The 54996-nt window shown below is 70.8% G+C and carries 56 protein-coding genes; 34 read left to right on the forward strand and 22 right to left on the reverse strand.

What is annotated here, in order from left to right:
- Positions 1 to 58 precede the first annotated feature (58 nt).
- The 6 genes from MKK69_RS28455 to MKK69_RS28480 all read right to left on the reverse strand — a co-directional run bounded on the left by MKK69_RS28455 (position 59) and on the right by MKK69_RS28480 (position 6351).
- The gene (locus MKK69_RS28455; RefSeq protein ID WP_243973519.1) at positions 59 to 1198 is read right to left on the reverse strand and encodes a hemolysin family protein; all 1140 of its coding nucleotides are present in this window, start codon (positions 1196 to 1198) and stop codon (positions 59 to 61) included.
- A 36-nt stretch (positions 1199 to 1234) separates the two neighbouring features.
- On the reverse strand, positions 1235 to 1714 hold the full coding sequence (gene ybeY, locus MKK69_RS28460; RefSeq protein WP_243973520.1) for an rRNA maturation RNase YbeY: 480 nt from the start codon (positions 1712 to 1714) through the stop codon (positions 1235 to 1237).
- Positions 1715 to 1716: 2 nt separating this feature from the next.
- Positions 1717 to 2841, reverse strand: coding sequence for a PhoH family protein (locus MKK69_RS28465; protein ID WP_409564905.1), 1125 nt, complete (start codon positions 2839 to 2841; stop codon positions 1717 to 1719).
- A 2-nt stretch (positions 2842 to 2843) separates the two neighbouring features.
- On the reverse strand, positions 2844 to 4181 hold the full coding sequence (miaB, locus tag MKK69_RS28470; protein ID WP_243973521.1) for a tRNA (N6-isopentenyl adenosine(37)-C2)-methylthiotransferase MiaB: 1338 nt from the start codon (positions 4179 to 4181) through the stop codon (positions 2844 to 2846).
- A gap of 157 nt (positions 4182 to 4338) precedes the next feature.
- On the reverse strand, positions 4339 to 6075 hold the full coding sequence (locus MKK69_RS28475) for an L-lactate permease (protein ID WP_243973522.1): 1737 nt from the start codon (positions 6073 to 6075) through the stop codon (positions 4339 to 4341).
- 66 nt (positions 6076 to 6141) lie between these two features.
- The gene (locus MKK69_RS28480) at positions 6142 to 6351 is read right to left on the reverse strand and encodes a hypothetical protein (protein WP_243973523.1); all 210 of its coding nucleotides are present in this window, start codon (positions 6349 to 6351) and stop codon (positions 6142 to 6144) included.
- Here MKK69_RS28480 and MKK69_RS28485 point away from each other — a divergent pair.
- Positions 6350 to 6901, forward strand: coding sequence for a hypothetical protein (locus MKK69_RS28485; RefSeq protein WP_243973524.1), 552 nt, complete (start codon positions 6350 to 6352; stop codon positions 6899 to 6901). The genes MKK69_RS28480 and MKK69_RS28485 overlap by 2 nt on opposite strands.
- Before the next feature lie 165 nt (positions 6902 to 7066).
- On the opposite strand, the gene MKK69_RS28490 is transcribed toward MKK69_RS28485, so the two are convergent.
- The 4 genes from MKK69_RS28490 to MKK69_RS28505 all read right to left on the reverse strand — a co-directional run bounded on the left by MKK69_RS28490 (position 7067) and on the right by MKK69_RS28505 (position 9918).
- A complete protein-coding gene (locus tag MKK69_RS28490; RefSeq protein ID WP_243973525.1) occupies positions 7067 to 7936 on the reverse strand; it encodes a lysophospholipid acyltransferase family protein in 870 nt (289 codons plus the stop codon).
- Between the two features lie 4 nt (positions 7937 to 7940).
- Positions 7941 to 8456, reverse strand: coding sequence for a GNAT family N-acetyltransferase (locus MKK69_RS28495; RefSeq protein WP_243973526.1), 516 nt, complete (start codon positions 8454 to 8456; stop codon positions 7941 to 7943).
- The gene (tsaB, locus tag MKK69_RS28500) at positions 8453 to 9130 is read right to left on the reverse strand and encodes a tRNA (adenosine(37)-N6)-threonylcarbamoyltransferase complex dimerization subunit type 1 TsaB (protein WP_243973527.1); all 678 of its coding nucleotides are present in this window, start codon (positions 9128 to 9130) and stop codon (positions 8453 to 8455) included. The genes MKK69_RS28495 and tsaB overlap by 4 nt, the downstream gene beginning before the upstream one ends.
- Positions 9131 to 9351: 221 nt before the next feature.
- Complete coding sequence (locus MKK69_RS28505; protein WP_243973528.1) at positions 9352 to 9918, reverse strand: NifU family protein; 567 nt, start codon at positions 9916 to 9918, stop codon at positions 9352 to 9354.
- A gap of 177 nt (positions 9919 to 10095) precedes the next feature.
- On the opposite strand from MKK69_RS28505, the gene MKK69_RS28510 reads away from it, so the two are divergent.
- The 4 genes from MKK69_RS28510 to MKK69_RS28525 all read left to right on the forward strand — a co-directional run bounded on the left by MKK69_RS28510 (position 10096) and on the right by MKK69_RS28525 (position 12395).
- Complete coding sequence (locus tag MKK69_RS28510; RefSeq protein WP_243973529.1) at positions 10096 to 10599, forward strand: atp-dependent helicase; 504 nt, start codon at positions 10096 to 10098, stop codon at positions 10597 to 10599.
- A 226-nt stretch (positions 10600 to 10825) separates the two neighbouring features.
- The gene (locus MKK69_RS28515) at positions 10826 to 11197 is read left to right on the forward strand and encodes a DUF2934 domain-containing protein (RefSeq protein ID WP_243973530.1); all 372 of its coding nucleotides are present in this window, start codon (positions 10826 to 10828) and stop codon (positions 11195 to 11197) included.
- A gap of 154 nt (positions 11198 to 11351) precedes the next feature.
- Positions 11352 to 12017, forward strand: a complete 666-nt coding sequence (locus MKK69_RS28520) for an HAD family hydrolase (RefSeq protein ID WP_243973602.1) — start codon at positions 11352 to 11354, stop codon at positions 12015 to 12017.
- Positions 12018 to 12188: 171 nt separating this feature from the next.
- Positions 12189 to 12395 carry a hypothetical protein gene (locus tag MKK69_RS28525; protein ID WP_243973531.1) on the forward strand — a complete coding sequence of 69 codons (207 nt, stop codon included), beginning with the start codon at positions 12189 to 12191 and terminating at the stop codon, positions 12393 to 12395.
- A 19-nt stretch (positions 12396 to 12414) separates the two neighbouring features.
- Here MKK69_RS28525 and MKK69_RS28530 read toward each other — a convergent pair whose 3' ends face one another.
- The 3 genes from MKK69_RS28530 to MKK69_RS28540 form a co-directional block, all read right to left on the reverse strand.
- Complete coding sequence (locus tag MKK69_RS28530) at positions 12415 to 12672, reverse strand: hypothetical protein (protein WP_243973532.1); 258 nt, start codon at positions 12670 to 12672, stop codon at positions 12415 to 12417.
- A 144-nt stretch (positions 12673 to 12816) separates the two neighbouring features.
- On the reverse strand, positions 12817 to 13098 hold the full coding sequence (locus MKK69_RS28535; RefSeq protein ID WP_243973533.1) for a hypothetical protein: 282 nt from the start codon (positions 13096 to 13098) through the stop codon (positions 12817 to 12819).
- A gap of 252 nt (positions 13099 to 13350) precedes the next feature.
- Positions 13351 to 13731, reverse strand: a complete 381-nt coding sequence (locus tag MKK69_RS28540) for a DUF6481 family protein (protein ID WP_243973534.1) — start codon at positions 13729 to 13731, stop codon at positions 13351 to 13353.
- Positions 13732 to 14553: 822 nt separating this feature from the next.
- On the opposite strand from MKK69_RS28540, the gene MKK69_RS28545 reads away from it, so the two are divergent.
- The 8 genes from MKK69_RS28545 to MKK69_RS28580 all read left to right on the forward strand — a co-directional run bounded on the left by MKK69_RS28545 (position 14554) and on the right by MKK69_RS28580 (position 22458).
- Entirely contained in the window at positions 14554 to 14748 is a 195-nt protein-coding gene (locus tag MKK69_RS28545) for a DUF4089 domain-containing protein (protein WP_243973535.1), read from the forward strand.
- Positions 14749 to 14762: 14 nt separating this feature from the next.
- Positions 14763 to 16142: an AtzE family amidohydrolase gene (locus tag MKK69_RS28550; protein ID WP_243973603.1), complete on the forward strand. Its 1380-nt coding sequence runs from the start codon at positions 14763 to 14765 to the stop codon at positions 16140 to 16142.
- On the forward strand, positions 16142 to 16525 hold the full coding sequence (gene hpxZ, locus MKK69_RS28555; protein ID WP_243973536.1) for an oxalurate catabolism protein HpxZ: 384 nt from the start codon (positions 16142 to 16144) through the stop codon (positions 16523 to 16525). Before MKK69_RS28550 ends, hpxZ begins: the two co-directional genes overlap by 1 nt.
- Positions 16526 to 16621: 96 nt before the next feature.
- Complete coding sequence (locus tag MKK69_RS28560) at positions 16622 to 18244, forward strand: ABC transporter substrate-binding protein (RefSeq protein ID WP_243973537.1); 1623 nt, start codon at positions 16622 to 16624, stop codon at positions 18242 to 18244.
- Positions 18245 to 18468: 224 nt separating this feature from the next.
- Positions 18469 to 19422 (forward strand): ABC transporter permease, encoded by a 954-nt coding sequence (locus MKK69_RS28565; RefSeq protein ID WP_243973538.1) that lies wholly within the window; start codon positions 18469 to 18471, stop codon positions 19420 to 19422.
- A gap of 14 nt (positions 19423 to 19436) precedes the next feature.
- On the forward strand, positions 19437 to 20372 hold the full coding sequence (locus MKK69_RS28570; protein WP_243973539.1) for an ABC transporter permease: 936 nt from the start codon (positions 19437 to 19439) through the stop codon (positions 20370 to 20372).
- A complete protein-coding gene (locus MKK69_RS28575) occupies positions 20369 to 21424 on the forward strand; it encodes an ABC transporter ATP-binding protein (protein ID WP_243973540.1) in 1056 nt (351 codons plus the stop codon). The genes MKK69_RS28570 and MKK69_RS28575 overlap by 4 nt, the downstream gene beginning before the upstream one ends.
- A gap of 8 nt (positions 21425 to 21432) precedes the next feature.
- A complete protein-coding gene (locus MKK69_RS28580) occupies positions 21433 to 22458 on the forward strand; it encodes an ABC transporter ATP-binding protein (protein WP_243973541.1) in 1026 nt (341 codons plus the stop codon).
- 26 nt (positions 22459 to 22484) lie between these two features.
- Here the strand turns inward: MKK69_RS28580 and MKK69_RS28585 are convergent, their stop codons facing one another.
- Entirely contained in the window at positions 22485 to 24005 is a 1521-nt protein-coding gene (locus MKK69_RS28585) for a PLP-dependent aminotransferase family protein (protein WP_243973542.1), read from the reverse strand.
- A 101-nt stretch (positions 24006 to 24106) separates the two neighbouring features.
- Here MKK69_RS28585 and MKK69_RS28590 point away from each other — a divergent pair, with 101 nt between their 5' ends.
- Both MKK69_RS28590 and MKK69_RS28595 read left to right on the forward strand, forming a co-directional pair.
- Positions 24107 to 24730: an FMN-binding negative transcriptional regulator gene (locus MKK69_RS28590; protein ID WP_243973543.1), complete on the forward strand. Its 624-nt coding sequence runs from the start codon at positions 24107 to 24109 to the stop codon at positions 24728 to 24730.
- A complete protein-coding gene (locus tag MKK69_RS28595) occupies positions 24727 to 25443 on the forward strand; it encodes a GNAT family N-acetyltransferase (RefSeq protein WP_243973544.1) in 717 nt (238 codons plus the stop codon). The genes MKK69_RS28590 and MKK69_RS28595 overlap by 4 nt, the downstream gene beginning before the upstream one ends.
- Positions 25444 to 25462: 19 nt before the next feature.
- Here the strand turns inward: MKK69_RS28595 and MKK69_RS28600 are convergent, their stop codons facing one another.
- Complete coding sequence (locus MKK69_RS28600; RefSeq protein ID WP_243973545.1) at positions 25463 to 27022, reverse strand: GMC family oxidoreductase; 1560 nt, start codon at positions 27020 to 27022, stop codon at positions 25463 to 25465.
- On the reverse strand, positions 27019 to 28458 hold the full coding sequence (locus MKK69_RS28605; protein WP_243973546.1) for an alpha/beta hydrolase: 1440 nt from the start codon (positions 28456 to 28458) through the stop codon (positions 27019 to 27021). Before MKK69_RS28605 ends, MKK69_RS28600 begins: the two co-directional genes overlap by 4 nt.
- A gap of 123 nt (positions 28459 to 28581) precedes the next feature.
- On the opposite strand from MKK69_RS28605, the gene MKK69_RS28610 reads away from it, so the two are divergent.
- The gene (locus tag MKK69_RS28610) at positions 28582 to 29337 is read left to right on the forward strand and encodes a GNAT family N-acetyltransferase (protein ID WP_243973547.1); all 756 of its coding nucleotides are present in this window, start codon (positions 28582 to 28584) and stop codon (positions 29335 to 29337) included.
- 95 nt (positions 29338 to 29432) lie between these two features.
- On the opposite strand, the gene MKK69_RS28615 is transcribed toward MKK69_RS28610, so the two are convergent.
- From MKK69_RS28615 to MKK69_RS28630, 4 genes are all read right to left on the reverse strand, one after another.
- A complete protein-coding gene (locus tag MKK69_RS28615; RefSeq protein ID WP_409564908.1) occupies positions 29433 to 31541 on the reverse strand; it encodes a TonB-dependent receptor in 2109 nt (702 codons plus the stop codon).
- A gap of 449 nt (positions 31542 to 31990) precedes the next feature.
- Positions 31991 to 32623, reverse strand: coding sequence for a MarR family winged helix-turn-helix transcriptional regulator (locus MKK69_RS28620; protein WP_409564906.1), 633 nt, complete (start codon positions 32621 to 32623; stop codon positions 31991 to 31993).
- An 82-nt stretch (positions 32624 to 32705) separates the two neighbouring features.
- Positions 32706 to 33095 (reverse strand): response regulator, encoded by a 390-nt coding sequence (locus tag MKK69_RS28625; protein WP_243973549.1) that lies wholly within the window; start codon positions 33093 to 33095, stop codon positions 32706 to 32708.
- 94 nt (positions 33096 to 33189) lie between these two features.
- On the reverse strand, positions 33190 to 34455 hold the full coding sequence (locus tag MKK69_RS28630; protein ID WP_243973550.1) for an adenosylmethionine--8-amino-7-oxononanoate transaminase: 1266 nt from the start codon (positions 34453 to 34455) through the stop codon (positions 33190 to 33192).
- A gap of 86 nt (positions 34456 to 34541) precedes the next feature.
- Between MKK69_RS28630 and MKK69_RS28635 the strand changes: the two genes are divergently transcribed.
- From MKK69_RS28635 to MKK69_RS28645, 3 genes are all read left to right on the forward strand, one after another.
- Positions 34542 to 35711, forward strand: coding sequence for an aminotransferase class I/II-fold pyridoxal phosphate-dependent enzyme (locus tag MKK69_RS28635; RefSeq protein WP_243973551.1), 1170 nt, complete (start codon positions 34542 to 34544; stop codon positions 35709 to 35711).
- 80 nt (positions 35712 to 35791) lie between these two features.
- A complete protein-coding gene (locus tag MKK69_RS28640; protein ID WP_243973552.1) occupies positions 35792 to 36301 on the forward strand; it encodes an OsmC family protein in 510 nt (169 codons plus the stop codon).
- 12 nt (positions 36302 to 36313) lie between these two features.
- On the forward strand, positions 36314 to 37171 hold the full coding sequence (locus tag MKK69_RS28645) for a class I SAM-dependent methyltransferase (protein WP_243973553.1): 858 nt from the start codon (positions 36314 to 36316) through the stop codon (positions 37169 to 37171).
- A 46-nt stretch (positions 37172 to 37217) separates the two neighbouring features.
- On the opposite strand, the gene MKK69_RS28650 is transcribed toward MKK69_RS28645, so the two are convergent.
- Positions 37218 to 38693: a PAS domain S-box protein gene (locus tag MKK69_RS28650; RefSeq protein WP_243973554.1), complete on the reverse strand. Its 1476-nt coding sequence runs from the start codon at positions 38691 to 38693 to the stop codon at positions 37218 to 37220.
- Between the two features lie 349 nt (positions 38694 to 39042).
- Here MKK69_RS28650 and MKK69_RS28655 point away from each other — a divergent pair, with 349 nt between their 5' ends.
- The 15 genes from MKK69_RS28655 to MKK69_RS28725 all read left to right on the forward strand — a co-directional run bounded on the left by MKK69_RS28655 (position 39043) and on the right by MKK69_RS28725 (position 54626).
- The gene (locus MKK69_RS28655) at positions 39043 to 40209 is read left to right on the forward strand and encodes an FtsW/RodA/SpoVE family cell cycle protein (RefSeq protein WP_243973555.1); all 1167 of its coding nucleotides are present in this window, start codon (positions 39043 to 39045) and stop codon (positions 40207 to 40209) included.
- Positions 40206 to 41315, forward strand: a complete 1110-nt coding sequence (gene murG, locus MKK69_RS28660) for an undecaprenyldiphospho-muramoylpentapeptide beta-N-acetylglucosaminyltransferase (protein WP_243973556.1) — start codon at positions 40206 to 40208, stop codon at positions 41313 to 41315. The genes MKK69_RS28655 and murG overlap by 4 nt, the downstream gene beginning before the upstream one ends.
- Before the next feature lie 49 nt (positions 41316 to 41364).
- Entirely contained in the window at positions 41365 to 42771 is a 1407-nt protein-coding gene (gene murC / locus MKK69_RS28665) for a UDP-N-acetylmuramate--L-alanine ligase (RefSeq protein WP_243973557.1), read from the forward strand.
- 4 nt (positions 42772 to 42775) lie between these two features.
- The gene (locus tag MKK69_RS28670) at positions 42776 to 43315 is read left to right on the forward strand and encodes an endonuclease domain-containing protein (protein ID WP_243973558.1); all 540 of its coding nucleotides are present in this window, start codon (positions 42776 to 42778) and stop codon (positions 43313 to 43315) included.
- A complete protein-coding gene (murB, locus tag MKK69_RS28675; RefSeq protein WP_243973559.1) occupies positions 43312 to 44244 on the forward strand; it encodes a UDP-N-acetylmuramate dehydrogenase in 933 nt (310 codons plus the stop codon). The genes MKK69_RS28670 and murB overlap by 4 nt, the downstream gene beginning before the upstream one ends.
- A gap of 29 nt (positions 44245 to 44273) precedes the next feature.
- Positions 44274 to 44507 carry an AbrB/MazE/SpoVT family DNA-binding domain-containing protein gene (locus MKK69_RS28680; protein ID WP_243973560.1) on the forward strand — a complete coding sequence of 78 codons (234 nt, stop codon included), beginning with the start codon at positions 44274 to 44276 and terminating at the stop codon, positions 44505 to 44507.
- Entirely contained in the window at positions 44494 to 44850 is a 357-nt protein-coding gene (locus MKK69_RS28685; RefSeq protein ID WP_243973561.1) for a type II toxin-antitoxin system PemK/MazF family toxin, read from the forward strand. Before MKK69_RS28680 ends, MKK69_RS28685 begins: the two co-directional genes overlap by 14 nt.
- Before the next feature lie 38 nt (positions 44851 to 44888).
- Entirely contained in the window at positions 44889 to 45812 is a 924-nt protein-coding gene (locus MKK69_RS28690; RefSeq protein ID WP_243973562.1) for a D-alanine--D-alanine ligase, read from the forward strand.
- Positions 45779 to 46723: a cell division protein FtsQ/DivIB gene (locus MKK69_RS28695; RefSeq protein WP_243973563.1), complete on the forward strand. Its 945-nt coding sequence runs from the start codon at positions 45779 to 45781 to the stop codon at positions 46721 to 46723. The genes MKK69_RS28690 and MKK69_RS28695 overlap by 34 nt, the downstream gene beginning before the upstream one ends.
- Before the next feature lie 52 nt (positions 46724 to 46775).
- Positions 46776 to 48098 carry a cell division protein FtsA gene (gene ftsA, locus MKK69_RS28700; RefSeq protein ID WP_243973564.1) on the forward strand — a complete coding sequence of 441 codons (1323 nt, stop codon included), beginning with the start codon at positions 46776 to 46778 and terminating at the stop codon, positions 48096 to 48098.
- A gap of 85 nt (positions 48099 to 48183) precedes the next feature.
- Positions 48184 to 49926, forward strand: a complete 1743-nt coding sequence (gene ftsZ / locus MKK69_RS28705; protein ID WP_243973565.1) for a cell division protein FtsZ — start codon at positions 48184 to 48186, stop codon at positions 49924 to 49926.
- Positions 49927 to 50362: 436 nt separating this feature from the next.
- Positions 50363 to 51310 (forward strand): UDP-3-O-acyl-N-acetylglucosamine deacetylase, encoded by a 948-nt coding sequence (gene lpxC / locus MKK69_RS28710; RefSeq protein WP_243973566.1) that lies wholly within the window; start codon positions 50363 to 50365, stop codon positions 51308 to 51310.
- 189 nt (positions 51311 to 51499) lie between these two features.
- Positions 51500 to 52381, forward strand: a complete 882-nt coding sequence (locus MKK69_RS28715) for an outer membrane protein assembly factor BamD (protein ID WP_243973567.1) — start codon at positions 51500 to 51502, stop codon at positions 52379 to 52381.
- Positions 52382 to 52550: 169 nt separating this feature from the next.
- Positions 52551 to 54224 (forward strand): DNA repair protein RecN, encoded by a 1674-nt coding sequence (gene recN / locus MKK69_RS28720; RefSeq protein ID WP_243973568.1) that lies wholly within the window; start codon positions 52551 to 52553, stop codon positions 54222 to 54224.
- A gap of 201 nt (positions 54225 to 54425) precedes the next feature.
- Positions 54426 to 54626, forward strand: coding sequence for a hypothetical protein (locus MKK69_RS28725; RefSeq protein WP_243973569.1), 201 nt, complete (start codon positions 54426 to 54428; stop codon positions 54624 to 54626).
- A gap of 23 nt (positions 54627 to 54649) precedes the next feature.
- Here the strand turns inward: MKK69_RS28725 and MKK69_RS28730 are convergent, their stop codons facing one another.
- Positions 54650 to 54895: a hypothetical protein gene (locus MKK69_RS28730; RefSeq protein WP_243973570.1), complete on the reverse strand. Its 246-nt coding sequence runs from the start codon at positions 54893 to 54895 to the stop codon at positions 54650 to 54652.
- Positions 54896 to 54996 lie beyond the last annotated feature (101 nt).

Below are 54996 nucleotides of genomic sequence, written 5' to 3' on the forward strand. Positions count from 1 at the left end.
GCCCGATGCCGGTGCGACCCGGGCGGACCCCGCCGCCGTGCGCGTCACGCCTGGACCGTCACGGGTGCGACGTCTCGGGGGCCGGCGGGCTGGAGGGCGGGGGCAGGGCAAGGGGAACGACATTTCCGATCCGGGTGGCGCCCTTGTGGAAGCGCAGCCGCTTCAGGCGCCGCGGATCGGCATCCAGCACCTCGAATTCGAGGTCGCCGGGGCCGGCGATCAGCTCTCCGCGGGAGGGGACCCGTCCGGCCAGCGTCACGATCATGCCGCCCAGGGTGTCGATCTCCTCGGCCATCTCGCCGACCGCCGCCACCAGATCCACGCCGGTCGCCTCGGAGACCTCCGCCAGGGGCGTTCGGGCATCGGCCACGAAGACCTCGCCCTCGCCGTCGACGCGCTGGACATGCTTGTCCTCCGCGACGTCGTGCTCGTCCTCGATGTCGCCGACCACCACCTCGATCAGGTCCTCGATGGAGATCAGCCCGTCGGTGCCGCCATACTCGTCGATGACCAGCGCCATGTGGGTGCGCGTGGCCTGCATCCGGACCAGCAGGTCGATCGCCGGCATGGAGGGGGGGACGAACAGCACCGGCCGCTGGATGCGCGCGGCCGCCAGGGTGGTCGTCAGATCGACCTTGCCGAGGTCGAGGCCGCGCGGGACCCGGGGGACCGGCCGGCGGATCCGCGGGGGTGGGGGCGGGGGCTCGCCGGCCTCGACCTCGACGACCGGCGCCGGGGGCTTCGCCGCCGCCGCGACGCTGCGCCGGGACGGCTCGGCCTTCGCGGCGATGTGGTCCACGAGGTCGCGGATGTGGACCATGCCGCGGGGGTCGTCGAGGGTCTCGCCGTAGACCGGCAGGCGCGAATGCCCGGCCGTGCGGAACAGCTTGAGCAGGTCGCCGAGGCTCGTCTCGTTGGAGACCGCCATGATATCGGCCCGGGGGACCATCACGTCGTCGACGCGCACCTTGTGCAGGCCGAGGACGTTCTTGAGCATGATGCGCTCGAGCGGAGTGAGGCCGCTCTCGCCGGCATCCGGCTCCGCCAGCGCTTCCTCGAGCCCCTCGCGCAGCGAATCGCGCGGCTTGAGGTGGAGCGCCTGAAGCAGGCGGTCGTACCAGGGCTCCCGGTTCTGGGATTCACCCTCGGTGGAACTGGGCGCGGCCAGGGCCGCGCCGCGACTTCGATCGTTGCTCATGTCTCTCGGGTCTGGGGTCGTTCGGGCGTCGCGCGCTCAGGCGTAGGGGTCCGGGATGCCGAGGGTCGCGAGCGCCGCGACCTCGACGGCCTCCATGGCATCGGCCTCGGCCTCGCCGGTCTCGTGGTCCTGACCGAGACAATGCAGGGTGCCATGGACGAGGAGGTGGGCGAGATGATTCTGGAGCGGCTTCGACTGCTCCGCACTTTCGCGCACCAGGGTCTCGTACGCAAGGACCACATCGCCGAGCGGACGCGCGGACCCGGCATGAAGCGGTTGCGGGGCTGCCGGGAAGGACAGGACATTGGTGGGCTTGTCCTTGCCGCGCCAGGTCCGGTTGAGCTCCCGCACGGCGGCGTCGTCCGTCAGCAGGACGCTGACTTCGACCGGGCCGTCCGGCCTCCCGGGGGCGACGGCGAGCCCGGCCTCGACGGCGCGGGTGACAAGCGATTCGAGGTCGGGGACGGCGACTTCCCAGCGCGCATCCTCGACGGCGAGGTCGATTTCGTTCGGCATGCTCACGCCAGCGGCCGGCGCCGGGGGTTCGGGTTGCGGTCGGCCTCGTCCACCCCGTGGGCGGCGCGCTCGTAGGCGGTGACGATCCGGCGCACGAGGTCGTGGCGCACCACATCGACGTCCTTGAACGTCACCCGCCCGATTCCCTCGACTCCGTCCAGCACCTTCACCGCCTCCACCAGGCCCGACTTCTGCCCCGGCGGCAGGTCGATCTGGCTCGGATCGCCGGTGATGATCATGCGCGATCCCTCGCCGAGGCGGGTGAGGAACATCTTCATCTGCATGGAGGTGGTGTTCTGCGCCTCGTCGAGGAGCACCACGGCGTTGGTCAGGGTCCGACCGCGCATGAAGGCCAGCGGCGCGATCTCGATCGTACCGGTCTGCAAGCCGCGGTCGACGTGGCGCGCCTCCATGAAGTCGTAGAGGGCGTCGTAGATCGGGCGCAGATACGGATCGACCTTCTCGCGCATGTCGCCGGGCAGGAAGCCCAGGCGCTCGCCGGCCTCCACCGCCGGGCGCGACAGGATCAGCCGCTCGGCATGGCCCTGCTCCAGCAGCGACACCGCGTGGCCGACGGCCAGCCAGGTCTTGCCGGTCCCGGCCGGCCCCTCAGCGAAGACCAGCTCGTTGGTGCGCAGGAGCTTGATGTAGGCGTCCTGAGCCGGGTTGCGCGCCCGCACGGCGCCGCGCTTGCGGGTTGCGATCTGCTCGAAATGCGGCTTGTCCGCTTCAGCCGTGATCGCCTCGGCCGGGAACAGGGTCGCCTGCGCGGAGGCCTCGCGGATGGCGCCGTCCACATCCCCCAAGGTCAGCGTGCTGCCGCCGGTGCGTACCCGCGCATAGAGCTTCTGAAACACCCGGCGAGCGGTCTCCGTCGCCGCCGGAGAGCCCTTGATCACGAGATGATTGCCCAGCGCCGTCGCGGTGACGTCGAGCCGCCGCTCGAGATGAGCCACGTTCTGATCGTATTGACCGAAGACGAGGCTCGCGAGGCGGTTGTCGTCGAAGGTCAGTTGCACCTCGACGGGCTCGTCCGAACCCGACGGCCGCGTCGCTGGACCGCGTCCCCGTAGAGCGCCCCGCGCGCCCGCCCCGTCCGAAGCGCTCAAGCCGTCATCCTCGTCCATCCTCAGGCGGCCGCGGCCGCGGAGATCAGCTGTCCGAACAGGCTGTTGGTGCCCGCCTCGGTGATCCGAACCGGAACCACCGTCCCGATATGGTGGGCCGCGGCGTCGAACTGGACGGCGAGCAGGTGCGGCGTCTTGCCCGCCACCTGACCCGGATGCCGGCCGGGCTTCTCCACCAGGACGTCGAAGACCCGGCCCGCCGCGGCCCGCTGGTAGGCATAGCGCTGGCCGTCGAGGAGCGCCTGGAGTTCGGCCAGCCGCGCCGCCATGACGGGTTCGGGCACCTGATCGCCCCGCTCGGCCGCCGGGGTCCCGGGGCGGGGGCTGTACTTGAACGAGTACGCGCTCTCGAAGCCGATCTCGCGCACGAGCCGCAGGGTCTCGGCGAAATCCGCGTCGGTCTCGCCGGGGAAGCCGACGATGAAGTCCGAGGAGAGGGCGATGTCGGGCCGCACCGCGCGGACGCGTTCGATCAGGCGCCGGTACTGGTCGCCGGTATGCTTGCGGTTCATGGCGGCGAGGATCCGGTCCGCGCCCGACTGCACCGGCAGGTGCAGGTAGGGCATCAGGGCCGGAACCTCGGCATGGGCCTGGATCAGCGCGTCGTCGAAATCGTTCGGGTGGCTCGTGGTGTAGCGGATCCGGACGATGCCCGGGATCCGTGCCACCGCCCGGACCAGCTCGGCGAGGCCCACCGGCGCGCCGTCGGCGCCGGCGCCGTGATAGGCGTTGACGTTCTGACCGATCAGCGTGACCTCGCGGACGCCGCCTTCGGCCAGCCGCTCGGCCTCGGCCAGCACCGCCGCCACCGGCCGCGAGACCTCGGCGCCGCGGGTGTAGGGCACCACGCAGAAGGCGCAGAACTTGTCGCAGCCCTCCTGAACGGTGAGGAAGGCCGACGCCCCAACGGTCCGGCGCCGGGGCAGGTGATCGAACTTGTCGTCGATGGGGAACTCGGTATCGACCACGCGCCGCTCCCGGGAGCGGGCCAGCAGGTCCGGCAGACGGTGATAGCTCTGCGGGCCGACCACCACGTCGACGGCCGGTTGGCGGGCCTGGATCTCGGCGCCCTCGGCCTGGGCGACGCAGCCGGCCACCACGATGCGGGTGTCGAGCCCCTGCGCCTTGCGCTCACCCTTCAGGACGCGCAGGCGGCCGAGTTCGGAATAGACCTTCTCGGCGGCCTTCTCGCGGATGTGACAGGTGTTGAGGACGACGACGTCGGCCTCCTCGACCGAATCGGTCGGCGCGTAGCCCTCGGCCCCCAGGACGTCGGCCATGCGGGCCGCGTCGTAGGCGTTCATCTGGCACCCGTAGGATTTGACGTAGGCCTTCTTCAACGCGCGCCGTCCCGAACCCGTCCACGTGATCCCTGCGCCGGCCCCGCGGGGTCCGGCCTGCGGCCTGTAGCACGGATCGCGCGGGCCGTCGCGACACCCGAAACGCGACCGGCCGCCCGAGGGCGGCCGGCCATTGGGTGCAGCGGAGGGATCGGCCTCAGTGGGCGGCCGGCGCCGCCGCGGGCAGGTCGATGACCATGTGCTGGAAGAACGGCACGTAGGCCTGCAGCATCACGAAGCAGCCGACCAGGCAGGCGAGCGCCACCGAGTGCCAGAACACGAAGCGCAGGATCTTGCCCTCCTGGCCGAAATAGCCGGTGGCCGTGGAGGCGACGACGATCGACTGGGCGTCGATCATCTTGCCCATCACGCCGCCCGACGAGTTCGCCGCCGCCATCAGCACGCCGGGCAGGCCGAGCTGCTCGGAGGTGATCCGCTGCAGGCTGCCGAACAGGACGTTCGAAGCCGTATCGGATCCGGTCAGCGCCACGCCGAGCCAGCCCAGCAGCGTCCCGAAGAACGGGTAGAGGATGCCGGTTCCCGCGAAGGCGAGGCCGAGCGTGGCGTCGACGCCCGCGTAGCGGGTGAGAACGCCGAGCGCGAGCATCGCCGCGATGGTGATCAGCGAGTACCGCAGCGCCCAGATCGTCTCGAGATAGGCGGTCACGAGGCGCAGCGGCGAGAACCGCATGATCAATCCGGAGATCAGCGCCGCGATGAGCACCCCCGTCCCGGTGAAGGACATGTAGGTGAACAGGAAGACCGCGCCCTCGGGTGCCGGCTTCGGCACCACCGGCGGCACCTTCATGATCATGTTGTGCAGGCCCGGCACCTCGTACTTCCACGTGAAGAGCGGATTCACGATGCCCTTGAACCAGCCGGTCCCCCAGATCGCCACGATGATCGAGAGGATGATCCACGGCAGCCAGGCCATCAGGATCTCGCCCTGCGAGGCGGTGCGCGCGCCGGTATGGACCGGGGGCACCCCCGGAACGCCGGCGCCGACCGCCACCGGGCGCGGGCCCGCCACGGCGAGCGACGGGTCGTGCCCGCGCAGGGCCGGCGACGTCCAGATCTCCCGGGGCTGCCAGACCTTCAGGAACAGCACCAGGGCGAGCATCGAGGCGAGCGATGCCCCGATATCGACAATCCAGGGGTTCACGTAGTTCGAGATCAGGAACTGCGCCACCGCGAAGGAGGCGCCGCAGACCAGGATCGGCGGCCACACCCGGATCATGCCGCGGAAGCCGGCGAACACCCAGATCAGCCAGAACGGGACGATCAGCGAGAACAGCGGCAGCTGCCGGCCGATCATCGCGCCGAGGATCTCCGGCGCGTAGCCGGTGACCGAGGCAAGACCCTGGATCGGCGCGCCGAGCGCCCCGAAGGCGACGGGGGCGGTGTTGGCGATCAGCGACAGGCCCGAGGCGGCCAGCGGCGAGAAGCCGAGGCCGATCAGGATCGCGCCGGTGACGGCGACCGGGGTGCCGAACCCGCCCGCGCCCTCGAAGAAGGCGCCGAACGCGAAGGCCACCAGGAGCAGCTGCAACCGCCGGTCGGCGGTGATGCCCGCCACCGATTGCTGAAGCACGGAGAACCAACCCTTCTCCACCGTGAGCCGGTAGAGGAAGATGACGTTGAGGATGATCCAGCCGATCGGGAAGAAGCCGGTGACCATCCCGAGGATCGCCGCCCGGGTGGCGAGCCCCGTGGGCATGCCGAAGCCGACGATGGCCACCAGCATGGCGAGGCCGAGGGCGATGACGGCCGCGAGATGGGCCTTCACACGCCCGCTGGCGATCATGGCGAGCAGTGCGATGACCGGCACTGAGGCGGCGATCGTCGAGAGCCAGGCGCTCCCGAACGGATCGTAAACCTGATTCCAGGTTTGCAACGGGCGTCCTCCCATGGTCCCGACTGATACGGGTTCCGGCCTAGCTAGCAGAGCGCTTCGGAGCGCTCAACGGAGATGAATCATGTATTCTCCGCGATTTCCGCCGAAATGTACGCAGAAACGGATCCAGGTCTCGCGGCGGCGATCGAGACCTTGTCGATCCTGCGGGCCGCGAAGAGACACGGAATCGACCGGGCCGGACGGTTGTGCGTCGAAAGCATTCATCCGCCCGTCATCCCGATCGCCGTAGACAAAATGCCGTCGGTCCTCGAACATGGACGCCATCGGCATGATATTTTCTGGCAAAAAATCGCTGTTATTTCTATTCAACATGGCACTATTATTGTCTTGTGCTGCAATATTGCTTGCCAATAGCGATACGTCGGCCACTGAGAGCCGCAGAACGCAGACTGACGATTTGACCCTGTATGCCGGCAAGAGGGGCTCGGACAAAATCGGGGGCATCGACATCCTGCACCATCCGAAGTTCCTGGATGCAACCCGCGCGGCCGTCGCGGATCCGGTCGCCCGGGCGTGGATACAGGGACGGAAGGCGCCCCAGAATGACCCGTCGATCTCAAGGATCGGAGACTACGTGATCGTCACCGGTTGCGAGACGCATGGCTGCGGCCCGCATCAATGGGCGGTCTACATCACGCCGGACGGATCGCGCGTGAAGGCGTGCTATTTCGATGAGGGGCGGGACCCGACGCACGCGGTCTGGTCCGCGCCGCATGGCGTCGTCCGCCTCGGCCCCCCGCATTGCGAAGCCGGTAAGGACGCCAGCGGCATCGAACTGGCGATGCCGCGCCCACAGCGGTCGTGAGGGCGGTCCGGGCGATCGCTGCCGGGGAGCAGGCCGGTTCGGTGGCGCGCGCGACCGGGACACTCCCCCCGTCACGCCTCCGCGGGAATCGTCGCTCCTGACAGCCGGCGATGAGTCAAATTCCGATCCGTGGATCGGTCGGCCCGCACGGAGACGGCCCGTCGGTCAGACGGCCGCGACCTCCCGCTCGCGGAGGCCGACCTCGAGCGGTACCAGCCGCGCTGCCGCCGAAGCGCCGCCGTCCTCACGCCCGGCGACGACGCCCCGCAGGGCGGCTCGGACCTCGGCCTCCGCGGCCGCCGTGACGGCCTTCCGGTCGGTGCCCGCCTCGAAAGCGATCGGTGCACACCAGGTCACGTGCACGTCGATCGGGCCGCCCTGCATGAAGGCGGCGAGGTGCGGGGCCAAGTCCATGTCGCCGTACCAGGCGATCTCGGCGCGCTCGGAACGCACCACCGGCAGGCCGTTGCGCCGGAGATAGGCGATGGCCAGGGGCTGGAGGCGGACGCGGCCGCGCTCGGCCTCCCCCTGCAGCGCCGTGCGGGCGGCACCGACCAGCGACGAGCGGAACGGCAGGAGCCGGGTGCCGTCGCCGGTTGTGCCTTCCGCGAACAGAACGACGAGCTCACCCTCGGCCAGACGATGCCCCATCGCGGCGCTGACCGAGGCGGTCGCCCCGCGCCGTTGCCGGTCGATGAAGATCGTGCGCTGCAGCCCGGCCAAGATCCCGATCACCGGCCAGCCGGCGATCTCCGACTTCGCCACGAAGGAGAGCGGGCGGAGGGCGCCGATCACGATGATGTCGAGCCAGGAGACGTGATTGGCGAGGATGAGAGCCGCCTCGCCGGGGGCGGGCGGCATGCCGGTCTGCGTGACGCGCACCCCGAACAGGCGCAGGAAGACGCGGTGGAACAGGAGCGGCGCCAGGGTAGCCCGGCGGCCGAGCAACCGCAGCGCGATCCAATGCGACGGCGCCAGGATCGCGAGGGCGAGGGCCAGGGCCGCGACCCGATACGCGACGCCGAACCGGCTCACGGCGTCACAGATCGGCGCTCATCGTCAGCGCGGTCGCCCGGCTGCCGTCGGCCTTGAGGTAGTAGCCCGTGCGCGCCCCCACCTGGCGGAACCCGTGACGGGCATAGAGGCGCAGCGCCGGCGCGTTGCCCTCGTCCACCTCAAGATGCACCCGGGCGGCCCCCGCCAGCGCGAGGCTCGACAGGTGCTCGCGCAGGAGCCGCCGGCTGTGGCCGCCGCCGCGGAGTGCGGGCGACAGCACGACCGTCAGGATCTCGGCCTCGTCGGCCGCCCGGCGCGAGAGCACGAAGCCCTGGAGTGCCCCCGCCCGCCACAGGCCGTGCGCCTGCGTCGAGCGCTCGCAAAGCATCCGCTCGAATTCGTGGGCCTCCCAGGGGCGCGCGAAGGCGGTGGCGTGCAGGCGAGCGAGGGCCGGGGCCTGCGCGGCGTCGGCGAGCGGCGCGACATAGGGCTCGGGGGTCAGCGCGTCCCACCACGCGAACCACCAGTCGAACGGCCAGAAGGGCAGGGGACGCGTCATCGCCGGGCGATCCGCGCATGGTCCTGGGGCCGCGCATCGGGGCCGCGCAGGTACATCGGACGGGGCAAGGCCTGGACCGGATTCGCCAGGAAGCCGAGGGATGCCACCGAGGCGATGTCCGGTCCCGAGACGCCGGCGACCTGCGCGCGCACGCCGCGCGCCGTCAGCGCCGCCGCCAGCAGCGGCGCGCCCGAACCGGCGATCGCCACGGGCCCGCGGCCCACCAGTCGCTCGGCGGCTGTTTCGATGCTGAGATGCGCCGGGGCTATGCCGTCGCCGGGACCCAGGGCGTGGATGTAGATCGCGCCGTGCCGGGCATCGATCGCCGCCGCGATCGACCCCTCGACGGTATCGGCCAGCAGGGAGGTGAGCAGCGCCGACAGGGTCCCGACGCCGACCACGGGCTTGCCGGTGGCCAGCCCGATGGCGCGGGCCGCCGAGAGGCCGACGCGCAGGCCGGTATAGCTGCCGGGCCCGACCGTCACGGCGATGCGGTCGAGCGCCGCGAAACCGCCCTCCACCCGGGCAATGACCCGCTCGATCAGCGGCAGCAGCGATTCGGCATGGCCACGCGCCATCGGGAGCGACTCGGCCGAGAGGGGCGCTTCGGCATCCTCGTCCGCGACGCAGGCGGCGCAGGTATCCAGCGCTGTGTCGATGGCAAGAATACGCACGCTCACTCCCGCGGCCGGTCCGGGCCGCCGTCGCTCCCTCCGGCCGTGGACGGCACGAAGAGCCGCCAGCGATAGAGCAAATCCGCCGCTCCGTCAGCGCCGGGGCGGGCCGGTCGCGCGCATCGCCCGCGGAGTGTTGCCGGCTTGCGCCGGTCCCGGACCACCGCCGGCCCGGAGGCCGGCGATCCCGGAGCTGGACGGCGCGAAGGCCCGGATGGGCCTCAGATCGCCTGGACCTCGCGCACCTCCGGGAGGAAGTGCTTGAAGAGGTTCTGCACACCGTGCCGCAGCGTCGCGGTCGAGGACGGGCAGCCCGAGCAGGCACCCTTCATCTCAAGGTAGACCACGCCTTCCTTGTAGCCGCGGAAGGTGATGTCGCCGCCGTCGCCGGCCACGGCCGGCCGCACGCGGGTCTCGAGCAGGTCCTTGATGGTCACCACGGTGTCGTGGTCGGCCTCATCGTAGAACTCGTCGCCCGCCTCGGCCTCGTCGTGGCCGCCCTCGGCCATCACGGGCGCGCCGGACTGGAAATGCTCCATGATCGCGCCGAGCACCGCGGGCTTGACCTGCGCCCAATCGGAGCCGTCCTCGGCCTTGGTGACGGAGATGAAATCGTGTCCGAAATAGACGCCGGACACGCCCGGAACCGCGAACAGAGCCGCCGCGAGGGGCGAGCGGGTGGCGGCCTCGGCGTCCCGGGCCTCGAAGGTCGATTCGGACAGGACCACGCGCCCGGGGAGGAACTTCAGGGTCGCCGGGTTCGGCGTGGCTTCGGTCTGGATGAACATGGTGGACTCACTCCGCTGCGCCGGTTCAAGGCCGGCCGGGACAGGCGCCCTCAGGGCGCTGCGTTCCATGTGGACCGGCGACCGGATTTTCTCAACCTGGACCGAGGGTCTGGAGAGTGGACATTCCGCCCGGCGCGCGAGAGTGAGGTGCCGATTCGGGGCGCAGAGGAGCCGGCGGTGACCGTGACCGGGGATGAGACGTCCGTGCAGGATCTGCTCAAGGACCTGCGCGAGACCCAGGCCAGGCTGGAGGCGGCCCAGGCCGAAGCGGCATCCCTCAAGGTCCTGCTCGCCCTGCGTACGCACCAGTACGACCAGGCTTGGCAGGCCGGACAGCGCGCCGCGGCCGAGCTCGACGTCGCGCGGTCCGGGGAGGTCGCCCGGACCGCGGAGCGCGCGGACGCCTGGGCCCGGGAGGCCGACCTGGCGCGCCAGCTTGACGCGGCACGGGCGGCAGCCACGTCCCTGGAGGCCGTCGCCCGGGCCGAAGCGCGTGCGGATGCCGTCCGGACCGTGCTCGGAGCGGTCCTCGCCAGCCTGCGCGCCTGGGGCCTGGACCGTCGCCGCTTCCGAGGCCTCATCGATCAGGCCAGCCGCGAAGCACCGGACGCGGGATCCGGGGCGGAGCGGCATGCCGTTCTGCTGGCGGAGGCACGACGCGTTCTGGGGCTGACCGAATAGGCGGCGTTCGCACCGTCGCGTCCCGCTTCGCCGGCAGGTGATCCGCTGCACCGATAGTCTTGATCGCGGAACGACGGCGTCGACGGGGAGACCAGCCGCGCGATCACGGCGTTCGCCGCGCGGACCTCGCGCGCGACACTCGGCCCGCCCCGCCGAGGGCAGGATTAACGGCCCTTTAACCACGCCCTCCCATCGTCTCTCACGGGACGGACAGGAGATCGACGGCATGCAGATCAGCGAGCATCAGGTGCGCGAGTGCGCCTACTTTATCTGGGAGAACGAGGGCCGCGTTCACGGTCAGGCCGCGGCGCACTGGCTCCGCGCAGAGATCGAGCTGCGCGCCAACGCCACGCTGGCGGCCGGCGCAGCCGTCCCGGCCCCGAAGGCCGCCGCGAAGGCGCCGGCGAAGGTCGCGGCGCCCAAGGGCATCGCTCAGAAGGCCGCTGCTCCGAAGGCTGCTGCATCCAAGCCTGCTGCCCCGAAGGCAGTAATTGCCAAGCCTGCGGCCCCGAAGGCCGTCCGGGCCCCCAGGGCTGCGGCGAACGCCGCCCTGGCTGCAAAGGCGAAGCCCGCCCGCGCCCCGGCCTCCATGCACTGACACGCCCGCGCACCGGCGCCAGGCTGACGTCCGAAGCCCGCTCCCCTACCGGGGGGCGGGCTTCTGCCGTTCCGGCACCGGCCGACGGAACAGGTCGCCGGTCGCCCCTGTTGACGGGCCGAAAGCGGGCACCATGCGCCGCGATGAGGCGGCCATGCGCGCGGCGATCTTCGACATCGACGGGACCCTGCTCGACAGCGTCGATCTGCACGCCCGGGCCTGGGTCGAGGCCTTCGCGCATTTCGGGATCGAGACCGATCAGGCGCGGGTCCGGAGCCAGATCGGCAAGGGCGGCGGCGAGCTGATGCCGGTCTTCCTGTCGCAGGATCGGATCGAGCGGGAGGGCGAGGCGATCGAAGCCTATCGGTCCGATCTGTTCAAGCGCAGCTATCTGCCGGAGGTCCGGCCATTCCCGAGCGTCCGCCCCCTGTTCGAGCGGATCCGCGCGGACGGCCTCACGATCGCGCTGGCCTCCTCGGGCAAGCGCGCGGAGGTCGAGCGCTACACGGACATCCTGAAGATCGGCGACCTCGTCGACGTATCGACCAGCTCCGACGACGCCGAACGCTCGAAGCCGCATCCCGACATCTTCCAGGCCGCCCTGACGAAGCTCGGCGCGACAGCGTCCGACACCATCCACGTGATCGGCGACACGCCCTACGATGCCGAGGCCGCCGCGAAAGCGGGCTTGCGCACCATCGGCCTGCTCTGCGGCGGCTTTCCGGAGGCCGACCTCTCCGCCGCCGGCTGCGTGGCGATCTTCCGCGACCCGCAAGATCTGCTCGACGGATACGCGCGCTCACCCCTCGCCGCCCGCTGAGCGCCGGGCCGAGGATCGAAAGCATCCACAGCTTTCGTTCGGGCTGTTGCCGCGCGGTGACTCAGACCGATGCCGGCTACGTAAAACGGCGAAAAGGGCTGGTGCGGCGCGGGGGAAAGGCGTAGCGACCCGGCCGCCAATCTGGATCCTTTCGAAGGACGAGCGCCTCGCATGCCCCAGACCCATCAGGCCGAGCCGGCGGCGCGTTTCATTCCCGCCGCCAAACCGCTGCCGGAGCAGATCGCTGACGCCATCGCGTGCCGGTCGACCCCGCTCAGCCACTTGTTGCGCCTGATGTCGGCGCTCCAGGCCGAAGGCGGAAACGAGGCCCTGCGCCTGCGCCTGCGTGCCCGGATCGGCGCCCCGCTCGACGCCTGATCGGCTCCACGCCCGCCGTTCAACGGCGCCGATGGCGGCGTGAATGGCGGCGGCCCACCCGCTGAACCGGCTCGGCCGCCTGGCTGAGGCGCTTCATGCAGGCATAATAGATCTGCAGCCCGAGTTCTTCCAACTCCAGGCCGCGGGGGTTGGGTGCCACGAACACCTTCGCGCGGGCCTCAAGACGGCACGCCGCATCCTCTGGGCTGCGGATCGGCGGCTCGGCTCGACTGGGGCTCGCAGCCATCACAAGGCCGATGAGCGCCCCGAACGTCATCCCGGCGGGACTGCGCGTTCTGGCCCGGAAACTCGGCATACGAACCGTGGTCCTCACTCCAGCGAGACGCCGACATAGAGCATCTCGGTCCTCAGTGAACCGTGTTCAAAATACGTGGCCGCCCGCAATCGCTGCGGGCGCCGCTCAGGGTACGATCCAGAGGCAGCGTCCCGCGCCGGTGATCGTCATGCACTCATAGGGCGCACCACCGATCAGCGCCCGCTGCTCCACGGAACCGATCGTGCTCCGGTCGACGCTGCGGCAGCCGGCATCGATAGCCGCGTTGCGGTCTGAGCCGGACGCCGCATCGACCCGGCGCGCCGCCAGCAGGCTGTCGCAGGCGATCGCCGTGACCTTGTCCTGCCCAAGGGCGGCGCCCGCCCACAGGATCGCGGGAACCAGCGCGAGGATCGTTCGGGAGGGCATCGCGTATGCTCGCCAATATTCGGACCGCACGAATAAGTTTGGCGGGCCTGAGCGTTTGCAACACCACCGGCAAGGTTTTGGTTTCGCGAGGCCAACCTTCATCCACTTACGGTTTGGGTCGGGCGCGGATTTCGCAGTACCGCAGGGCCTATTCTGAAATGCCGCTGCGTTGAGACGCCTGGAAACGCGACGACGCCCGCCATGGGGCGAGCGTCGTCCGGTTCAAACGGCCGTCTCGGCGGCCGCACGCCCTCAGCGCTTGACTTTGACCTTGGCCTTGCGCGCCGCATAGCGAGCGTCGCGCTGGGCTTTCTTGGCGGCCAGTTCCGCAGACTTGCGTTCCTGCGCGGCGGCGAGCTCCGCGGCCTCACGGGCGAGTTGCGCGGCGAGTTCGGCCTCTTCGCGTTGACGCTTCTCCGCGGCGGCCTTCAGCTCGGCGGCAATGCGCGCAGCCTCGCGTTCGCGGGTACGCTCCTCGCGCGCCTTGGCGATTTCGGCCCGGGCCCTGGCCTTGGCGATCATATCCGGATCGTCGGCCGGGGTCCGCGCCTTGAACTTGGCCAGGAGGGCAGCCTTGGCGTTCTGCGAGTTCTGGCGGCGGTCGTCGAAATTCCTGTGGTCGAATGCGCTCATCTGACCTTTCTCAGTTCGGTAGGTTGGGCGTCGGGCAGGGACATCCGGCAGGGCCGGAGAGGGACCTCAGTCTGCAGGCTCCGACGGCGTCCCCGGACACCGGAACCATGCCGATCCATCGGCTCACCGATGGTTCGACCTCAGCGCTCAGCCTGCGCCGGAGCGCTCAGGTCGAACCAAGTTTTGAAAAACGGAACGCCCTTAACCAGAGCCGCCTCGCGGATGCAATCGCGCCCGCACACGCAGTCGACCGCCGGAGGGACAATCCGTAGCGTCTCTGTAAGAGTCTCGCCGGGCGATGCAGAAAAACATCACGTGGAGGCCGCGTTGAACACGCCGTGGCATGGGGAACGGCGTCTGTGCTGCGTGGATCCGAGATAGGTCGACGGGTGAGCCGCGGCAAGGCTACTGACGCAGCATGGATCGCCACGATGCGCTGGGAAAAACGCGCAGATGCCGAGCTTTAGGCTGAGTGGACGACCCGACCCAAGCAACGTCCGTCTTCAAAGGGGTCGCTTACTCAAGTTGATCAACCCAGGCCTGCGAATGCGGCATCGGCTCCGGCACCCGGATTGGGGGAACGGCGACATCGGCCGATAAAGGTTGCTGCGACAGAGCGACTCCTGCCACACGATGAGTTGGACGCCCCATCGACGCATGCTTAAAAAATGATCAGTCCTGATTAGCTTACGCACAATCCGCCGATGGCGGCGGTGTTGCACAACCATTGGGCAGCCATTCCGGTGCGTCATCGGCGTCGCGCGCGGCACGAGGCCTGCTACCGGCTCGATCCATCCGCCACGAACCTGCTGAAGGATCGCGATGCCCGAAAGTCCCCGCCCGTTCGATCCGGAGACCTACGTGGCGGCAACGGCGCCGCTTCTCGGCCTCGCGCTCGATGCGACGTGGATTGCCTCCGTCACCGCCAATCTGCGCGTCCTGGCCGCAGCCGCCGCATTGGTGCAGGACTTCCCGCTGCCCGACGAGGTCGACGCCGCTTCGAGGTTCGAGGCGTGAGTACCGACGGTCAGATGGATGCGGCCTCGATCGCCGCCGCGGTCGCCGGGGGACGGACCAGTGCCCGGACCATCGTCACCGAGGCCCTGGGCCGGATCGCGCGATGCGACGACCGGCTCAATGCCTTCACCGACGTGCTCGGCGCGCGGGCCCTGGCCCGGGCCGATGCCGTCGACGCGGCCCTGCGCGGCGGTGACACGGCCGGGCCGCTCGCCGGTGTCCCCTTCGCGGTCAAGAACCTGATCGACATCGCGGGCCTGCCCACCCGGGCCGGCTCCAAGATCAATCGGGACCGCGCCCCGGCCGCGCAGGACGGGACCCTGGTACGCCGCCTCGAAGCGGCCGGGGCGATCCTGATCGGCGCCCTCAACATGGGTGAATACGCCTACGACTTCACCGGCGAGAACGTCCACGACGGGGACGCGCACAATCCGCACGCCCTGGATCGGATGACCGGCGGCTCGTCCAGTGGGTCCGGGGCGGCGATCGCCGCCGGGATGGTGCCGCTGACGCTCGGCTCCGACACCAACGGCTCGATCCGGGTCCCCGCGGCCTTCTGCGGCTGCTTCGGTCTGAAGCCGACCTACGGCCGGCTCAGCCGGGCCGGGAGTTTCCCGTTCGTCGGCAGCCTCGACCACCTCGGGCCGATGGCCCGGACGGTCACGGACCTGGCGCTCGCCTACGATGCGATGCAGGGCCCCGATCCGGACGATCCGGTGGCGACGACCCGCGCTTCGGAGCCGGCGCTGCCGATCCTCGAATCCGGCCTGGACGGCCTGCGGATCGCGGTGGCGGGCGGCTACTTCGCCCGAGGCGGCGATCCGGACGCCTTCGCGGCCGTGGCCCGCGTCGCCGAGGCCTTGGGGGCGAGCCGGACCGTGGAGTTGCCGGAGGCGCAGCGCGCCCGCGCCGCGGCCTACCTGATCACCGCAGCGGAGGGCGCGACGCTCCATCTCGACCGCCTGCGCACCCGGCCGCGGGATTTCGACCCGGCGGTGCGGGACCGCCTGATCGCCGGAGCGATGATCCCGGCGCCCTTCGTCGAGCGGGCGCAGCGCTTCCGCCGCTGGTACCGGGCGGCGGTCCTCGGCCTGTTCGACAGCGTCGACGTGATCCTGGCGCCGACCACGCCGTGCCGGGCTCCGGAGGGCGGACAGACCCACTTCGTCCTAGACGGCGTCAGCCTACCGGTGCGGGCCAATATCGGGGTGTTCACGCAGCCGATCTCCTTCATTGGGCTGCCGGTGGTCGCCGCGCCGGTCTGGCTCGACGACGGCCTGCCCCTGGGCGTGCAGGTGATCGCCCCACCCTGGCGCGAGGATCTGGCCCTGCGCGTCGCCCGCCACCTCGAACGGATCGGCACCTGCGCGGCGCCGATCGCGGAGCTCCCCTGATGGTGATCGACGATCCCTCCGTGAAGGCCGAGGTCGAGGCCGCCTTCCGGGCCTACGAGACGGCGCTCACTACGAATGACGTTCCCACCCTGGAGGCGCTGTTCCGGGACGATCCGCTGACCATCCGCTACGGCATCGGCGAGAACCTCTACGGCATGGCGGCGATCCGTGCCTTCCGCCGTGCCCGCTCGCCGGTGGGTCTCGACCGGACGCTCGCCCAGACGGTGATCACCACCTACGGGCGGGATGCGGCCACCGCCATGACGCTGTTCACCCGCGCGAACGCCCCCGGCAAAGTCGGCCGCCAAAGCCAGACCTGGATGCGCTTCCCCGAGGGCTGGCGGGTGGTCGCCGCGCATGTCAGCGTCATCGACGCCGCGTAGGTTCGCGCCGCCGCGGGGCGAGTGGCCGCGCGCTTGCATACGGTCGAGTGTATGCCGGCCCCTCCGGACCCGGCCAACGCGAGTACCCGATCCGCGATGCTGTCCCGTCTGAGAAACTTCGGCGCCCGTGCGGCGCTGGCCAGTGCCCTGGTGTTGTCGGCAAGCACCGCCGTCCTCGCCCAGGGGACGCTGCGAATCGGCATGACCGCCTCCGACATCCCGCTGACCACCGGCCAGACCGACAATGGCGGCGAGGGCATGCGGTTCATGGGCTACACGGTCTATGACGGCCTCATCAATTGGGACCTGTCGAGCGCCGAACTCGCCTCCGACCTCGTGCCCGGTCTGGCGACGAGCTGGGGCGTCGATGCCAGCGACAAGACCAAATGGACCTTCAAGCTGCGGCCCGGCGTGAAATTCCACGACGGCTCTGACTTCACCGCCGACGCGGTGGTGTGGAACCTCGACAAGCTCTTGAAGGCCGACGCGCCGCAATACGACCCGCGCCAGTCCGCGCAGGGAAAGACCCGTATCCCGGCGGTGGCGAGCTACCGCGTGGTCGATCCGCTCACGGTCGAGATCACCACCAAGGCCCCGGACGCGACGCTGCCCTACCAGATCGCCTGGATCATGATGTCGTCCCCGGCCCAGTGGGAGAAGCTCGGCAAGTCCTGGGACGCCTTCGCCAAGCAGCCCTCGGGCACCGGCCCGTGGAAGCTGACCCTGTTCGCCCCGCGCGAGCGCGCCGAGATGGTGCCGTTCAAGGCGTATTGGGACGCGAACCGGGTGCCGAAGCTCGACAAGCTCGTGCTCGTGCCGCTGCCGGAGGCCAATGCGCGGGTCGCGGCGCTCCGCTCGGGCCAGGTCGACTGGATCGAGGCGCCGGCGCCCGACGCCGTGGAATCGCTGAAGGGTGCCGGCTTCACGATCGTCACCAACGCCTACCCGCACAACTGGACATGGCACCTGTCGCGGGTCGAGGGTTCGCCCTGGAACGACATCCGGGTGCGCAAGGCCGCCAACCTGGCCATCGACCGCGACGGCCTGAAGGAGCTGCTCGGCGGGCTCGCGATCCCCGCCAAGGGGTTCATGCCCCCCGGCCATCAGTGGTTCGGCCACCCGACCTTCGACGTGAAGTACGATCCGGAGGCCGCCAAGAAGCTGCTCGCGGAGGCGGGCTACAGCCCGGCCAAGCCCCTCAAGCTCAAGGTCGCGATCTCGGCCTCGGGCTCCGGCCAGATGCAGCCGCTGCCGATGAACGAATTCGTCCAGCAGAACCTCGGCGAGGTCGGCATCCAGGTCGATTACGAGGTGGTCGAGTGGAACACGCTGATCAACATCTGGCGTGCCGGGGCCAAGGCCGACATCTCCCGCGGCGTCTCGGCGATCAACTACTCGTATTTCATCCAGGACCCGTTCACCGGCTTCATCCGCCATCTCCAGTGCAATTTTGCCCCACCGAACGGCACGAACTGGGGCTATTACTGTGATCCCGCGATGGACAAGCTGTTCGATCAGGTCCGCAACACCTTCGACAAGGCCGAGCAGACCAAGGTCCTCGAGAAGGTTCACGAGAAATACGTGGACGATGCGCTGTTCATCATGATCACCCACGACGTGAATCCCCGGGCCATGAGCCCGAAGGTCAAGGGTTTCGTCCAGGCGCAGAACTGGTTCCAGGACTTTTCGAAGATCACCATCGCGACGGCGGGGCGGTAGCCGCGCCGTCTCCCTCCCCCCTCTGCGGGGGAGGGTGGCCCCTGCGTCAGCAGGGGTCGGGAGAGGGGAGCCCGGGTTCAGGATGGGCGGAGCAGATGTGAAGGTCACCGCCTTCCCATGCCCCGTCGCTCCCCTCTCCCGACCCCCTTCGGGGGCCGCCCTCCCCCGCAGAGGGGGGAGGGGGTCCGGCGGCGGCGACACAGTATTCGATCACAAGGCCAATAATGCTGCTCTACATCCTCAAACGATTGGTCTACGTGACGCCCGTGGCGTTCGGGGTCAGCGTCGTCTGCTTCCTTCTGGTGCACCTCGCGCCGGGCGATCCGTTGAGCGCGGTGCTGCCGGCAGACGCCACCCAGGCCACCATCGACGAGATGCGGGCCGCCTACGGCTTCGATAAGCCCCTGCCGGTCCAGTATCTGATCTGGCTGTGGCACGTGCTGCACGGGGATCTCGGCGTCTCGATCGCCACCGGCCGGCCGGTGCTGGGCGAGGTCACCCGCGCGGTGGTCAATTCGCTGATCCTCGCCTCCGTGGCGACGGTGATCGGCTTCACCTTCGGCACGCTGTTCGGCTTCGTGGCGGGCTACCACCGCAACTCGCTCGCCGACCGGGCGGCCTCGGCCCTCTCGGTCTTCGGCGTGAGCGTGCCGCATTACTGGCTCGGCATGGTTCTGGTGATCGTATTTTCGGCGACGCTCGGCTGGCTGCCGCCCACCGGCGCCGGGCCCGACGGCTCCGGCAACTGGCGGCCGGACTTCGAACACCTGCGCTACCTGATCCTGCCGGCGGTGACGATGTCGGTGATCCCGATGGGCATCATCGCCCGCACGGTACGGGCGCTTGTGGCCGACATCCTGTCCCAGGACTTCGTCGAGGCCCTGCGCGCCAAGGGCATGGACGAGCGCGGCGTGTTCAAGCACGTGGTCCGCAACGCCGCCCCGACGGCGCTGGCCATCATGGGCCTCCAGCTCGGCTACCTCCTCGGCGGCTCGATCCTGGTCGAGACCGTGTTCGCGTGGCCGGGCACCGGCTTCCTCCTCAACGCCGCGATCTTCCAGCGCGACCTGCCGCTGCTGCAGGGCTCGATCCTGGTCCTGGCGATGTTCTTCGTGGTTCTCAACCTGCTGGTGGACGTGATGCAGACCGCCCTCGACCCGCGCATCGAGCGCGCCTGACCCGGAGGCCGACGATGACCGCACCCATCACCGCCGCCTCCGTGGCCCTCGACGGCGGCGTGCTGGCTGCCGAGGATGCCGCGCACGGCCCCGCAGCCGCCTTCGTCCCGTCGCGCGGCTTCTGGGGCCATGTCGGCCACCGGCTGATCCGCGACCCCGTCGCCATGGCTGCGGGCGCTGTGATCGTGCTCGTCGTCCTCATGGCGATCCTGGCGCCCTGGATCACCCCGATGGACCCCTACAAGGGGTCCATGCTGCGCCGACTCAGGCATGTCGGCGATGCCACCTACTGGCTGGGCTCCGACGAACTCGGCCGCGACATGATAAGCCGGCTGATGCTGGGCTCGCGGCTGTCGCTGTTCATCGGCGTCACGCCGGTGCTGATCGCCTTCGTACTCGGCTCCGGCATCGGAATCCTGGCGGGCTATGTCGGCGGCTGGACCAACACGATCCTGATGCGCACCATCGACGTGTTCTTCGCCTTCCCCTCCGTGCTGCTGGCGATCGCGCTGTCCGGGGCCCTGGGGGCCGGCATCTTCAACTCGATCGTGTCGCTGACCTGCGTGTTCGTCCCTCAGATCGCCCGGGTCGCCGAGAGCGTGACCACGGGCATCCGCCGCCGCGACTACATCGACGCCGCCAAGCTATCCGGAGCCTCGGCGCTGACGATCATGCGGGTGCAGGTTCTGGGCAACGTCGTCGGGCCGATCTTCGTCTATGCGACCAGCCTGATCTCGGTCTCGATGATCTTGGCCTCGGGCCTGTCGTTCCTCGGCCTGGGCGTGCGCCCGCCGGAGCCGGAATGGGGCCTGATGCTCAACACCCTGCGCACCGCGATCTACGTCAATCCGGTCGTCGCGGCCCTGCCGGGGGTGTGCATCTTCATCGTCTCGATCGCCTTCAACCTGTTCTCGGACGGCCTGCGCACGGCCATGGAGATTCGCCAGTGAGCGTCATCCCGGACGCCTCCGATCCCTTCGCCCGCGACCGCGGCGGCCCCGCCCAGCCGCTCCTGTCGGTCTCGGGCCTGATCAAGCACTTCCCGGTCCGCAAGGCCGGGGGCAAGAAGCAGGTGGTCCGCGCCGTCGACGGTGTCGATTTCGACGTGCTCAAGGGCGAGACCCTCGGCATCGTCGGCGAGTCCGGCTGCGGCAAGTCGACCACCGCCAAGCTGCTCATGGGCCTGATCGCGCGCGACACCGGCACGCTGCTCTATGACGGCCAGCCGGTCGGCGAGCGGGTGATGCCGTGGCGGTCCTACCGCCGCCAGGTCCAGATGGTCTTCCAGGACAGCTATGCCTCGCTCAATCCGCGCATGACCGTGGAGCAGTCGATCGCCTTCGGCCCGAAGGTCAACGGCGTGCCCGGTCGGGAGGCGGTGGAGCGGGCGCGCACCCTGCTCGCCCGGGTCGGCCTGGAGCCCAAGCGCTTCGCCGGGCGCTACCCGCACGAGATCTCCGGCGGCCAGCGCCAGCGGGTCAACATCGCCCGCTCGCTGGCCCTCGAGCCCCGGCTGGTGCTCCTCGACGAGGCGGTCTCGGCGCTGGACAAGTCGGTGGAGGCGCAGGTGCTCAACCTCCTCCTCGACCTCAAGGCCGAGTTCGGCCTGACCTACATCTTCATCAGCCACGACCTGAACGTCGTCCGATTCATCTCCGACCGGGTGATGGTGATGTATCTCGGCCGGGTCTCCGAGATCGGCCCCTCCGACACGGTGCTGGCCGCCCCGGCCCATCCCTACACCGAGGCGCTGCTGGCCTCGATGCCGTCCCTCGACCCCGACAATCGCACCCAGGCCGCCCTGCTGCAGGGCGATCCGCCGAATCCGATCGATCCCCCATCGGGCTGCCGGTTCCACCCGCGCTGCGCCCTCGCCGAGCCCGTGTGCAGCGAGAAGGAGCCGCCGCTCGACACGACCGGGCCGCTGCACCGGGTCGCCTGCCTCGCCCGCCAGCCGGGCTCCGGCCATTCCGCCGCCCCGGCCCGGGCGCTCGCGGCATGAGCGCCCCGATGTCGGGATCCGAGCCGGCCGTCACCCTCGAGAACCTGCGTGTCGCCTTCGGCAAGGTGCAGGTCGTCGACGGCGTCGACCTCACGGTCGAGCGCGGGCAGGCGATGGCGCTCATCGGCGAGTCGGGCTCGGGCAAGAGCGTGACCCTGCGGGCGATCCTGCGCCTGTTCGCGCACGGCCGCAGCCGGATCGAAGGCACGATCCGGGCGGCCGGCAGGGACGTGCAGGCGCTGACACAGCGCCAGCTCGCCGATTTCCGCGGCGGCGACGTCTCGATGATCTTTCAGGAGCCGCTGCTCGCCTTCGACCCGGTCTACACGGTCGGCCAGCAGATCACCGAGGCGATCCACCGGCACGAGAAGATCTCCAAGGACCAAGCCCGGAAGCGCGCGCTCGCCCTGTTCGAGCGGGTCCGGATCCCGAGCCCGGAACGGCGGCTCGACAATTACCCGCACGAGATGTCGGGGGGCATGCGCCAGCGGGCCATGATCGCCCTGGCGCTCGCCTGCCGGCCGCAGGTGCTGCTCGCCGACGAGCCGACCACGGCCCTCGACGCCACGGTGCAGATCCAGGTGCTGCTGCTCCTGCGCGAGTTGCAGCGCGACCTCGGCCTGTCGATCGTCATCGTCACCCACGATCTGGGCGCCGCCGTGGAAGTCGCGGACCGGATCGCCGTGATGTACGCGGGCAAGATCGTCGAGACCGGGACCGCCCATCAGGTGGTGCTCGACCCGCACCACCCCTACACGATCGGCCTCCTGCGCAGCCGGGCCGAGGGGGCGCTGGCCAAGGGCTCGCGGCTCCAGACCATTCCCGGCAGTCCGCCCGATCCCGCCAACCGCCCGCCGGGCTGCCCCTTCGCGCCGCGCTGCTTCCTGGTCGAGGAGCGCTGCCGCCGGGAGATGCCGCCGGTGGCCGAGATCGGCCCGGGCCACAGGGTCGCCTGCTGGCGGACCGAGGAGGCCTCGGCGGCCTATCGGGCCGGCCCGACCCCGGTCCGCGCCGCGGAGCCGGTCCCGGCCTGAGCTTCAGGGTCGCCGATCCCGAAGCCTCATCGAGAAGGGGCGTCGCCCAAGGGCGGGCCCCGCACGCCGGCGGCGCGCCGCAGCGCCTCGGCCATCTGCCGCACCGCCGGCCCGATGGCGCGTTCCGGCACTGCGGCATAGCCGAGCAACAGGCCGGGCTCCGGCGGTCCGGCGTGATAGGCGGAGAGCGCCACCGCGGAGATCCCGGCCCGGCCGAGCGCCGCCGCGGCGGCCGCATCGGACAGGGACGGGGCCCAGGCCGGGCCGGGCCTGGCGATCAGGTGCATCCCGCCCTCCATCGGCGCGACCGTGATCACGTCCGCGGCCACGCGCCCCGCGGCCTCGACCAGGGCACCCTGCCGCTGGGCGTAGAGGCGGCGGGTCCGGCGCAGATGGCCGGCGAGGTGCCCGTCCTCGATGAAGCGCGCCAGCGCCCATTGCCCGATCCCGGGGGGCGTCGGGCCGATCTCGGCCAGAGCCTGGTTCACCGGCGCCACGAGGCCGCGCGGCAGGACGAGGTAGCTGAGGCCGAGGGCCGGGAGCAGGACCTTCGAGAAGCTGCCCACGTAGACGACCCGCCCGGCGCGATTGAGGGCGCGCAGCGGCGCCAGCGGGCGTCCGGCGTAGCGGTAGGCGCCGTCGTAATCGTCCTCGACGATCCAGCCCGCGGTGGAATCCGCCCAGGCCAGGAGATCGAGGCGGTTCTCGAGGCTCATGGCGTGTCCGAGGGGATAATGATGGGCCGGCGTAACCACGGCGAGCCGCGCGCCGGGCGCCAGGATCGCGGCCCGGGCCACCGAGAGCCCGCCCGGGCCGACCGGGACCGGGACCGGCCGGAGGCCGGCGCTGGAGAGGGCCTGCGCAATCCCGGGAAAGCCCGGTTCCTCGATCAGGGCTGTCTCCCCGGGGTCGAGCAGCAACTCCGCGAGCAGCCTCAGGCTCTGCCGGATCCCCGCGGTGACGATCACGTCCTCGGCCTCGCAGGCGACGCCCCGGGCCTGCGCCAGATAGGCGGCGATGGCGCTCCGCAGCGCCGGCGAGCCGCGCGGATCCGGCTCGTCGGCCGGTCCCCGGCGCCACTCGGCCTGGAGCAGCCGAGCCCAGACCGCATACGGGAAGGCATCGTGCGCCGGCCGCCCGAGGGCGAAGGCGTCCGGGGCCGCGGATCCGGCCATGTACCGCCGCGGCGGCGCGGCGGCGAGGTCGGTGCCGCGCTGCGAAAGCCGCGGCGCGAACACGGTCGCCGGATGCGCGATCCGGCCGGGCGACGGCACCGTATCGTCCGGCAGGGTCGCGGCGACGCGGGTGGCCGAGCCGGGACGCGCCGTCAGGTATCCCTCGGCGGCGAGCTGTTCCAGGGCGAGGACCACCGTACCCCGGGCGCAGCCGAGATCTGCCGCGAGTACCCGCGATGCTGGGAGCCGGGCCCCACGCGGCAACCGGCGGTCGAGGATCGCCGTGCGCAACGCCTCCCGGAGTTGCACATGCAGCGGGACCGGACTCGACGGATCGAGGCTGACGGGCGACGGCAATGGACCCCGGGCCATGGCGCAAAGCGGTCCAGTCGGTTTTTCGGAACTGGACCTTTTCGCTGGTCCACCGAACCGTCAAGCATCCGCGGATCGAGGCGCCAGACAGGACGTGGCCCGTGTACCAGCCGCCGCACTTCAGGGAGGATGATCGGGACGCGCAGCACGCGCTGATCCGGGCGTATCCGCTCGGCCTGCTGATCACCGCCGGGCCGGCGGGACTCATCGCCAACCCGATCCCGTTCCTCCTCGACGACAATGCCAACGGGATCCTGCGCGCGCATCTGGCGCGGGCGAATCCGCAGGGGCAGGATCTCGCCACGGTCGAGGAGTGCCTGGTGGCGTTCCAGGGACCGCAGGGCTACGTCAGTCCGAGCTGGTACGCGAGCAAGCGCGCCCACGGCCGCGTCGTGCCGACCTGGAACTACGCCACCGTCCATGCCTGGGGCCGGCCGCAGGTGATCGAGGATGCGGCCTGGCTCCGGCGCCAGATCGCGGATCTCACCGCGCTCCGCGAGACGCCGCGGGCCGCACCCTGGGCGGTCTCCGACGCGCCGGAGCCGTTCGTGGCCGCGCAGGTCCAGGCGCTGATCGGCGTCGAGATCCCGATCACCCGCATCGAGGGGAAGTGGAAGATGAGCCAGAACAGACCCGAGCCCGACCGGGCCGGTGTCATCGCGGGGTTCGAAGCGGAGGGCGAGACCGTGCTCGCCGGGCTGGTCGGCGGGCGGAGCGGATCATGAGCGCAGGCGTGAACACCTTCGGCCAGCGGGTCGGACCAGCCCTGCCGGACTGGACCCCGCGCCCCCGTCCGCCGCGGACGCCCCTGGAGGGCCGCACCTGCCGGGTCGTGCCGCTCGACGCGGCAGCCCACGCGGCGGGCCTGTTCGCCACCTACAGTGCCGCCCCCGACCCCAGTGGCTGGACCTATCTCCCCGACACGATGCCCGAGAACGAGGCGGAACTCCGCACGCGGCTCGAATCCCGGGCGGCGAGCGAGGATCCGCTGTTCCACACGATCCTGGACCGGGGGACCGACGCGCCCCTGGGGATCGCCTCGTATCTCCGGATCGACCCGGGGAACGGCGTGATCGAGGTCGGCCATCTCCATTTCGGGCCGAAGCTCCAGCGTGCCCCGGCCGCTACGGAGGCGATGGCGCTGATGATGGGCCGGGCCTTCGACGAACTGGGCTACCGGCGCTACGAGTGGAAATGCGACAGCCTCAACGCCCCGTCCCGGGCGGCGGCCCTGCGCCTGGGCTTCACCTTCGAGGGGATCTTCCGCAACGCCGTCGTGGTGAAGGGCCGCTCCCGCGACACCGCGTGGTTCTCGGTCACCGACGCCGAGTGGCCGCGTCTGCGCGCAGGCTTCGCAGCCTGGCTCGACCCGGCGAATTTCGACGCGGCGGGCCGGCAGAAGCGCGGATTGGCGGAACTGCGCGCCGCGCTCGGGTGAGCGCGGCGACGCCGCGCGCTCAGCGCTGCCCCGAGGGTCCGGCCGCCAGGAATGCCTCGGCGGTGCGCAGGCTGAGCGCCATGATGGTGAGCGCCGGGTTGGCAGCCAGCGAGCTCGGGAAGGTCGAGCCGTCGCAGATCCACAGGTTGTCGATGTCGAAGCTGCGGCCGACCGGATCGACCACGGCGCTCGACCCGTCACGCCCCATCCGGCAGGTGCCGATCGTGTGGGCGACGCGCTCCAGCACCCAGATATCCTCGGCCCCGGCCGCCTCCCACAGGCCGCGCATCACCTTGGTGGCATGCGCGTTCAGCCGGTCCTCGTTGGTGCCGTAGCCGAAGCTGACCTGAGCCTTGCGCATCCCGCGCGCGTCGGTCTCGTCCGACAGGGTCAGCACGTTGTCGTCGCGCGGAAGGGTTTCGCCATTGATGCCGATGCCGGCGAGGTTGTTGTAGCGGTCGAGGTAGTCGAGGAGCGGCTTGCCCCACAGGCCGCGCCCCCGGGCCACGGCATTGCCGAAGGTCACCGGCACGACGCCGAGGCTCTGAATCAGGTAGCCGCCGGCGAAATCAGCGCCCGCCCGGATGAAGTCCTCGGTGATCAGCGACGAGGGATAGCCGCGGTTCATCCGCACCTCGTGCGGGAACGTACCCCAGACCTGGGTCGCCACGTGGCCCATGTAGTTCCGGCCGACCTGATCGCTGGAATTGGCGAGCCCCAGATGCAGCAGGAGCCGCGGGGTCTCGACCGCACCGGCGCAGAGGAACACCGCCGCGCAGCGCTGGCGCCGGTCCTGGCCGCCCTGGCGGTAGACCACCCCGGTGACCCGGCCGTCGGCGCCGCGCTCGAGGCCGTGCACGAAGGCTTCGGCCCGGATCTCCGCGCCGCGCGCGACGGCCAGCGGCAGGTAGGTGACGTCCATGCTGGTCTTGGCGCCGTTGCGGCAGCCCTGATGGCAGTAGCCGCAATTGATGCAGGCCTCGCGCAGGGGGCCGTCCTCGGACTGGAAGTCGCGCGAGACCACGGCGGCGGGGGCGTCGGCCCAGTGGATGCCGCGTGCCTCGCAGGCCTGCGCCATGATCTGCGCCGGGCCGTTGCGCGGCACGGGGGGGAGGGGGTAGCGCCGCCCGGGATCCCACGGATAATCCTGCGCCCCCGAGACGCCGATGAAGCGCTCGACCCGCTCGTAGAACGGCACCAGCTCCGCGTAGGCGAGGGGCCAGTCCATGCCCTCGCCGCTCTCCGTATGGAGGCGGAGGTCGCGGGCGTCGGCCCGGGGCACGAAGGCGCCCCAGTGCAGCGTCGAGCCGCCGACCCCGGTGCCGCTGTTGTTCGCCCCGAAGGCCTCCGGGGTCGCGCCGCCGCTGAGCCGCTCCTCGGTCCAGTAGATCTCGTCGGCGAGGGTCTCGTCGAAGGCGAAGCGCTCCGGCGTGAAGTTCGGCCCGGCCTCCAGGGCCACGACCTTCAGACCGGCGGCGGCGAGTCGCGCCAGGAGCGGCGCGCCGCCCGCCCCGGTCCCGACGATCACCGCATCGACCACGTCGTCCTCGCGGTAGCTCCGCATCCCCGCGAGGTTCATCGTCCCGCCTCCATCCGTTGCAGCGTGCCCTGTTGAGGTTCGGGCTCCCAGGCCTCCGGTGCGTCGAGCCCGACTTCGCGGAAGCCCGGCAGATCCGACGCGATCTCCCCCGGCCGGTCGCCGCCGGCACCGATCCCCGAGAAGCCGATCCGCGCCAGTGCCGCCGGATGGCCGAGCCAGAGGCGCACCGCGTCGGCGCGCAGATCCTCGAACCAGAACCGCATCCGGTCTGCGTCGAGCCGGCCGCCGAGCGCGTCCGGGACCTTCAATCCGGTCTGCGCGCAGAGCGTGAGCAGCGCGTCCTGGTGCGCGCCGTCGAGGGCCACGAACGGACGGTCCTGCGCCGCGCGGGCGGCTGCGTCGAGGGTGCGCAGGGCCGCCCGGTAGGCCTCCGCGTCCGGCGGCAGGGCCGAGAAGCGCCAGCCGTCGCCGTCCCCGGAGACGAGGCGCCGATCGAGCCGGGCGGCGAAGTCGATGCCCGACGCCGGCAGGACCCGGGCGAAGGCGGCACGCAGGATCGCGAGTTCCACAGGATCCAGGGCCTCCGGGCGGTAGGCGGGATCGTCCGGCTCAGCGCGCGCATGGAGCGCGCCGCGCAAACGGCCGTTGACCCGCTCCGAGGCGATCAGCGCCGCGTAGGCCGGTGGTACCGTTGGCGCCGGCCGGTCCGGTCCCGCGGGCCGCGCCCCAAGATGCTCGCGAATCAGGCCGGCCAGGGCGTCGGGACGCTCCAGCGGCAGGAGATGACCGACGCCGTCGACGGTGACGCGGCGATGGTGCGCGAGGTGCGGGGCGGTCAGGGCAAGCTGCGCGTCGGGGCCGAGATCGGCATCCTCCGAACCCGCCAGGATCAGCGCCGGCGTGCGCAGGAGGCCGATGCGGCGGCACCAATCCTCGCGGGCCCCGGAATCAAGCCATGCCTTCCACGCCGCCGGTGCGGCTTGGAGCACGTCGGCCACCGCCCGATCCTCGGTCTCGGCGTCGAGACCGGTCCCGACATTCGCACGGACGAACTTGCGAGCCTCGCGCTGGCGCGTCTCCGGATCGGCGTCGATCCAGCTGCGCATGTGCGAACGGCGCTCCTCAGGGATCGGCTCCGGGCTTGGCGGCGAGCCGGAGATCAGGATCAGGTCCGTGAGCCCTTCGAGGCCCGGTGCCCCGTCCTCGGACCGCCGGGCCAGTGCCAGCGCAACCTTGGCGCCCATGCTGTGGCCGGCGATGGCGAAGGCGGCGGGCGCCCGCGCGCGGATCGCCTCCGCCACGTGATCGGCCATCGCGTCGACGGAAAACCCCGAGTGGCCGGCTTCTTGGCCGAAGCCCGGCAGTTCCACGGGCACGCAGGTCAGTGTGCCGTCGAGCGCCCGGGCGAGGGGCGCCCAGCTGCGGGCACTTCCGCCCAGGAAATGCAGGCAGAACAGGAGTTCGGGTTCAGACATCGTGGTGACATCGCGCGACCCGGACAGGCTTCAAGCGTACGCGACGCCGCACGGGCGAAGCCTTGCCACAGGGCCTGTTGGCCCGATCGCGGCCCCGTGCGATCACGGCCGCCGGAGGTTCCCATGAGCACGGACGCCGACCTCGCCTGGCGCGTGGAGGAAGCCTGCCTCAACGCCTGGCCGAGCCCGCGCCAGATGCTGGTGGACGGATACCTGCTGCGCGCCGCGGGCGGCCGGTCGAAGCGGCAGAACTCGGTCAATCCGATGCGCGGGAGCGGCGCCCCCGAATCGGTGATCCCGGCTGCATGCGCGATCTACGCCGCCCTCGGGCAGCGTCCGATCTTCCGCATCCCGACGATCGCACCGCAGATGGAACCGCTTCTCGCGCGCGCCGACTACGCGGTCGCCGACGCGACTTGTACCCTGTACCGCGCCCTCGATGACCGTCCGGCTGAGCCGGATCCCGCCGTCACCGTCGCGCCGGCGCCCTGGGCCGACTGGCTGGCTCTGCGCGACACGGTGAACCGAGCCGACGCCGCGGCCGCGCGGGTGTTCCGCGACACGGTCGCTGCGCTGATGCTGCCGCGGGCCTTCGCGGCGACCTCCGAGGCGGGCGGGATCGGCGCCATCGCCTTCGGCGTGCTCGACCGTGCCCTGCTGGTGATCGAAGCGGTTGCCACCCCCAAGCCGTTGCGCGGCCGCGGCCATGCGCGGCGCGCCGTGGGTGCGCTGCTCCGCTGGAGCCGGGCACAGGGTGCGGAAGCCGCCTGCCTGCAGGTCGTGGCGGCGAACACGCCGGCGCGGGCGCTCTACCGCGGGCTCGGATTCGAGCGCGAATTGTACCGCTACCATTACCGCGTCGGACCGGAGCCGGGTTGAGCCGCCCGGCGGATCGCCGTCGACGCGGTCCACGCGAACGGCGAGCGCTCTCGCTCTGATGGCGGAGACCGGGACGCGGCGGGGTGAGAACCGCCTCAGAACCGCGCCGTCAGGAACAGCCGCAGGTTCCGCCCCGGCAGCAGGATCTCGTCCTTCTTGAACGAGGTCGAATTGCGGATGTCGGCGTTCAGCAGGTTGCGCCCCTGAAGGCCGAGAGTGATCGCGCTCGCCCCATAGACCGTGGGGTCGAGGGCCTTGGTGTAGCTCAGCTCGGCGCGCAGGTCGTCGTAGCCGGGGGTCGGGGTCTCGAACATCGCCGTGGCGTCGTGGCTGAAGGCGTGAAGCAGGTTCACCCGGGCGAACCAGCCGTCGGCCCGCAGGTAGACGCCGCCGCCGAGCCGGTAGGGCGGGATGCGCGGCACGTTGGTGCCGTCATCGAATTGGGCGCGCACGAAGTCGAACTGCGCCTCGATCCCGGCGAAGCCGTTGCCCACCGGCACGAGGTCGTACTGTCCGATGATCTCGGCGCCGTAGAAGGTGGCGTTCTGCTGCTGGTAGACGATCTGCCGGTTGTCGGTGCCGATGCCACAGGAGGCGAAGTCGTCGTCGCAGGTGAGCCCGGTGTAGTTGCGGTAGATGAAGCCGGTGTAGCGCGTATAGTAGCCGGTGGCGTCGAGGCGCAGCGGCCCCTCGGCCCGGCGGATGCTGGCCTCCACCGTCCGGGCGCGCTCCTTCTTGAGGTCCGGGTTGCCGATCTCGAAGGTGGCCGTCGCGTCGTGCGGCCCCTGGGAGAACAGTTCGTAGCCGGTGGGACCGCGCTCGACATAGGACCCGGTCAGGCTCGCCACGAATCCGTAGGGCAGGTCCTGCAGGGCGCCGAAGCTGGCGCTCTTCGGGGCGAAGCGGCGGGTCCGGGCGTATTGGAATGGTTCCTGCCCGTCGACCGGAACGTAGTCAGCGGGGAACTGGGCGGCCGTGCTCGACAGCCGGTCGACCTCGTAGCGCCCGGCAGCCTGGAGCCGGGTGCCCGGGCGCAGTTCCAGCTCCTCGAACAGGTAGACCGCGTTGGCGCGGGACTCGGTCTTGGGCAGGAACGACTCGAGCTGGGTGTTGATCACCCGCCGGTCCGACTGGAAGCCCAGCGCCCCGGTCAGTTTGCCGAACGCGGTGAAGACCGGAACGTGTTGCAGTTCCAGGCGCCCCTCCGCCTCCCGGTTCTTGAAGATCGCCTGGACGCCCTCGATCCCGTCCGCGCCGAAGCCGACCTCGTCGTGGCGGTAGACCGAGTAGCCGGCCCAGTAGCGGATCACCTCGAACGGGCCGTCGAGGGGTCGGTACTCGCCGCGGGACAGCACCCGATCCTGGTTCGGGGTCAGGCGGGTGCGGTCCTGCTCGGCGACGCCGCCGGGGATCGCGTAGACCGCGTCGTAATGGCTGAAGGAGATGCCGACGAAACCGCGGTCGCCGATCGCCGAGATCCCCACCGCGCCGCCCTGCGACTCGTTGTAGGAATTGCGCTGAATGCCGCCGGGGATCGCGTAGCTGTCGTTGGCGGTCTTGAAGCCGTCGGCATGGACCGCGATGCCGTCGCCGCCGGCATCCACCGTGGCGGCGCCGAGCCGGCCGTTGTCGACGCTGGAGAAGCCGCTGGTCACCTGAGCCTGGATGCCGTTCGCCGGGATGAAGGTCGGCACCCGGTTGTTGTCAGCCGAGACCACGCCGCCGATGGCGCCAGACCCGTAGCGCAGGGTCGCGGGCCCGCGGATCACCTCGATCCGGTCGGCGACCAGTGGGTTCACCGGAACCGCGTGGTCCTCGCCGAGGTCGGACACGCCGCCGTTGACGATGCCGTTCTCCTGGATCCGCACCCGGGCATTGTCGAGGCCGCGGATGATCGGCCGCGAGGCCGCGCCCGGGGCGTAGCTGGTGCCCGAGATGCCGGGCCGGTCGAACAACGCGTCGCCGAGCGTCCGGGGCTGATCGCGGGCGATCTGGTCCTGGGTGACGACCGTCACAGGCGAGAAGGTGTTGGTCGCCACCGGCAGGATCCCGATCGGAACGGGGGGCTCCGCGGCCGGCGCAGAACGCGGCGCCTGGATCGGGCTGGGGCTGGTGACGCTGATCTCGTCGAGGGCGACGGCCTGCTGGGCCTGTGCGGCGGGGGGAGCCAGGAGGGTGGCGCAGACGGTCGAGGAGAGGACCATGCTGGCGAGGAAGCCGGAGTGGCGCGTGGCGGACATCGAAACTCACGTATTGTTATACTGTTTCAGTGCCGCGGTATGTCCGTTCCGCGCAAGGGCAGATGAGGCCGGCCGCCCAACTCGCCGAGCAACGTTACATCATTACAACATTTTCTGACGAGCGCGCGATCGACAGCCCAGCGATCGGGCCGATGCCGCAAAAACCAAACGGTCAATCAGCACTGGGCTAAAGGGCGATGCGCACCTGCCAGCACGTCCTCCCGTGGGCCTTCAGAAACGGGACTCCGGACCGGCGCGGCGGGGCTGCCGAGGGTTTACCGGTGGCATAGCCGCGCTGCGCGCGGCGACACCGCCGCCGGGGATAGACCAACACACGGGACGCGGTCGGCGCAGGGAATGGACTATCGGCGCAGGATGCGTCGCCGGACGCGCTCACCAACCGAACGCCACAGTCAGGTCGGCAGCACCTCGGCCTCGTCGTCGACCTCGGCCTCGATTTCGGCGTCGACGTCGGTGGATTGTCCGGAGGCGCCGGCCGCCTCGGCGAGACCGCGGGCGGCCTTGCGCAGGAGCTTGCGAAGGCGGCGGCGGTCGGTCTTGTCGAGGTGATCGAGCAGCTCGGCCTCGACCTCCTCCTGGATCTGCTCGATGGCCTCCGCCTTCGCCAGACCTGCAGGGGTGAGCTGGACCCGGACCACGCGCCCGTCGCCTGATTCGGCGCGGCGCTCGACGATGCCGAGGGCGGCGAGCCGGGTCACGGTCTTCGACGCCGTGGGCGGGCGCACCCGCAGCAGGGCGGCGAGATCGCCCATCGTCATCGTGCCGGCGGAGGCCAGAGCCTGCACCACCTGCTCCTGCCCGGCAAACAGGCCGAGCTTGGCGAGGCGGTCGCCGGTGCGGGCGCGATGCAGGCGCGCCGCCTGCACGAGCGCCCAGCCGACACTTCGGACGCCGGGCGGACGCATCCGCTTGGATGACAGCTCCTGAGCCGCATCCTCACCGTCCCGACGATCGCGTTTCTGTTTATCGCCCACCGGAGCGCCCGAGTTTGTGCCGGCGGCGGCCGGATGATCCAGGGTCTGCACGATCCATCTCCGTCACCGGCCGCCCGGGACCCTGTGGCGCCGGCCGGTGACGCTGAGATGACGGGCCCGGGCCCGGAGCCGCTCAGCAGTGCATGAGTCGATGGAGGCGATCGAGGATATCCTCGCCCGTGCACGGCCGCGCGATGAAGTCGGCGTGCCCGGGCATGCGGGCCGGGTCCGGCGCCGCCCGGCCGGACACGATCAGGATCGGCAGCTGTGGCCGAGCCTCGGCCACCGAACTGGCGAGGTCGAACCCATCCGTCTTGCCCGAGAGCTGGACGTCCGTGACCAGCCCGCAGATATCCGGGCGCGCCTGGAGTATGCTGAGCGCCCGCTCGGCGGACGCGCATTGTACGGTCTCGTAGCCCCCTTCCTCCAGCACGTCGCCGAGGTCCATGATCGTCAGTGCCTCGTCCTCGACGAGGAGGATTACCGGCCGATCGCCGCCCGAAGCCGTCTGCTCACTCGCCACTGTGCACTCCCTCCGGCAGCGTCCGGCTGCGAGGGCCGCCGCACGCGTCTTCAGCCGCAGGTCCAACGGCAGAAACGGTTCCGGGTTGCAGCCGTCACGGCGTCGCGGCGCCCCGTTCGGTCACCACGGCGGTCACCGCGTCGATCAACCGGTCCAGGTCCGCCGCGCCGATGGTCAGCGCAGGCGTGAGATACACGATGTCGCCGAACGGCCGGACCCAGACGCCCCGGTCAAGAAACCGCGCCTTTAGGCCGGCGAGATCGGGAGCGCCGGCGAACTGGACTGCACCGATGGCGCCGAGGATCCGGACATCCGCCACGCCGGGCACGCGCCGGAGGGGTTCCAGCCCGTCCGCCAGCCGGGCTGCGATGACGCGGGCCTGTTCGAGGCGCGGCTCGGATTCGAACAGGTCGAGGCTGGCGTTGGCGGCCGCGCAGGCCAGCGGATTGGCCATGAAGGTCGGGCCGTGCATCAAGGCCGCCGCCGGATCCTCGGACCAGAACGCCTCGTACACCTCCCGCCGGGCGACGGTGGCGGCGAGCGCCAGGGTGCCGCCGGTCAACGCCTTCGACAGGCACAGGATGTCGGGCACGATCCCGGCCTGCTCGCAGGCGAACAGGCTGCCGGTGCGGCCGAAGCCGGTGAAGATCTCGTCGGCGATCAGCGGCAGGCCGTGGCGACGGGCGAGACGCGCCACCGTGGCGAGCACCTCCGGCGGGTGCATGCGCATGCCGCCGGCCCCCTGGACCAGCGGCTCGACAATGACGGCTGCGAGTTCTTCGCGGTGGGCGGCCAGAGTCGCATCGAGGGAACCGGTCTCGGCGAGGCTGCGCGGCAAGTCACAGAAAACCTGGGTGGGCAGATAGGCGCCGAAGCGGCGGTGCATGCCCTCCTCGGGGTCGCAGACCGACATCGCCCCCATCGTGTCGCCGTGATAGCCGCCCCGGAACGCCAGGACCTTGGTACGGCCGCGCACCCCGCGGTTCAGCCACATCTGGGCGGCCATCTTCAGCGCGACCTCGACGGCGACCGAGCCCGAATCGCTGAGGAAGACGTGGTCGAGGTCGCCCGGCAGCAGGGCGGCCAGACGGGCCGCGAGGCGCTCGGCCGGGGCATGGGTGAGGCCGCCGAACATCACGTGCGGCATGCGCGCCAGCTGGTCGGCGACGGCGCCGGCTATATGCGGGTGATTGTAGCCGTGAACCGCCGTCCACCAGGAGGCGATACCGTCCACGAGCTCGCGCCCGTCGGCGAGGACGATGCGGCTGCCATGGGTCGCCACGGCCTCCAAAGGCTGGGCGGCGCCGCGCATCTGCGTGTAGGGCCGCCAGAGGGTGTTCCGGGACGCGTCTGAGGACATGCCTCCCGCATGGTCAGCTGCCTGCGCCCGGTCAAGGGCGCGGATCCGGCTTGACATCGGGCCGGCCCGCGGCCCCATCCCGCCGGATGGACAGCCTCGACGCCTTTGCCCGCACCAAGCTCGCTGCGCTGGAGGTCGGCAGCCTGCGCCGCCGGCTGGTCCCGACCGAGCGGGGATCGGGCGCTTCGGCGGCCCGCGGGGGCAGGGCGCTCGTCTCCTTCTCCTGCAACGATTATCTCGGCCTGTCGCATCACCCACGGGTGATCGCCGCCGCCCAGGACGCCGCGGCGCGGTACGGTGCCGGGGCCGGGGGCTCGCGGCTGGTGACCGGGGACCACCCGTATCTCGGCGCCCTGGAAGACGGGCTCGCGCGCCACAAGGGCACCGCGGCGGCTTTGGTCTTCGGCAGCGGCTACCTCGCCAATCTCGGGATCACCCCGGCGCTGGCCGGGCGCGGGGACCTCGTCGTGTTGGACGAACTCTCCCATGCCTGCATGTGGGCCGGGGCGCGGCTGTCCGGCGCGCGGGTGCTTACCTTCCGCCACAACGATCCCGGCGACCTCGCGGCGACGCTCGCCGCGCACCGCGCCGAGGTTGGCCGTGCCCTAATCCTCACCGAGCGGGTGTTCAGCATGGACGGCGACCGGGCGCCGCTCGGCGACCTCCTGGCCGTGGCCGAGGATTTCGACGCCTGGACGCTGGTCGACGACGCCCACGGGATCGGGGTGGTCGAGGACGGGCCGCGGGCGCCGCTGGAGATGGGCACCCTGTCGAAGGCGCTGGGCTCCTACGGCGGCTACCTCTGCGCCTCGCGGGCGGTGGTCGACCTGATGACGAGCCGCGCCCGCAGCTTCGTCTACACGACCGGCCTGCCGCCGGCCTCGGCGGCCGCCGCCCTGGAGGCCCTGGCGATCCTGGAGGCCGAGCCGGAGCGGCGCGCCCGGCCCCTCGCCCTCGCCCGGCGCTTCACCGCCCGCCTCGGACTCCCGGAGGCCGTGAGCGCCGTCGTGCCGGTGATGGTGGGTGAAGCCCAGGCGGCGCTGGACATCTCAGCGGCTTTGGAGGCGGAGGGCTACCTCGTGGTGGCGATCCGTCCGCCGACCGTGCCCACCGGGACGGCGCGGCTGCGGGTCGCTTTCTCGGCGGCCCATGACGAGGCCCAGGTCGATGGCCTCGCCGAGGCGATTGCGGCCCTGACCGGTCGCGCCGGGGCACACTTTCCGTCCGCCAGGCCCGGACCTATACCGCAGGCCTGACACGTTTGGCAGACGGACAACCCAGTCCGGCGCTGACCCGCGCCCGAGACCGGGACGGACACCATCGAGAGGACGACGCCATGGACGCGACGGCTTTGCGAGCCCTCCAGGCTCCGCTCAAGGACCGGTACCGCTCGGCCCCGGATTCGGCGGTCGTGACCCTGAAGGCGAAGGGTACGCTCGACGACACGAAGATCGCCTGCAAGGTCGAGACTGGCCGGGCGATCGCCGAGGCCGGGCTGCACCCGGCGACCGGCGGTTCGGGGATGGAGCTGTGCTCGGGCGACATGCTGCTCGAGGCGCTGGTCGCCTGCGCGGGCGTCACCGTGAAGGCGGTGGCGACCGCGCTGGAAATCCCGTTGCGGGCGGGCACGGTGAGCTCCGAGGGCGATCTCGATTTCCGCGGCACGCTCGGCGTCGACAAGGAGGCGGCGGTCGGGTTTCGCGCGATCCGCCTGTTCTTCCAGCTGGACACGGACGCCTCGGAGGAACAGCTCGCGCAGCTCCTGAAGCTCACCGAGCGCTACTGCGTTGTGTTCCAGACATTGAACCACAAGCCGACCTTGTCGGTGGCGGCGACCACGGCCTGAAGGGAAGCGGCCATGGCCGGCGACATCACCCAGATCGAGTACTGGAACGGCGAAGTCGGCGCCCGCTGGGCCCGCAACCAGGCGGTGCTCGACGCGGTGTTCGCGCCGCTCACCGAGGCCCTGTTCGACCGCGCGGGACTGAGCCCGGGGGCATCGGTGCTCGATATCGGCTGCGGATCAGGGACGACGAGTCTCGAGGCCGCGCAGCGGGTCGGGGCCGCGGGCGCCGTCATGGGCGCCGACATCTCGGCGCCGCTCCTCGCCGTCGCCCGGTCTCGCCTCGGCGCGCAGGCGCCCGGCGCGGCTCCGGTCACGTTCGTCGAGGCCGACGTGGAGCACGCGGATCTCGGCGGCTTCGACGCGGCGCTGTCCCGCTTCGGCGTGATGTTCTTTCCGGATTCGGACCGCGCCTTCGCCAATCTCCGGCGCATGCTGCGGCCGGGGGGACGGCTGACCTTCCTGTGCTGGCGGGCCCTGCCGGAGAATCCGTGGGTTCAGGTGCCCCGCGAGGCGGTGCTGCCGCTGCTGCCGGAGGTACCGCCGCCTGTGTCCCCAGATACGCCCGGGCCGTTCCGCTTCGCCGACCCGGACCACCTCGCCGGGCTCCTCCGGGGCGCCGGCTTCGGGACCGTCGCCTGCGAGGCGGTCGACCGCGACGTCGTCCTCGGCCGGGGCGAGTCCGACGCCGCCGCCGCCGAGGCGGCGGCGCACGTGGCGCTCAACCTCGGGCCGAGCGCGCGCCTCGTCCGCGAAGCCGAGCCCGACCTGCGGGCGCGGGCTGAAGCGGCGGTGACCGAGGCCCTGCGCGGCTATGCAGTGGGCGGCGCTGTGCGCCTGCGCGCCGCCTGCTGGCTCGTTCAGGCGGGGTGAAGCTGGGCCGCTTCACGGGGTGGCGGCGAGACGGGCATCCGAGCCGTCAGCGCGCCAGGACCTTGGCGGCCTCGCGGGTGGTCCCGACCGCCTGAGAGACGTCGGAGACCGACGTCACGATCGCTCCGATGTTGCCGGTGATGGCGGAGACCGCCCCCGAGGCGCTCTGCATGCTCTCGGCGAGGTCGCGGGTCACCGCGCTCTGCTCCTCGATCGCCGCCGCGGTGGCCACCACCGTTTCGCGCATCACCGAGACCGAGGCGCCGATCGAGCTGAGCGCCGTCACCACCTCCTGCGAGACCCGTTGCACGCTGGCGATCTCGCCGTTGATCTGGCCGGTGGCGCGGGCCGCCTGGTCGGCCAGGGCCTTCACCTCGGCCGCGACCACCGCGAAGCCGCGGCCGGCCTCGCCCGCACGGGCCGCCTCGATCGTGGCGTTGAGCGCCAGCAGGTTGATCTGACCCGCGATGTTCTGGATCAGGCCGACGATGCCGGTCATCGCGGTGGCGGTGTCGGCCAGCCGCTTGGTGTGGCCGTCGGCGTCCTGGACGCAGGCATAGGCCGTGTCGGTGGCGCCCTGCGAGCGGACGATGCTCTGCGACATCTCCGCGACGGAGGCGGCCAGCTCCTCGGCGGCGGCCGCGACGGTCTGCACGTTGTCGGCGGTCGAATCCGCGGCCGCGGAGGCCAGGGTGGCCGCCTTGGTCGAGTGCGCCACCGCGTGCTCGATCTCGCCGAAGTTGCGGTCGATGAGCGTCCGCAGATCGGCCAGCAGGCGGACCTGCTCGGTGATGTCGGTGGCGAACTTCACCACCTTGTAGGGCCGACCGGCGGCGTCGAGGATCGGGTTGTAGGAGGCCTGGATCCAGACCTCGCGGCCACCCTTGCCGAGACGCCGGAACTGGGCGGCCTGATAGGTGCCGTTCCGCAGCGACGCCCAGAACGCCCGATAGGCCTCGCCGTCGCGATAGGCCGGCTCGACGAACAGGCTGTGATGCTGGCCGATCACCTCGGCGCGGCCGTAGCCCATCGCGGCCAGGAAGTTGTCGTTCGCCTCGATCACGGTGCCGTCGAGGTCGAAGGTGATAACCGCCTGCACCTTGTGGATCGCCGCGATCTGCCCGGCCCGATCGGCCTCCTCGGTCCGCTGCTGGGTGATGTCGGTGGCGAACTTCACCACCTTGTAGGGCCGGCCCCGGGCGTCGAGCATCGGATTGTAGGAGGCCTGGATCCAGATCGGGCGACCGCCCCGGCCGACCCGCTGGAACTGCCCGGATTCGAAAGTGCCGGACCGCAGGCGATCCCAGAAGGCGCGGTATTCCGGCGAATCCCGCTCGGCCTGGGCCATGAACAGGCTGTGGTGCTGGCCGACGACCTCCGGAAGCGTGTAGCCGACCACATCCAGGAAGTTGCCGTTCGCCGCGAGGATCCTGCCCTGGAGGTCGAACTCGATCACGCCCTGGACCCGGTCGAGGGCCGCCAGCTTGGCATGGGCTTCACGGACGTTCAGGCTGGAGAACATGGCGCGCGTGCTTCCGCTGGGCGGACCGACCGTCGCCGTGCGGCCGTCAGGGCAGGCTGCACGCCGATCCGCGAATTACACGCGAAAGTTGCACTGAGAGATTTAAAATAGAGTGACTTCTGGTCAATATAGAACGGAGGGAAGACCGGTTTCGTGAGGCGAAAACCGTCCCGGGATGGCCGGTCGGGCGGGTGCAGACGGGACCCCGGCCCGGCAGCTGATCGGCCACCGTCCGGCGGCGAACGGACGGCCGACGGGGCCTGGCATAAGTCTCCGTTTACCATTCGCGCACAGGATCCCCCCGACCCGTGCGGACCGGCTTCCGCGCGGCCTGGAGTCGTTGCCCGGCATGATCTCACGCGCCGAACGGACCCCCCTGACCGACTGGTGGTGGACGGTCGACCGCGGGCTGCTCGCGGCCCTGTTCGCCCTGATGGTGGCGGGTCTCGTCTTCCTGATGGGCGGCGGTCCGCCGGTGGCCGAGCGGATCGGCCTGCCGACCTTCTATTTCCTGAACCGTCAGGCGATGTATCTCGCCCCGACCATTCTGCTGATCTGCCTGGTCTCGTTCCTGTCCCTGCGCGGCATCCGGCGTCTGGCGCTGATGACCTGGATCTGCGGCGTCGCCCTCTGCCTGCTGGCCGGCAAGTTCGGTCCCGAGATCAAGGGGGCGCACCGCTGGATCCAGTTCGGACCCTTCGGCCTGCAGCCCTCGGAATTCGTGAAGCCGGCCTTCGTGGTTGTGGCCGCCTGGGCCTTCTCCGAGGGCGCGCAGCGCCGCGACATGCCGGGCGGCATCCTGGCGCTGCTGCTCCTGCCGATCACCATCGTGCCGCTGCTGCTCCAGCCCGATTTCGGCCAGACCATGCTGATTACCATGGTGTGGTGCGCACTGTTCTTCGTCGCCGGCCTGCACCTGATCTGGGTCGCGGTGCTCGGGGTGCTCGGGCTCGGGGGCGTCTTTGCGGCTTACCTGTTCTTCCACCACGTGCGCGAGCGCTTCAACAAGTTCCTCGACCGGGATTCGGGCGGCGGCTTCCAGGATTTCTGGTCGCGGGAATCGTTCCGCTCCGGCGGCTGGTTCGGCACCGGCCCGGGGGAGGGGGTGGCCAAGCGCCACCTGCCGGACGCCCATACCGACTTCATCTTCTCGGTGACCGGCGAGGAGTTCGGCGTGATCGTCTGCCTGTGCCTCGTGGCCCTGTTCGCCTTCATCGTGCTGCGCGGCCTCAAGCTCGCCCGGCGCACCGACGATACGTTCTCGCGGCTGGCGATCACCGGGCTGACCACCCTGTTCGGCCTCCAGGCCTGCATCAACATGGCGGTGAACACCCAGCTGATGCCCGCCAAGGGCATGACGCTGCCGTTCGTCTCCTACGGCGGCTCGTCGCTGATCTCGCTGGCGCTCGGCACCGGCTTCCTCGTCGCCCTGACCCGCAAGCGTCCCCGGACCGTGATGCTCAGCCAGAAGCCCCCCGGCACCGCGCCAGCCACCGTCGCCGGGGTGATGCGGTGACCGTCTTCACCCCCACGATCCTGCTCTGCGCGGGGGGCACCGGCGGCCACCTGTTCCCGGCCGAGAGCCTCGCCCATGCCCTGCGCGCCCGCGGGATCCGGGTGGCGCTCGCCACCGACGCGCGGGTCGACGCGATCTCAGGCGAATTCCCCGCCTCCGAAGTGATCACGATCGCCTCGGCGACGCCCTCGGGGCGCTCGCTGGTGCAGCGCGCCGGCGCCGTGCTGACCCTCGGCCGCGGTTTCGGCGTGGCCGCCAGGGAGATCCGGCGGATCAACCCGGCCGCCATCGTCGGATTCGGCGGCTATCCGACCGTGCCGCCGGTGCTGGCCGGCCAGATCCTGCGGGTGCCCACGGTGCTGCACGAGCAGAACGCCGTGATGGGCCGGGCCAACGCCTTCCTGGCCCGGGGCGCCCGGACCATCGCCACCGGCTTCAAGGACGTGCGCGGCGTGCCCGACAGCGCGCGCGCGCCCCGCATCCACACCGGCAACCCGCTCCGCCCCGCGGTGATCGCGGCGGCCAAAGTCCCGTATCCGCCCTTTGGCGCGGACGATACCTTGCGGCTCCTGGTGTTCGGCGGCAGCCAGGGTGCCCGGGTCATGGGCGAGGTCGTTCCCGAGGCGATCGCGCGCCTGCCCGAGGCCCTGCGGGCCCGGCTGCACCTCGTTCAGCAGGTCCGGCCCGAGGACCTGACGGCGGTCCAGAACCGCTACCTCGCCCTGGGCCTCGCCGGGATCGAGGCGGCCCCGTTCTTCAAGGACCTGCCGGCCCGCATGGCCGCCAGCCACCTCGTGGTGGCGCGCTCGGGCGCCTCGACGGTCTCGGAACTGGCGGCGATCGGCCGGCCCGCGATCCTCGTGCCGCTGCCCGGCGCCCTCGACCAGGATCAGGCCGCCAATGCCGCGACCCTCGACGCCATCGGCGCCGCGCTGGCCATCAAGCAGTCCGATTTCACCCCGGATCGCCTCGCCGCGGAACTCACCGCCTGCTTCGCGACGCCGGCAAAATTGACCGCGGCGGCCGATGCCGCCAGAAGCGCGGGCATCCACGACGCCGCCGAGCGGCTGGCCGAGGTCGTCGTCGAGACGGCTGCCCGCACCTGATCCTCAAGGGCTCTCGCACCGGCGATCCCGCCACCAGACGGTTCGACCCATGAAGCTGCCCGACAAGCTCGGCCCCATCCACTTCATCGGCATCGGCGGCATCGGCATGTCCGGCATCGCCGAGGTGATGCACAATCTCGGCTATACGGTGCAGGGGTCGGACGCCTCCGACAACGCCAATGTCCGGCGCCTCGCCGAGAAGGGGATGCGCACCTTCGTCGGCCACGACGCCGCGAATGTCGAGGAGGCCGCCCTCGTCGTCGTCTCCACGGCGATCCAGCGCGACAATCCAGAGTTGCAAGCCGCCCGGGAGCGCCGGCTCCCCGTGGTGCGCCGGGCCGAGATGCTGGCCGAGCTGATGCGCTTCAAGTCCTGCGTCGCCATCGCGGGCACGCACGGCAAGACCACGACCACGTCCCTGGTCGCGACCCTGCTGGATGCCGGCAACCTCGACCCGACCGTGATCAACGGCGGCATCATCAACGCCTACGGCACCAACGCCCGGATGGGCGCGGGCGAGTGGATGGTGGTGGAGGCCGACGAGTCCGACGGCACCTTCCTGAAGCTGCCCGCCGACGTGGCGATCGTCACAAATATCGACCCCGAGCACCTCGACCATTTCGGCTCGTTCGACGCCATCAAGGACGCGTTCCGGCGCTTCATCGACAACATCCCGTTCTACGGCTTCGCGGTGATGTGCATCGACCATCCGGTGGTGCAGGACCTCGTCGGCCACATCGAGGACCGGCGGATCATCACCTACGGCGAGAACCCGCAGGCGGACGTGCGCCTGATCGACGTGGACCTGCGCGGCGGCCAGAGCCGGTTCCGGGTGATGATCCGCGACCGCCGCCCCGGCTACCGGATGGAGATGGAGGATCTGGTCCTGCCGATGCCGGGCAAGCACAACGCGCTCAACGCCACGGCGGCGCTCGCGGTGGCGCACGAGCTCGGCGTGAAGCCTGAGGCGCTCCGCAACGCGCTGGCCGGTTTCGGCGGCGTGAAGCGGCGCTTCACCCGCACCGGCGAGTGGAACGGCGCGACGATCTTCGACGATTACGGACACCATCCGGTGGAGATCAAGGCGGTGCTCAAGGCCGCCCGCGCCTCGACCGAGCACGGGGTGATCGCCATCGTGCAGCCCCACCGCTACACCCGGCTGCAATCGCTGTTCGACGATTTCTGCACCTGCTTCAACGATGCCGACACGGTGATCGTCGCCCCGGTCTATGCCGCCGGCGAGCCGCCGATCGAGGGCTTCGACCGCGACAGCCTCGTGGCCGGCCTGCGCTCCCGCGGCCACCGCGACGCCCGGGCGCTCGAGCGGCCGGAGGAGCTGGCGGGGATCGTCGCGGATCTCGCAAAGCCCGGCGATTACGTGGTGTTCCTCGGCGCGGGCAATATCACGCAGTGGGCCTACGCGCTGCCGGGCGAACTCGCCGCGCGGGGGCGGTGAGGGGATGCGCGCGGCCGATCCGGAACGGACCCGCTTCCGGCGGGGCCTGCGCGGATCGCAGACGGAGGTGGAACGCCGTCTCTGGTATCGCCTGCGCGACCGGCGGCTCATTGGGTTCAAGTTCGTGCGGCAGGAATCAATCGGCCGTTACGTCGCCGACTTCTGCTGCCGGGAAGCACGGCTGATCGTCGAACGCGATGGCGGCCAACATGCCGGCAGCGCGCACGATCGCGAGCTTGATGCATGGCTGACCGAGCAGGGTTACCGTGTTCTGCGATTTTGGAATACCAAGTTCGTAGACGCCATCGTAAGCGTTCTGGACACCATCCTGGCCGCGCTTCCCCCCTCTCGCCGCACGCGGGGAGAGGGACGCGACGCCCTCGTCGTCGGCGCGGCGAGCCCGAAGGGCGAAGGTGAGGGGGCGGCTCCGGTCGAGATACACCCGGAACCGCCCCCTCACCCTCGGCTGCCGCCTCGCTCCAACGACGACAAGGTCGCCGGAGCCCTCTCCCCGCAGGCGGGGCAAGGGGAGAAACACCCATGACCGCATCCCTCCACGATCGCATCCGTGCCGCCGCGCCGGACCTCCGCGGGCGCCTGCTCGCGGACCAGCCTCTGGCCGACCTGACCTGGTTCCGGGTCGGCGGCCCGGCCGAGGTGCTGTTCACCCCGGCCGACGAGGAGGATCTCGCCCGCCTCCTCGCCGCCCTCGATCCGGACGTGCCCGTCACGGTGATCGGACTCGGCTCCAACCTGATCGTCCGCGACGGCGGCGTGTCGGGCGTGGTGATCCGCCTCGGCGGCAGGGCCTTCGGCGGAATCACGATCGACGGCGACATCCTCGCGGTCGGCACCGCCGTTCCGGACATGCTCCTCGCCAAGGCGGCGGCCGAGGCCGGGCTCGACGGGCTCGCCTTCTATCGCGGCATCCCGGGGTCGATCGGCGGGGCGCTGCGGATGAATGCCGGCGCCCATGGCGGCGAGACCACGGACGTGCTGGTCGAGGCGCGCGGCATCGATCGCCGCGGCGAGCTGTGCACCTTCAGCCACGCCGCAATGGGTTTCTCCTACCGGCATTCGGGGGCCCCAGAGGACGTGATCTTCACCCGCGCGTCGTTCCGGGGCAGACCCGGTGACCGGGCCGCCATCGAGGCCGAAATGGAGCGTGTCACCGCCGCCCGCGAAGCGGCGCAGCCGATCCGCGAACGCACCGGCGGTTCGACCTTCGCCAACCCCGCGGGCGGCAAGGCCTGGCAGCTCATCGACGCGGCCGGCTGCCGCGGCCTGACCCGGGGCGGTGCCCAGGTCAGCCCGATGCACTGCAACTTCCTGATCAACACCGGCGGCGCCACGGCGGCCGATATCGAAGGACTGGGCGAGGAGGTCCGACGCCGGGTGCGGGAGACGCGCGGCGTCGAACTGCGCTGGGAGATCCGGCGGGTCGGATTGCCGTCGCCGTCTGTAAGTCGGTAAGATGTAAGCCGAGCGCGGGGGTGACGAGCATGCCGGATCGATCCGCGCGGACGGCCTATTCGAAGGTCTCCGTCAAGAGCCAGACGGTCCTGCCGGTGGAAGTCCGTGAGCACCTGGCGATCGGGCCGGGGGACCGCCTGCGCTACCGGATTACGCCCGACGGCATTCGGATCGACAAGGCGCCCCTGGACGGCGAGGACCCGTTCGTCGCCTTCACGGAATGGGCCGGCCCGATCGACGATGAAGATTATGCCGACCTCTGAGACGCCGCACCTGCCGGCCGGGGCCGTCGTGGTCGTGCCGTTCCCCTATTCGGACCGCTTGGCGGAGAAGCGGCGGCCCGCCGTAATCGTGTCGGGCGGGGCCGTCGCCGAAGCCGGCTATGTGTGGATCGCGATGATCACGAGTGCCCGCAACACGCGCATCGCCGGCGATGTCCGGATCGACGATACCGCGTCCGCCGGGCTCGGCGTCGCCTCGGTGGTCCGCCCGCTCAAGCTCGCCTGCATCGAACCCGCCCGGATCCTGCGGCGCGTCGGGACGCTGCCGGACGACACGGCCGCGCAGGTCTACGCCACGATTCGAAGCCTGGTCGGCGCGGCATGAGCCGATCCCCCATCCCAAGTCCCGCCCCGGAGCCTACCATGTCCAAGCACGTCGCCGTCCTCCTGGGCGGCACCTCCGCCGAGCGCGCGGTCTCGCTCAGTTCGGGCAAGGCCTGCGCGGACGCGCTGGAAGGCGAGGGCTACCGGGTCACCCGGGTCGATGTCGGGCCCGATATCGCGTCGGTCCTCACGACGCTGCGGCCGGACGTGGCGTTCAACGCGCTCCACGGCCCCGACGGGGAGGACGGCACGATCCAGGGCCTGCTGGAGATCCTCAAGATCCCCTACAGCCATTCCGGCGTCCTCGCCTCGGCCCTCGCCATGAACAAGGAGCGCGCCAAGACCGTGATGCGCGCCGCCGGGGTCGACGTGCCGGAGGGCCGGATCGTTAACCGCTTCGAGGCGGCGAAAAACCACCCCCTCCCGCCACCCTACGTGGTGAAGCCGATCGCGGAGGGGTCCTCCGTCGGTGTGATCATCGTGCGCGACGGCCGCTCGCACCCGCCCCAGATCCTGGCATCGGAGGAATGGCGGTTCGGCGAGCAAGTCCTTGCGGAGCCTTACATACCTGGCCGTGAGCTCACCTGCGGGGTGATGGGCGACCGGCCCCTGGGGGTCATCGAGGTGAAGGCCGCGACGGGGGATTGGTACGACTACGACGCGAAGTACGCCCCGGGGGGCTCGGTCCACGTGCTCCCGGCCGAACTTAAACCAAATGTTTACCAGCGTGTCCAAGAACTGTCGTTAACGGCGCATCAAGCACTGGGCTGCCGGGGCGTCAGCCGTGCCGACCTTCGCTACGACGACACGCCGGGTGGAACCGGCCGGCTCGTGGTGCTGGAGGTCAACACGCAACCCGGCATGACCCAGACGAGCCTTGTGCCGGATATGGCGGCCCATGCGGGCCTGAGTTTCGGTGAGCTCGTCCGATGGATGGTGGAGGACGCTTCCCTGAATCGCTGAGCGGCGGTGACGCCGCCGGCCGGAGCCGTCCCGCGCGTCTCGCCGGGATGGTCCTCGGCCGGCTTCCGTCCCGGTCGCTCTCGGTCCGCCGGGCCCGGTCCGGGCAGCGCCTGAGCGAGCGCCTGCCCCGCGGGGCCGGCACGGTCGGCGCTGCGATGACCCTGGCCGCCGTGGCGCTCGCCGGTTTCGTGGCGAGCGGCCGCTACGATGCCTTCGTGGCCGATCAGGGCCGTCCCCTCGACATCGCCGCGCGGCTCGCGGGCTTCGGCGTCGAGCGCGTCACGATCTCGGGCATCTCCCGGATGTACGAGCGCGAGGTGCTGGCCGCCGCCGGCATCGACTGGCGCTCCTCCGTGCCCTTCCTGGATGTCGGCGCGGTGCGCGAGAAGCTGCTGCGCGTGCCGCTCATCGCCCAGGCCTCGGTCCGCAAGATCTATCCGAACGAGATCGCCATCACCCAGGTGGAGCGCGAGCCCGCCGCCCTCTGGCAGAAGAATGGCGAGATCAGCGTGATCGCAGCCGACGGCACGGTCATCGACGCCATGCGCGACGACCGCTACGCCAGCCTGCCCCTGGTGGTCGGCGACGAGGCCAACGCCAGGCTTCCCGAATATCTCGCCCTGATCGCCGCGGCGGGTCCGCTCGCGGATCGGATCAAGGCCGGCACCTACGTCTCCGGCCGCCGCTGGACCCTCAAGCTCGACGGCGTCGACGTGCGCCTGCCCGAGAACGATCCGGCCGCGGCGCTCGCCCGCCTCGTCCGGTACGAGCGTGAGGCCGGGCTTCTGGAAAAGGATATCATCGCGGTCGACCTGCGCATGCCGGATCGCCTCGTGGTGCGCCTGACCGAGGAGGCCGCCGCCGCCCGTGCGGAAGCCCAGAAGGCGAAGAAGAAGGGCGCGGCCAGCTGATGCCATTCCACGCGATCTCCGCCCGTCCCGCCTTCCGCGTCCGGTAGCGTCAATGCACAGCCAACACGGCCTCACGCCGCGCCTGAAGCCGCTCTCGGCCCGACGCTCGACCACCCTCTCGGTGCTCGACATCGGCACCAGCAAGGTCGTCTGCCTCATCGCCGAGCTGCAGCCGGCCGAGGCGCTGACGACGCTGCGCGGCCGCACACACCTCGCGCGGATCATCGGCATCGGCCATCAGCGCTCGCTCGGGCTGAAGGGCGGCGCCATCGTCGATCTCGCCGCCGCCGAGGGGGCGATCCGCCAGGCGGTGCACGCCGCCGAGCGGATGGCCAAGGTCGAAGTGCAGTCGGTCATCGTCAACATGTCGGGGGGCCGGCTCGCCTCGCAGCATTTCCAGGCGCGGGTCAACGTCCGGTCCGGCACCGTCACCGGCAGCGACGTCGAGCGGGTCCTCGAGACCGCGAGCGCCCATGGGGTCAGCCCGGGCCGGGCGGTCCTCCACGCCCTGCCCACCGGCTACGGGCTGGACGGGCAGGGTGCGGTGATCGACCCGTCGGGCATGATCGGCGAGGCGCTCAGCGTCGATCTCCACGTCGTCACCAGCGAGCTGGCCGCGGCCCGCAACGTCATGCTGGCGGTGGAGCATTGCCATCTCGGCGTCGAGGCGGTGATCGCCACCCCCTACGCGGCCGGCCTCTCGGCGCTGGTCGACGACGAGGCCGAGATGGGTGTCTGCGTCGTCGACATGGGCGGCGGCACCACGAGCGTCGGCGTCTTCTCCGGCGGCCACCTCGTCCACGTGGACGCCGTCGCGGTCGGCGGCCACCATGTCACCATGGACATCGCCCGCGGCCTCTCGACCCGCATGGCGGCGGCCGAGCGGCTGAAGACGCTCTACGGCTCGGCCCTCTCCACCCCCTCCGACGACCGGGACATGATCGCGGTCCACGGCGTCGGCGAGGACGAGGGCGACGCCCCGGCCCACATCCCGCGCTCGCAGCTCGTGCGGATCATCAAGCCGCGGGTCGAGGAGGTGGTCGAGCTGGTGCGCGACCGCCTGCGCGAGGCGGGCTTCGCCGCCCAGGCCGGGCGGCGGGTCGTCCTCACGGGGGGGGCCAGCCAGCTCGTCGGCCTGCCGGAGGTCGCCCGGCGCGTGCTCCAGGGTCAGGTCCGGATCGGCCGGCCCCTGGGGATCCGCGGCCTGCCGGAAGCCGCCAAGGGTCCGGCCTTCTCGGCGGCGGTCGGACTGCTCGTCTACCCGCAGGTGGCCCATGCCGAGCATTTCGAGCCGCGGGGGCATGGCGCCTTCGCGGCGACCGGAACCGACAACTACCTGAACCGGGTCGGCCGTTGGCTCCGGGACAGCTTCTAGTTTCGCGTCCGCCCTCGGGCGGGTCGTAGAGAATCCGGCGCCTCGGCGTCGCACGGAAAGCAGAGTAAGCGAGAGGCTCGACACCATGGCCATTACCCTCCAGGCGCCGGACATCCGGGAACTCAAGCCCCGCATCACGGTCTTCGGCGTCGGCGGCGCCGGCGGCAACGCCGTCAACAACATGATCGAATCGGGCCTCCTGGGCTGCGAATTCGTCGTGGCCAACACCGACGCGCAGGCGCTCACCTCCTCGAAGGCCGAGCGGGTGATCCAGATGGGCCTGGGCGTCACCCAGGGCCTCGGCGCCGGCTCGCACCCGGAGGTCGGCTCGGCGGCCGCCGACGAGGTGATCGACGAGATCCGCGACCAGCTCTCGGGCGCCCACATGTGCTTCATCACCGCCGGCATGGGCGGCGGCACCGGCACCGGCGCGGCCCCGGTCATCGCCCGCGCGGCCCGCGACATGGGCATCCTGACCGTCGGCGTCGTCACGAAGCCGTTCCAGTTCGAGGGTGTGCGCCGCATGCGCACCGCCGAGTCGGGCATCCAGGAGCTGCAGGCCGCGGTCGACACCCTGATCGTGATCCCGAACCAGAACCTGTTCCGGGTCGCCAACGAGAAGACCACCTTCGCGGACGCCTTCGCGATGGCCGACCAGGTGCTCTATTCCGGCGTCGCCTGCATCACCGACCTGATGGTGAAGGAGGGTCTCATCAACCTCGACTTCGCCGACGTGCGGGCGATCATGCGCGGCATGGGCAAGGCCATGATGGGCACCGGCGAGGCCTCGGGCGAGAAGCGCGCCAACCGCGCCGCGGAAGCCGCGATCGCCAACCCGCTCCTCGACGACGTCTCCATGAAGGGCGCCCGCGGCCTGCTGATCTCGATCACCGGCGGCTCGGACCTGACCCTGTACGAGCTCGACGAGGCCGCCACCCGCATCCGCGAGGAGGTCGATCAGGACGCCAACATCATCCTGGGCGCCACCTTCGACGAGAGCCTGGACGGCATCATCCGCGTCTCGGTGGTCGCCACCGGCATCGAGCCGCTGCTGATCTCGGCCAACTCGCCCAACAACCCGGCCATCGCCGAGACCGAGCAGCGTATCGCCGAGGTTGCCGAGCGCCTGCGGGCCGAGGCCCGCGCCCGCGCGTCCTCGCCGGTGCCGAGCATCCGCACCGAGGCGGCCGCCCCGGCGCCGAGCCCGGCTCCGGCCCCCGCGCCGCAGCCGGCTCACGAGATGCGGCCGGAGCCCCACGTCGCCCGCGAGCCCGTCGCTCCCGTGACCCGCGACGACGTGGTGCTCGCCCAGGTCCAGCCCCGGGCCGCGGCCGCCTTCGTCCCGCCGCCCGCGCCGCTCCCGGCCGAACCCGCCCCGCAGTACCAGGCCGGCCCGTTCGTGCCGCCGCGCCCGGCCGCCCCAGGTGCCACGCCGCTCGCCCGCGCCCCGCGGATGCCGCAGATCCACGAGCTGCCGCCGATCGCCCAGAACCAGATCATGGCGAACCGCGCCGCCGAGGACTCGGCCCCGGAATCGAAGCGGACCTCGCTCCTGCGCCGGCTCGCAACGGTGGGTTTCGGCGGTCGCCGCGACGAGGTCGAGGGCGCTGCGCCCGCGGCCAGGAATGCGGCGCCCGCCATGCCGCAGCCGCAGATGGCGCAGCCGCACGTGCCCCCGGCGCCGCGCGCGCCCGTCGCTCCGGCGGTGCCGCAGTACCGCCCGGCCCAAGGCCATCTCGACCCGCAGGGCCGGGTGGCACCCCAGCCCCGGATGATGGACGACGACCAGCTGGAGATTCCCGCCTTCCTCCGCCGTCAGGCGAACTGAAGGTCCGGCAGGCTCTGGCGACGCGGAGGACCGGCGGGCGACCGCCGGCTCTTCGCGTCGCCGCATTTCAACCTGAAGTTCGGCACGGCTGGCCGTTGCCGGCCCTGGAAGTGCCGCATGCCCTGTCGTGAGGGGATGCGTGGTGCATCCGCGACACAGAACGGCCGCGAGTTAGCCACGCATTAACCAATCTTTAAACCTCTGACGGGACAGCACTTTACGGCCACGAGGCCGCAAGCGTGTCTGTAACAGAGCGTAAGAATCCGTGATTTGGCTGCCCTGTGCGGTGCAGCTATAGAAGCATCGAGACCGACGAGACATGCATCGGGATACAACCTGATCGCGTGGGCAGGGGCATCAAGCAGCGGACGGATCAGTCAGTTTCCTCCATTCCCGGTCGGAATGGCGGACCCTGATCGCGGCCGGGGGCTAAGGAATGCGAACGCTTAAACAGACGACCCTCAAAGGGCCGGCGACTCTCTCGGGCATCGGGGTCCATTCCGGGAACCCCGCCGAGATCACGCTCCGCCCCGCCCCCGCCAATCATGGCGTCGCCTTCCTCCGCACCGGTACCACCCACGGCAACGATCGCCTGATCAAGGCGCATCATGCCCTCGTCTCCGCCACCGAGCTCTGCACCGTCCTCGGACAGGTCGACACCGGCGCGGTGGCCACCGTCGAGCATCTGATGTCCGCCCTCTACGGTCTGGGCGTCGACAACGCCCTGGTCGAGATCGACGGGCCCGAGATGCCGATCCTCGACGGTTCCGCACTCCCCTTCATCCAGGCGATCGACCGGGTCGGGATCGCCACCTGCGACATGCCGCGGCGCTGGCTCAAGATCCTGCGCCACATCCGCATCGAGACCGGCCGGTCCTTCGCGGAACTCCGGCCGATCGACAGGGGCTTCCGCCTCGACGTCGAGATCGATTTCGAGAGCCCGGTGATCGGCCGCTCGCGCAAGGCGATGGACCTGTCGCCCGCCGTGTACCGCCGCGAGATCGCCGGCGCCCGCACCTTCGGGATGATGCGGGACGTGGAGCGCTACTGGAAGGCGGGCTTCGCCCTGGGCGCCTCGCTGGAGAACACCGTGGCGGTCGGCGAGACCGCGGTGGTCAACCCCGAGGGGCTGCGCTTCCCGGACGAGTTCGTCCGGCACAAGATCCTCGATGCGATCGGCGACCTCGCTCTGGCCGGTCTGCCGATCCAGGGGGCCTACCGCTCCTATTGCGGCGGCCACCGGATGAATGTCGGCGTGCTCTCCGCCCTCTTCTCCGACCGGGCCAACTACGCCATCGTGGAGGCGCAGGGCTCGCGACGCGAGACCGTTCTCTCGGAACTCGGCGTCGGCCTCGGCATCGCCGCCTTCGCCGGCGATCTCTGAAACGTCTCTGTGGCCTGCGGGACACAGCCGGCCAAGGATCCTCGCCGCCTCAGCCTTGCCGCTTTCGTGCCCGAATCGAACGGCACGGTTTAACGGTCCGTGAACGGCGGCCGAGACCCGAACGGGTCGAGTCCACCCACGCGATGGCATGACGGCGCAGGATGGCGCCAGTTCGGGAAAGAGCGCCAGATGCCTGTCACCATTCGTCATCGCCGGGCGGCGGCCTTCGCGGCCCCCCTCGTGGCCATCCTCGGCCTGGGCCTCGGCGGCTGCGACTTCGACCCGACCAACCTCTTCTCCGAGAAGTACAAGCCCGAGGTCGTCCCCGACGTCCCGGCCGACAAGCTCTACAGCGACGGCTTGGCCAAGCTCGAGGACAGCGACTACGAGGGCGCGGTCAAGAAGTTCGACAGCCTCGACAAGCAGTACCAGTATTCGGAATGGTCCCGGAAGGCGCTGCTGATGACGGCCTACGCCAATTACGAGGGCCAGAAGTACGACGACGCGATCAGCGCCTCGAAGCGCTACCTGCAGCGGCACCCGGCCAGCAAGGACGCGGCCTACGCGCAGTACTTGATGGCGATGTCGAACTACAAGCAGATCCCGGACGTGACCCGCGACCAGGAGCGCTCCGAGAAGGCGCTCGCCTCCCTGCAGGAGCTGGTCCAGAAGTATCCGACCTCCGAATACGCCACCGACGCCAAGGCGAAGATCCAGATCACCCGCGACCAGCTCGCCGGTAAGGAGATGGAAGTCGGACGCTTCTACCTGGAGCGGCGCAACTTCCCGGCGGCGATCAACCGCTTCCGCGACGTGGTGTCCAAGTATCAGACCACCCGCCATGCCGAGGAGGCGCTGGAGCGCCTGACCGAGGCCTACTGGGCGCTCGGCATCACCCAGGAGGCGCAGAACGCCGCCGCGGTGCTCGGGCACAACTTCCCGGAAAGCCCCTGGTACAAGGACGCGCACGCGCTCCTGGCCCAGAACGGCGTGGAGCCCCGCGAGGAGAAGTCGTCCTTCCTCTCGAAGATCTACCGCACGGTCACGGGCAAGACCGCCTCGGCCGAGTGAGGGGCCGGCCCCCGATCGGGCCGTTCTCGATATGTCAGGGCCCGGAGCCTCCGCTCCGGGCCCTTGCCGTTCTTGGGCACCGGGCGACCGGGCGGCCGCATTTTTGGGGTGAATCGGCGCCCCGTCGGGCTTATGTCTGCGATCCCGCCCTGAGGAACAGTCTCGCCGCATGCTGGCGCAGCTCGCGATCCGCGACATCGTCCTGATCGATCGACTCGAACTCAATTTCCGCTCGGGCCTCAGCGTCCTGACCGGGGAGACAGGCGCGGGCAAATCGATCCTGCTCGATGCCTTCGCCCTGGCGCTCGGCGGCCGCGGCGACGGCCGCCTCGTCCGGCACGGGGAAGCGCAGGGCGTGGTCACGGCGGTATTCGACCTGCCCCTCGGCCATCCGGCGCGCCGGATCGCCGCCGAGGCCGAGATCGACACCGAGGGCGACCTGATCCTGCGGCGGTCCCAGATGGCGGACGGCCGCACCCGCGCCTTCGTCAACGATCAGCCGGTGGGCGTCCAGGTCCTGCGGGCGATCGGCGCGGCTCTCGTGGAGATCCACGGGCAGCACGACGACCGGGCGCTGGCCGATCCGGCCACGCACCGGGCGATCCTCGACGCCTTCGGGGGCCTTCAGGGCCCGCTCGCCAAGGTGGCGACGGCCTCCCGGGCGGTGCGCTCGGCCCGCGCCGCGCTCGCCGAGCACCGCGCGCGCATCGAGGCGGCCCGCAAGGAGGCCGAGTTCCTGCGCCACGCCGTGGAGGAACTGGCTGCGCTCGCGCCACTCCCGGGGGAGGAAGCCCAGCTCGCCGAGCGCCGCAGCATCATGCAGCAATCGGAGAAGGTGGCGCGCGAGCTCAACGAGGCGCTGGAAGCCGTGGGCGGCCCCCATTCGGGCGTACCCCACATCTCGGCCGCCCTGCGCAAGCTCGAACGCCGCGCCGCGCAGCTCCCGGCCCTCGTGGATCCCTGCGTCAACACCCTGGACGCCGCGCTGGTCGCCCTCGACGAGGCCCGCGCCGTGCTCGACGCGGCGGTGGCGGAGACCGAGTTCGACCCCCGCGATCTGGAACGAGTGGAGGAACGCCTGTTCGCCCTGCGGGCCGCCGCCCGCAAATACGACGTCCCGGCCGACGATCTCGCCGCCCTAGCCGAGCGCTACGCCGGCGACGTGGCGGCGATCGATGCCGGCGAGGCGGCGCTGACCGGCCTGGAACAGGCGCTCGCCGGGGCGGAGACCGGCTACGCGGAGGCGGCCGAGAAGCTCAGCGCCGGCCGCCGCCGCGCGGCCAAGCAGCTCGACGCTGCCGTGAAGGCTGAGCTGCCGCCCCTGAAGCTGGAGCGTGCCCGATTCATCACCGAGATCGCCACCGACCCGGAGTCACGCGATCCGGCCGGCACAGACCGCGTCGAGTTCTGGGCGCAGACCAATCCCGGGACCAAGCCGGGCCCGATGATGAAGGTCGCCTCGGGGGGCGAGTTGTCGCGGTTCATGCTGGCGCTCAAGGTGGTGCTGGCCGACAAGGGCTCGGCCCCGACACTGATCTTCGACGAGATCGATACCGGCGTCGGGGGTGCGGTGGCCGACGCCATCGGCCTCCGCCTTGCCCGGCTGGCGACCACCGTGCAGGTCGTGGCCGTCACCCACGCCCCGCAGGTGGCCGCGCGCGCCGACACGCATTTCCTGATCGCCAAGGCGCCGGTGAAGGGCGCCGGCCGCGTCGCCACCCGTGTGGAGAGCCTGCCCGTCGCCGAGCGCCGGGAGGAGATCGCCCGGATGCTGGCCGGCGCCACAATAACCGACGAGGCCCGCGCGGCCGCGGCGCGGTTGCTCCAGGGCGCCGACGGTTGAGGCAGCGTCCCGCGCGGCGGCCTTCGAAGCGCGGGGACGCGGTCGGACATCGGTCGAGGGTCCGAGGTTCGCGCCAAGGTCTGTCGTGACAGGTAAGCTTAACCGTTGGTTGAGGGTAACGGTTCGTTAACCATTCCGGCTAACACTTAACAAATCCCGGCGCCGCAGCGGGTTTGGGCGGTCGATGGGCGGGAGGAAAACATGAAGCTGTCAGTCGTCGAGCCCGATGCGCTCCCGTGCGCGGGACAGCCGCTCAAACAGGCGATCGATACGCGCCAGCTCGGCCTGTCCCTGCGCACGGTCTACGAGGGCAGCGTCGATACGCAACCGATCACCGACACCCACGTGGAGCTGCTGCTGCGCCTGCGCCAGAAGGAGCGGGAGCTGCGCCGGGCGAGCTGAAGCGGAACTCCGCAGCCCCGACGCTACCAGCGGCGCGCCCCGGGTGTCCGGCGATACTCGGCGGCCCGAATCAAGGTCAGCACGCGATCGAGATTGACCAGCAGGTCCGCCTCGTCGCGCCGTGCCGCGGCGGCGGCCTCCGGATCGGTGCTGAACTTCTGGCGCGCCTGCGCGAGGGTGAGGGCGCGCTCCACGGCTTCGCGCTCGGCATGCAGGGCAAGCCAGCCCGGATCGGCCTCGCTCGCTGAATCGGCCCGTTCGCCCGCCACCAATGCAACGTCCTTCCGATGCCATTCCCGGTGAGGAACGCGCGAGACCCATGAACCGTGCCGCCGGAACTGCGGCGCGATGTCATGCCGGTGTCATCTCC

The sequence above is a fragment of the Methylobacterium sp. J-026 genome, assembly GCF_022829585.1.
In the GTDB taxonomy this organism is placed as follows: Bacteria; Pseudomonadota; Alphaproteobacteria; order Rhizobiales; family Beijerinckiaceae; genus Methylobacterium.

Excerpts from the sequence above, each read along its gene's own strand:
- MKK69_RS28455 (WP_243973519.1), bottom strand. The coding sequence starts at position 1,198 with ATGAGCAACGATCGAAGTCGCGGCGCGGCCCTGGCCGCGCCCAGTTCC.
- ybeY (WP_243973520.1), bottom strand. The coding sequence starts at position 1,714 with ATGCCGAACGAAATCGACCTCGCCGTCGAGGATGCGCGCTGGGAAGTC.
- MKK69_RS28465 (WP_409564905.1), bottom strand. The coding sequence starts at position 2,841 with ATGGACGAGGATGACGGCTTGAGCGCTTCGGACGGGGCGGGCGCGCGG.
- MKK69_RS28485 (WP_243973524.1), top strand. The coding sequence starts at position 6,350 with ATGGACGCCATCGGCATGATATTTTCTGGCAAAAAATCGCTGTTATTT.
- MKK69_RS28480 (WP_243973523.1), bottom strand. The coding sequence starts at position 6,351 with ATGTTCGAGGACCGACGGCATTTTGTCTACGGCGATCGGGATGACGGG.
- MKK69_RS28495 (WP_243973526.1), bottom strand. The coding sequence starts at position 8,456 with ATGACGCGTCCCCTGCCCTTCTGGCCGTTCGACTGGTGGTTCGCGTGG.
- MKK69_RS28505 (WP_243973528.1), bottom strand. The coding sequence starts at position 9,918 with ATGTTCATCCAGACCGAAGCCACGCCGAACCCGGCGACCCTGAAGTTC.
- MKK69_RS28515 (WP_243973530.1), top strand. The coding sequence starts at position 10,826 with ATGCAGATCAGCGAGCATCAGGTGCGCGAGTGCGCCTACTTTATCTGG.
- MKK69_RS28520 (WP_243973602.1), top strand. The coding sequence starts at position 11,352 with ATGCGCGCGGCGATCTTCGACATCGACGGGACCCTGCTCGACAGCGTC.
- MKK69_RS28525 (WP_243973531.1), top strand. The coding sequence starts at position 12,189 with ATGCCCCAGACCCATCAGGCCGAGCCGGCGGCGCGTTTCATTCCCGCC.
- MKK69_RS28530 (WP_243973532.1), bottom strand. The coding sequence starts at position 12,672 with ATGACGTTCGGGGCGCTCATCGGCCTTGTGATGGCTGCGAGCCCCAGT.
- MKK69_RS28535 (WP_243973533.1), bottom strand. The coding sequence starts at position 13,098 with ATGCCCTCCCGAACGATCCTCGCGCTGGTTCCCGCGATCCTGTGGGCG.
- MKK69_RS28540 (WP_243973534.1), bottom strand. The coding sequence starts at position 13,731 with ATGAGCGCATTCGACCACAGGAATTTCGACGACCGCCGCCAGAACTCG.
- MKK69_RS28545 (WP_243973535.1), top strand. The coding sequence starts at position 14,554 with ATGCCCGAAAGTCCCCGCCCGTTCGATCCGGAGACCTACGTGGCGGCA.
- MKK69_RS28550 (WP_243973603.1), top strand. The coding sequence starts at position 14,763 with ATGGATGCGGCCTCGATCGCCGCCGCGGTCGCCGGGGGACGGACCAGT.
- hpxZ (WP_243973536.1), top strand. The coding sequence starts at position 16,142 with ATGGTGATCGACGATCCCTCCGTGAAGGCCGAGGTCGAGGCCGCCTTC.
- MKK69_RS28560 (WP_243973537.1), top strand. The coding sequence starts at position 16,622 with ATGCTGTCCCGTCTGAGAAACTTCGGCGCCCGTGCGGCGCTGGCCAGT.
- MKK69_RS28565 (WP_243973538.1), top strand. The coding sequence starts at position 18,469 with ATGCTGCTCTACATCCTCAAACGATTGGTCTACGTGACGCCCGTGGCG.
- MKK69_RS28570 (WP_243973539.1), top strand. The coding sequence starts at position 19,437 with ATGACCGCACCCATCACCGCCGCCTCCGTGGCCCTCGACGGCGGCGTG.
- MKK69_RS28580 (WP_243973541.1), top strand. The coding sequence starts at position 21,433 with ATGTCGGGATCCGAGCCGGCCGTCACCCTCGAGAACCTGCGTGTCGCC.
- MKK69_RS28585 (WP_243973542.1), bottom strand. The coding sequence starts at position 24,005 with ATGGCCCGGGGTCCATTGCCGTCGCCCGTCAGCCTCGATCCGTCGAGT.
- MKK69_RS28595 (WP_243973544.1), top strand. The coding sequence starts at position 24,727 with ATGAGCGCAGGCGTGAACACCTTCGGCCAGCGGGTCGGACCAGCCCTG.
- MKK69_RS28600 (WP_243973545.1), bottom strand. The coding sequence starts at position 27,022 with ATGAACCTCGCGGGGATGCGGAGCTACCGCGAGGACGACGTGGTCGAT.
- MKK69_RS28605 (WP_243973546.1), bottom strand. The coding sequence starts at position 28,458 with ATGTCTGAACCCGAACTCCTGTTCTGCCTGCATTTCCTGGGCGGAAGT.
- MKK69_RS28610 (WP_243973547.1), top strand. The coding sequence starts at position 28,582 with ATGAGCACGGACGCCGACCTCGCCTGGCGCGTGGAGGAAGCCTGCCTC.
- MKK69_RS28615 (WP_409564908.1), bottom strand. The coding sequence starts at position 31,541 with ATGGTCCTCTCCTCGACCGTCTGCGCCACCCTCCTGGCTCCCCCCGCC.
- MKK69_RS28630 (WP_243973550.1), bottom strand. The coding sequence starts at position 34,455 with ATGTCCTCAGACGCGTCCCGGAACACCCTCTGGCGGCCCTACACGCAG.
- MKK69_RS28635 (WP_243973551.1), top strand. The coding sequence starts at position 34,542 with ATGGACAGCCTCGACGCCTTTGCCCGCACCAAGCTCGCTGCGCTGGAG.
- MKK69_RS28640 (WP_243973552.1), top strand. The coding sequence starts at position 35,792 with ATGGACGCGACGGCTTTGCGAGCCCTCCAGGCTCCGCTCAAGGACCGG.
- MKK69_RS28645 (WP_243973553.1), top strand. The coding sequence starts at position 36,314 with ATGGCCGGCGACATCACCCAGATCGAGTACTGGAACGGCGAAGTCGGC.
- MKK69_RS28650 (WP_243973554.1), bottom strand. The coding sequence starts at position 38,693 with ATGTTCTCCAGCCTGAACGTCCGTGAAGCCCATGCCAAGCTGGCGGCC.
- MKK69_RS28655 (WP_243973555.1), top strand. The coding sequence starts at position 39,043 with ATGATCTCACGCGCCGAACGGACCCCCCTGACCGACTGGTGGTGGACG.
- murC (WP_243973557.1), top strand. The coding sequence starts at position 41,365 with ATGAAGCTGCCCGACAAGCTCGGCCCCATCCACTTCATCGGCATCGGC.
- MKK69_RS28670 (WP_243973558.1), top strand. The coding sequence starts at position 42,776 with ATGCGCGCGGCCGATCCGGAACGGACCCGCTTCCGGCGGGGCCTGCGC.
- murB (WP_243973559.1), top strand. The coding sequence starts at position 43,312 with ATGACCGCATCCCTCCACGATCGCATCCGTGCCGCCGCGCCGGACCTC.
- MKK69_RS28680 (WP_243973560.1), top strand. The coding sequence starts at position 44,274 with ATGCCGGATCGATCCGCGCGGACGGCCTATTCGAAGGTCTCCGTCAAG.
- MKK69_RS28685 (WP_243973561.1), top strand. The coding sequence starts at position 44,494 with ATGCCGACCTCTGAGACGCCGCACCTGCCGGCCGGGGCCGTCGTGGTC.
- MKK69_RS28690 (WP_243973562.1), top strand. The coding sequence starts at position 44,889 with ATGTCCAAGCACGTCGCCGTCCTCCTGGGCGGCACCTCCGCCGAGCGC.
- MKK69_RS28695 (WP_243973563.1), top strand. The coding sequence starts at position 45,779 with ATGGATGGTGGAGGACGCTTCCCTGAATCGCTGAGCGGCGGTGACGCC.
- ftsA (WP_243973564.1), top strand. The coding sequence starts at position 46,776 with ATGCACAGCCAACACGGCCTCACGCCGCGCCTGAAGCCGCTCTCGGCC.
- ftsZ (WP_243973565.1), top strand. The coding sequence starts at position 48,184 with ATGGCCATTACCCTCCAGGCGCCGGACATCCGGGAACTCAAGCCCCGC.
- lpxC (WP_243973566.1), top strand. The coding sequence starts at position 50,363 with ATGCGAACGCTTAAACAGACGACCCTCAAAGGGCCGGCGACTCTCTCG.
- MKK69_RS28715 (WP_243973567.1), top strand. The coding sequence starts at position 51,500 with ATGCCTGTCACCATTCGTCATCGCCGGGCGGCGGCCTTCGCGGCCCCC.
- recN (WP_243973568.1), top strand. The coding sequence starts at position 52,551 with ATGCTGGCGCAGCTCGCGATCCGCGACATCGTCCTGATCGATCGACTC.
- MKK69_RS28725 (WP_243973569.1), top strand. The coding sequence starts at position 54,426 with ATGAAGCTGTCAGTCGTCGAGCCCGATGCGCTCCCGTGCGCGGGACAG.